Raw genomic sequence first — 54,511 nt, 5'->3', positions numbered from 1 at the left:
AGATAGTTATAGGTCTTTGTTAAATCGATTTGATACAACTCTTTCAAGTTGGATGGGATTTAACTTTATAGCTTTTATTATCATGGCAATTAAGAAAATTAAAAAGTCAAGATGACTTCATGGTGTAATTGAAACTGGTAAACAAGGTTACGCTCAAATTATTACTGAAATTGTAGATTTAGAAGACAATTCACTATTACAACAAGATAATTTTAAAAATGTCGCAAAAATAAATGGAAACTGGAAAAAAGGAGATGATTATGAAAATTTAAGAAGTTCTATCCAAGAAGCAATACAGAGTTCATTATTAACATTACAAACAAAATTTTAATACCCGCTCGCTGTTCCAAGTTTAATAACTTTTAACAACTAAAAAAGGTTAATTTTCACAATTAAAGGTTTGAATATCTACCTACAAATTCATACTTTTGTATAAGCAAACAAAAACAAATTCATACTTTTGTATAAGCAAACAAAAACAAAGTCAAGCTTTAGGTTGTTTGTAATTTAAAATAATAGCTTGACAAAAACATTTACTATCATGGAAAATGTAAGCAATGAAAAAAAGAAAGTCCCCGAACATATACAAAAAATGATTGAGGATAAGATTAAAGACAAAAGAGAGTTCGCAAGAAAAGTAAGAGCAGGTGAGTTAGATTACTTAAAAAATAATGTTATCAGCACAATATAAGCCATACGAGATTAAGGTTTTAGAAGGACAAACTCAATACGAGTTTGTTTTTTCTTTTACAACCGATAATAATATTGATTATATAGCCACTTTCAATAAAGCCGAGTATAGATTTAATGAAGAATGTTATCAAGCATTTAATGTCTATGATTTTTCGTTTTACAATGTCCAAAATTTAGGTGATTTTAGCGACCCCAGAATAAGTAGTACTATTCACAAACTATTAGTCTATTTTATGGAAACAAATGGACACGCCATTATTTATATTTGCGATGATGCAGACGGCAAATCGGAAGCAAGAGATAGACTGTTTAAGTGGTGGTATAGACATTTTGACAATTCACAATATCAAGCATATTTCACAAAGATTGAACTCCCTGAATATGATACTTATGTAGGAATCATAGCTTTAGTAGGAGATAGTGGATTTGAAAATTATTTGAGATACTTGGAAATATATTAACTTCTTTACTGTTTTAAGAACTTAAAATAGGTTACTACATTTCACTACTTTCAAATTGATTTTGATAAGTATAGATAAATTTAGAAAGATATAACTACAAACATTATTAAAATAGTTTTAGACATCATGGATATTGAGGATATTGAGAAGCACTACGAGCGAATGTCGGACGATGAAATCATTCGAATTACTACTAAAGATGGACGTGGGCTACGACCAGAAGTTTTTGGCATTATAAAAAAAGAAATTAAGAAACGTAATCTTAATCCAGACCTTTTGAATGGTGCAATAGCACAAAATAAAGACTATTCAATATTTGAATTAGAGCAGTATGCCAATATTTTGAGAAAATTGCCTTGTCCGATATGTGGAAAAACGAAAGAACAACTAAACGGGACGATAGCTCATACGGTCAAAGGTTTTCTCTTTTTTGCAGTTTCTAACACAAAAACTTCCATCGCTTGTCCCGAATGTTTAGATAACACAAATGATAATGCTGTTCTTTCGACGTTTTTCCTTGGTTGGTGGGATTTACCATGGGGCTTTATTAAAACACCTGTTTATATTTATCGAAACATCAAAGCGAAAAAGCAAAATTGGCTTTATACTCCAAACAGTACATTACTTGCCTTTACAGAAGTAAATATTGGAGCAATTGAAATATATAAAAACGATAAAGAGAAACTAAGCGAGATTATTGATACCAAAAAACCTTCGGCATTGAGGAAATGACCCATAAATGAAAACCTGATTACCATGACACCATAAGTCTAAAACCATAAAAAAGAGCTACTCAGAAATTAATACATAACTCAAAATCTAAACAAAAATATTCAAATGGGATTCAACATTGCAGGTATTGTTATCAACAAAAACTATGATAATAAGATAGAAGAACTTAGTCGTAGTCTTAAGTATTAAGATTGAATTTAGTTTTGAAAGTGAAATATCATATCAGGAAGCATCCGAAGATTGGAAAGAAGATGGAATATGCGATATTTATTTTGCGGAAAATGGTACATTACTTTTTCTACCTTTTGACAAAGGTGCAATAAATAGTTATTCAATAGCCAATCAGAATGTTCTCACATTTGCATATTCTGAGACTTCTATGGCTTTTAATTTTTGTTATTATGAAAATGGACTTTTAAGAAGAAGTATTTCTGAAATAGATGGAAATAGATTTATCAATAGAGGAAAACCACTTGAGGAGGAAGCAATTCATAACGAAGTATCAGAGCTTATTTTTGATAAAATAGGCACGCTATTGGGGCAAAAATTTTGGGATATTGATTTTGAATCAAAAGCATTTAGGTACAATATGTAGTTTTTGTTCTTACTTACTTTTACTATGTCAATTTGTTGAAGTTGGCATAGTAAAGTAAGTCGAAAGTAGGATAGGATAAACCTTATAAACTTTATTGTTTCAAGTATAATAGCTTTTAATGAAGTATAAATGAGTTACTCTAATCTCACTTTTACCACACTGTTTACCCTTATTTTTTTATTCATTTGTTCCTCATCCTCGTCTATATCCAATGCAACACCAATCGGTGCTAAAGCTGGAAGCCAAAGTTCTGGCAACTTTTTGACGAGATTCTTCAAATACTTGTTCAATTCAGCTTGCTTATTTTTTTGTAAACTTATATTACCTGTCTTCCCATTAGTTAATACCTCTATGGATAAAGTATCGCCTTGATAAGCAGATAGTTGAATTGTGTTTTTTCTATGCAAAGAATCCGAAATTATCTGACGAATATAAGCTAAACTATTGGCTTGGTTGTAAAATTTCTTATAATGATATATCGCAGAATCGGATACTTGTTCAACAAACTTTGGTGACCAATTGACAGGTCTATGGGCTTGTTTATTAGTTGGGTAGTCGGGTAGCTTTGTTATTGTAGTAGAAGCTTTAGCTTCGCATACAGCCCAAGAGATAAGAGGAGCTAAACTTTTATCTGGGTATTGTCTTATTCCAAAAAATCCTGCACATAACTCTAAGGATGTGGTAGAATGCTTAAAATCGTTATTCCATGTGACAGGTACTTTAAGAATACCTGCTGGGAAATTATCGGTCATCAAAGTAGCTTTGAGATAATCATCTCCCAATAAAAACGGATTAGGAATCAGTTTTTCTGTCTTTTTCATCATGTCAGAATTTTCATCTAAGATGCCACCTTCGGTTTCTTTGATATAAGGAAAAAGTTTAATCATCCAACCCGACAAATACACGGCATTGTACTCGGAAGCTGTTTTGTAAATTTGTTGCCAAAATGCCTGATTCGGCTTACCATCAGCCGCTTGTGCAAATTCCTGCATAATTGGTACTAATTCATTTTTCCATTCTGTAAGTCCTAAAGCAGGTAATTGGTCAAGACGTTTGATGATTTTTTGCCAATCCTCTTTTGTTCCTGCTATCAAAATAGAAGGAATACCGCAGCCTGTTTCGGCTACATAATCAAAGGCTTTTTTATAGGTATGAAGCAAGGTAACTTGGTAAGCTGTTTGAATGACAGGCGTTGTCGTTGTAAAATCAGCTACAAAAAAGCTGTAATAATCCTGCTTGGTATATTGTTTGGTTTGCCCAGCAATTTCGTTAATAAATACTTTCCAATGCTTTGCCCCGTACTCAAGACTATCATTTCTTACTGATAAAACATTAGGTTTATTAGGTAAAAACAAGCGGTTTTTGAGTTTGGCATACTGCTGATTGATATGGATAGAAACGCCTTGACAAATGGTAAGCCATAGCATATCAGGCGTTAATACAAGAGGACGATGGTTATCATAACACTCTTGAAGCGTCTGAACAAAGGCATTGTTAGTGCTATACACCAGCGATAAATTGGCATGTTCTTCGGGAATAAACATTGCTTTTTTACCCAATGTCAATTCAAAAACTTGCTTGGCATTGTATTCTTGTAAAAGTGTAGGAGCTAAATCTACTTGATCTACTTGAAAAAGAATGCCTTCTGGTTTAAGATCAATTGCCTGATTTACAGGCACGACTGTCGAATCAGACTGTTGTTTTTCTTGTGAAGTATCGTGATTATTACAAGACGAAAAAAAGAGGCATATCAAACCTATTACAATATTCCGAAGCATAGAAATGTTTTTTATAGTTTAGGTAATTTATTAGTAAAGTGATAATGATTAGCTTATTTCCTCCCACTTCAAAGCTTCCACTTTCTTTTTTTCAGTAGAAAAATTGATTCCCACAGCTATTTTTTTCTTGTTTTCTTGGGCAAAGGGTTGTAAGTAACCTTTGTCCTTGATTTGCTTGAGTGCTTCGTCTGCCGAGCCGTCCAACTTAAATTCAAAGCAATAAATATACTCTTTCATCCGTACTAAAGCATCCATTCTACCGTCAGAAGTTTGTACTTCTGATTGTACATAAACGCCTAATAGCGTGAACGCTAAATGAATGATGGCATGATAAAAATGTTCATTCTCCTTTTGCCAAAGTTCATACGGGAGTGATTTGAAAAGCGAGTTCAAAATACTTTCCAGTTTGTTGATATTTCCTACTAAGAGCGTCTTTCTTAACTCATTGACTAATACAATTCCTTGGTCGCTGGGGTATTCTCGCACAGCATCCAACAGTACTTCTAAGTACGACTTTTTGACTTCTTTATTAGGAAAACCTAAAGTATAAATATCGCCTTCTTCATCGTAACTTTTGAAAGTAAGATAGCCCGTTTGAAACATCAAAGGTATCAATTCCAATCGTTCGAGGTCATAAGAATTGAGGTGAGACAAACTGGTTTCTTTGTTTTCAAAATCGTACAAATGAATTTGTTTGGTGAGTTTGATGAGAAAGGTGGGCGTACCAGTGTCGAACCAGAAATTATTAAACTTCTTTTTAGTAAAAAAATTTAACAATGAAAACGGGTTATAAACACTTTCTGATAAATCCCATGAATAACCATTGTACCACTCTTTAATGAGTTTTCGGTCAAATACTTGCAACTCTTCATCAAAATTATCTTCTAATTCCTGTTCAGTGATTCCACAACAGCCTGCAAAACGATAATCAACGGTTATGTCATCCAGATTATTCAAATCAGAAAAAATACTAACTCTTGAAAACTTAGAAACGCCTGTGATAAATACCAGTTTTAAATGAGGGTCTGCATCTTTCAAGATGGAATAAAACACCTTCATAATATCCCGATTCTCAATAGCTTTGGCAGTATCTTCACCCAAATAATCAATGATGGGGCGGTCGTATTCGTCTATCAAGACTACTACTTGTCCCCGTGATTCCGAAAGCTTTTCGATAAGTTCTTTGAACTTACCACTGATAACTTTTTCTCGCAAAACAATTCCGTAATCCTCTGCGATGTTATCCAACTGTTCGTCTATGGCACGATAAAGTCCTTTTTCCTTGTGTCCGATATTACTAAAAGAAATTCTGATAATGGGAAAAGTTTGTTTCCAGTCCCATTTATCTTCGATATACAATCCTTTGAAAAGTTCTTTTTTACCTAAAAATAAGCAGGCTAAAGTACTAATAAACAAAGATTTGCCAAACCTACGTGGACGAGAAAGAAAGTAATATTTCCCTTGAGTGACAAGTGAATGGACGAAAGCCGTTTTATCTACGTACAAATATCCACCTGTACGTATCTCACCAAAATCTTGAATGCCTACTGGATATTTTTGTATCATTACCTTACCTGTCTTTTATGCTATTAATTCCCATTTCAAAGCTTCCACTTTCTTTTTTTCAGTAGAAAAATTGATTCCCACAGCTATTTTTTTCTTGTTTTCTTGGGCAAAGGGTTGTAAGTAACCTTTGTCCTTGATTTGTTTGAGAGCTTCGTCTGCCGAGCCGTCCAACTTAAATTCAAAGCAATAAATATACTCTTTCATCCGTACCAAAGCATCCATTCTACCGTCGGAGGTTTGGACTTCTGATTGTACATAAACGCCTAATAGCGTGAACGCTAAATGAATGATGGCATGATAGAAATGCTCATTCTCCTTTTGCCAAAGTTCATACGGCAGTGATTTGAAAAGCGAGTTTAGAATACCTTCCAACTTGTTGATATTACCTACCAAAAGTGTCTTTCTTAGCTCGTTTACCAGCACAATTCCTTGGTCGCTGGGGTATTCTCTCACGGCATCCAACAGTACTTCTAAGTACGACTTTTTGACTTCTTTATTAGGAAAACCTAAAGTATAAATATCACCTTCTTCATCGTAACTTTTGAAAGTAAGATAGCCCGTTTGAAACATCAAAGGTATCAATTCCAATCGTTCGAGGTCATAAGAATTAAGGTGAGACAAACTGGTTTCTTTGTTTTCAAAATCGTACAGATGAATTTGTTTGGTGAGTTTGATGAGAAAGGTAGGCGTACCTGTATCGAACCAGTAATTATGAAATTTACCTTCTCTGAAAAAGTGCATTAAGGAGAAGGGATTATATACACTCACAGCTAAATCCCACGAGTAACCATTGTACCAAGCTCTTATTTTTTCTTTGTCGTAAACCTTTAATTCATCTTGAAAATAAGTTTCTAATTCAGCTTCTGAAATCCCACAACTTGCTGAAAAGTGATGACTGAGTGTTAAATCAGTCAAATTATTCAAATCAGAAAAAATACTAACTCTTGAAAACTTAGAAACGCCTGTGATAAATACCAGTTTCAAATGAGGGTCTGCATCTTTCAAGATGGAATAAAACACCTTCATAATATCCCGATTTTCAATAGCTTTGGCAGTATCTTCACCCAAATAATCAATGATGGGGCGGTCGTATTCGTCTATCAGGACTACTACTTGTCCCCGTAATTCCGAAAGCTTTTCGATAAGTTCTTTGAACTTACCACTGATAACTTTTTCTCGCAAAACAATTCCGTAATCCTCTGCGATGTTATCCAACTGTTCGTCTATGGCACGATAAAGTCCTTTTTCTTTGTGTCCGATATTACTAAAAGAAATTCTGATAATCGGAAAAGTTTGTTTCCAGTCCCATTTATCTTCGATATATAATCCTTTGAAAAGTTCTTTTTTACCTAAAAATAAGCAGGCTAAAGTACTAATAAACAAAGATTTGCCAAACCTACGTGGACGAGAAAGAAAGTAATACTTCCCTTGAGTGACAAGTGAATGGACAAACGCCGTTTTATCTACGTACAAATATCCACCTGTACGTATCTCACCAAAATCTTGAATGCCTACTGGATATTTTTGTATCATTATTGATTTATTTCTTTTTACAAAACTACATTTTTTTACTCTTAGTCAGTAGTGTTTTAGTGATTAATGAACTCAATTATAATGGTTTGTAGAAACAAAAAACAAATTTTACATCAAGTATTTAATTTCAAAAAGGCAGACCAATCAATATCCAATTCAATTTTGAAGCTACAAACCTGTACCGCTACAATTGTCTGTTCGTAATGCAACAATCTTACTCAATACTTCATCATTTACTATCTTGTTATAAGCGAGAGAATCCTTAGTTTTGTAATGAACCTTTTTAACCATTATCTTACAATATGAACCCACAAAATGCTATATATATTGCTCAAAGTCTTGATGGCTACATTGCCGACAAAAATGGTGGCATCGCTTGGTTGGATTCAATTCCTAATCCTGATGGGGATGATATGGGTTATTATGCTTTTCTAAATCGTATGGATGCTTTGGTGATGGGTCGCATCACTTTTGAAACAGTCTGTGGTTTTGACTGCGAGTGGCCTTATCAAAAACCTGTTTTTGTTTTGAGTAACACACTTCATGAAATTCCTGAAAAATACCAAGATAAGGCTTTTTTGGTAAAGGGAACATTGTCTGAAATTCTTGCTCAAATTCACGAAAAAGGCTATACTCGGTTGTATATAGATGGCGGAAAAACCATACAACAGTTTTTGAAAGAGGACTTAATAGATGAAATGATTATTACTACTTTCCCACTTTTGCTTGGTGGAGGCTTCCCACTTTTTGGTGAATTAACGCAGCTTTTAGCTTTTGAAGTACAATCCTCACAAATCTATTTGGGTAATTTAGTACAGACACATTTTGTAAGAAAAAAGATTTAAAATCTTGTCAACGAGAGAGCAGTACTTCAATTAGCCTTCCATACTTTAAAAACCTATGCAAAATCAATAAGCTAAATAATAATCACTATTTTAGTGATTCATTTCAACAAATAAACCGATAAAATGAAAAGTACTTTTACGATTCAAGCTAAACCCAAGCATTTACTGATTGGGTTGTTTGCCTCTGTGTTTGCGATTGTCAGCATGGCGAACGCTGTTCATACTTTACCGCTCAAGTTTTTAGCTTCGGGCGATTCTCTTAAAAAAGACACAACGAAATTTGTTCGTTACAAAGATTTACCGCTCAGGGCTACTCGTAAGTTCAAACTCAATACCGACGAAGGTACTTGGCTTTCATTGGATGTGAGTCCTGATGCTAAAAACATCGTTTTTGATTTGATGGGCGATTTATACTCTATTCCTTTTACTGGCGGAAAAGCGACCAACATCACCAAAGGTTTGGCTTTTGATACGCATCCACGTTATAGTCCAGACGGTAAAAAACTGATTTTTATTTCAGACCGTAGCGGTTCGGATAATGTTTGGATGATTGATTTCGAGAAAAAAGACACCATTCAAGTAACAAAAGACCGTGACCAAAACTATGAATCAGCCGAATGGACTCCCGATGGTAATTACATTATTTTCGCCAAAGGTCGCATGAATGTACAACTATGGATGGTGCATAAAGATGGAGGCGGAGGCGTTCAATTAATTGACCAACCTACCAATTTAAAAACCATCGACCCAGCCGTAAGTCCCGACGGAAGATACATCTACTTCTCGCAACGTTCGGGTGCATGGAATTATAACGCCATGATGCCACAGTACCAAATTGGCGTTTACGACCGTGACAATGCCAAACGTACTACCATTACTTCAAGATATGGTTCGGCATTTTCGCCTACTTTGTCGGGCGATGGCAAATGGTTGGTGTATGGTTCTCGCTTTGAAGAAAAAACGGGTTTGGTATTAAGAAATCTGGAAAGTGGTGATGAAAAATGGCTGGCTTACCCAGTACAAAGAGACGAACAGGAGTCAATCGCAACGATGGGCGTGTTGCCTGCAATGTCTTTCACGCCTGATAATCAGGCTTTAATTGCTTCTTATGGCGGAAAGATTTACAAAATTGCTATCAATGGCGGAAACCCTGTACAGATTCCATTTAGTGTTGATATGGATTTGGAAATGGGACCAAGATTAGAGTTTAAGTATCCTATTTCAGATACTACTCAAACCTTAATTTCACAAATTCGTGATGCCGTTCCTTCGCCAAATGGCAAGCAATTAGCTTTTACTTCTTTGAACCGTTTGTATGTGGCAGATTATCCAAACGGAACGCCACGCAGAATTACGAATCATGAATTTACTGAAGCAAATCCTATTTGGTCGAACGATGGAACGCAAATCGCCTTTATTACTTGGACTGCCGAAGGTGGTCATCTTTATAAAGTAAATACCAGCGGAACGCCAAACGTACAAAAACTAACGTCAGTGCCAGCTTTGTATTCGCAACCCGTTTTCTCGCAGAAAGATGATAAAATCGTTTTCATTCGTAGCAAAATGCGTACTTTCAAAGAATCCGTTGGCCCAGTTGCTAATAGTTCAGAAGACGAAATTTGTTGGATTGATGCCAAAGGCGGAGTAATTACTGTCATCGACGAAGCACAAGGTAGAAGTACGCCTCATTTTGTGAAAAATTCTGATAGAATCTATTTAAGCGGCGGTGACGGTTCTTTACAGTCAATTAAATGGGATGGAACAGACGAAAAAGTGCATGCAAAAATTACGGGAATCACTACTTATGGCATGAGTATCGAAGGTGAAGATTATGTGCATAATTGTATGTTGGGAGAAAAAATGGCGGAAGCAATGGAAGTAAACAGAGCGTCAAATGCGTCACAAGTATTGATGTCGCCTGATGGAGATAAAGCTTTGGCACAAGTCAACAATGATATTTATGTAATGACGATTCCTAAAACAGGAAAAACGGTTAATATTTCTGTTTCAGACCCAAGTTCTGCACAGTTTCCAGCACAGAAATTAACAGAAATAGGAGGGGAGTTTCCAGCTTGGTCGAGCGATGCGAAGAAAGTACATTGGTCTTTAGGTCGCTTTCATTTTGTGTATGATTTAGACAAATCAAAAGCTTTTGAAGACAGTGTAAAAACCGCTAAAAAAGCACAAGAAAAAGCAAAGGCAGATTCTTTGAACAAAGTAAAAACTGATACTTTGAAAATTAAAGTAGATGTAAAAGCCAAAGCAGATTCAGCCACGAAAAAAGTAGCCGTTAAAAAAGCGGATACTTACAAGCCAGAAGAAACAGAGATTAAATTATACTTCACCAAAGATATTCCGACAGGAAATGTATTGTTGAAAGGCGGAAGAATCATTACGATGAATGGTAATGAAGTGATAGAAAATGGAGATATTTTGATAGAAAACAACCGAATAAAAGCAGTAGGGAAAAGTGGAAGTCTGAAAGGCGTTGGGAATGCCAAAGTAATCGACGTAAAAGGCAAAACCATCACACCGGGCTTTGTAGATACACATTCGCACATGTGGCCACAATGGGGCATTCAGAAAAACCAAGTATGGATTTATGCGACTAATTTAGCTTATGGCGTAACCACTACTCGTGACCCACAAACGGCAACTACCGACGTGCTTACTTATAGTGACATGGTGGATGCAGGTAAAATGGCTGGGCCAAGAATCTATTCAACTGGGCCGGGCGTTGGTTTCTGGTCTTACAATATCAAAGATTCAACAGGAGCAATCAATGCCTTGAAGCAATACAGCAAATATTACAACACCAAGTACATCAAAATGTATTTGACGGGCAATCGACAAACTCGTCAATGGATTATCAAAGCGGCAAAAGACCAAAAACTAATGCCAACCACCGAAGGCGGTTTGAACTACAAACTGAACATGACCAATATGTTGGATGGCTATCCCGGACACGAACACGCTATTCCAGTGTATCCATTGTACAACGATGTAGTGAAATCTATCGCTTACTCTAAAATGGCAGTAACGCCTACTTTGTTAGTCGCTTACGGCGGGCCTTTTGCTGAGATTTTCTACTTTGAAACAGAGAATCCCTATCACGACAAAAAGATGCAATACTTTATGCCTTATGAAGAATTGGCCGAAAAAACTCGTAGAGTAACAGGTTGGTTCTTGCCAGAAGAACACGTTTTTCAGAAACACGCCAAGTCGATGAAATCAATGGTAGAAAATGGTTCGTTGGCAGGTATCGGTAGTCACGGAGAATTTCAAGGTTTGGGTTATCATTGGGAATTATGGTCGATGCAAAGCGGAGGCATGAAAAACCTTGATGCCTTAAAAGTATCAACCATTCTTGGAGCAACTGCTTTAGGTTTAGATAAAGATTTGGGGAGTATCGAAAAAGGAAAATTAGCCGATTTATTAATCATGGATAAAAATCCTTTAGAAAACATTCGCCATTCAAATACTTTAAAAATGGTAATGAAAAATGGTAGAATTTACGATGCTAACACCTTAAACGAAGTATATCCAAGCCAAAACAAACTGATTAGAAGCGAATGGGAATTTGAAAAACCTGCTGAGAATACGGGAGTTAAGGAGTAGTAAATTAATAAAGTTTTTCCCAATCCATGTGCTTTGCAAAGTACATGGATTGGGATTCTCTGCCGTTGCCCGTGTCCACACGGGCAATTTTTCTTTTAGCATTTTTATAAAAATCCTAAAACAGTAAAAACCCCAAAAATTATGACACTGAACAAAATAGTACTTTTTAGCTTTTTGATAATTGTTACTGCTTGCCACGGACAAGAAAAGAACAGTACGCTCAATGCCTCAACTGCTTCCAAGCCAAGTCCAAGAGTAATTAAAAACTTTAAATCAGTGGGATTAGCTCCTGATTTTGACACTACTTTAGTGAGTCAATACATCCGCAGTATTTTTGAGGACTCCAAAGGGAATTTATGGTTTGGCACTCTTGGCGAAGGCGTAGTGAGGTACGACAAAGCAGCTTTAACCTATTTTGCTAATCCTGATGGTTTTGAAAGCAAGTCTGTTTTTTCCATTAATGAAGACAAAAAGGGTAATATGTGGTTTGGCACAGACCAAGGAGTATATAAGTATGATTCCAAATTGGCAGTCGGTAAAAGATTTAGAAATTATAATCAGAAAGATGGGCTAAATCATATCGACATTAGTCGAAAAAGTATTCTTGTTGATAAATCGGGGATGGTTTGGGTAGGTACACATGGCGGAGTTTATCAGTATAATCCATTAGCCGATAGCTTGGGTAATCCATCTTTTTCCTTATTTACTTTGCTTCCGCCTATCAATGTTGCAGGCATTATGGAGGACAAAGATGGGAATATTTGGTTTGCTTCATCTAATAAAGGTGTGTTTCGTTATGATGGCAAAACGATTGTCAATTTCAACGAAAAAGAAGGCTTGGGCGAGAACTATGCAGGAGGCATCGCACAAGACAAAAAGGGCAATATGTTGTGGTTTACCATGAAAAACGGTATCTGTAAATTTGACGGTAAAACTTTTACCGAATATACGCCCAAAGACGGCTTAGGCGGTACAGAGTTTTGGGGGATAATTATAGAAGATTCGGGTATTATATGGATTACAGCACGTGGCAGCACTACCAGATTTGACCCATCAATTCCACTGCCAAATCCCAAAGCTTTTAAGGTATTTACCACTGCCGACGGGATAAATTGTTGTGTACAAAGTATGTTTCAAGATAAATTAGGAAATATGTGGTGGGGTGCAGGAGGCGGACTTTATAGATTCAACGGCACTCAATTTTATCAAGTGAAGCAGAATGGTCCTTGGTGAAATAAAGGATTGGGAAAAGAGTGCTAAGGCAAGATAAAGGAATTTTAAGACAGAATAAATGAGAAGGTTCATCTATATTTTTATATTCGGATTGTTGACAAGTTGTGCTACATCAGAAAAACACGTTGAAAAGAAAAAGGTGTTCGCTGTTGGTTTGGATACTTTGCAATGGTTCGACCAAAGTCGGCAAAGAGCCATTCCTGTTGCCATTTACAAACCTGTAAACGACTCAAAAACAAGTAAACGAAATATTGTTATTTTTAGTCACGGGTACGGACAAAACAAAGGTGGCGACTATTTGGCATATTCTTACCTCACGGAGTTTTTAGCTTCAAAAGGTTTTTGGGTAATAAGTATTCAACACGAGCTTAGTACTGATAGTTTATTGCCATTGACGGGGAAACCACAAATCGTTAGGCGACCATTTTGGGAACGTGGTGCTGATAATATTTTGTTTGTCATCAACCAACTCAAAAAGACAAATCCCGACCTAAACTATAAGCACATTACTTTAATCGGGCATTCAAATGGTGGAGATATGACGGCTCTTTTTCCTCAGAAGTACCCCAACATCATTGAGAAAATAATTACGTTGGATAATAGAAGAATGGCATTGCCAAGAACGAAAAAGCCTAAAGTTTACTCCTTGCGGTCGAGCGACCAGCCAGCAGACGAGGGTGTTTTGCCAACAGAAGAAGCAATAAAAAGGCATAAAATAACCATCATCAAATTAGCCAACACCACTCATAATGAAATGGACGATAATGCTAATGAGCTACAACGCAAGGAGATGCAGTATTATGTCTTGGCTTTTTTTAAATGATTGAAAATCTTTTTAAGATAGCTATTAGGTAAAAAGCGATTGGTATATAAAAAACAACTTATATAAAATAGGCGATAGTGTCTGCACGGTTTTCACAATATTAGTAAGTTGGCGGTAAACGAACCTAACTATGACCTTAAAAAATATTAGTTAAATGAGTAAAATGCGTTTCTTATATTTATATTTGTGAAATAATCTCAAATATCTAATTAAGGAATGATTGAGGAATTTACTTTCGGTAACTTTTGGTCGTTCAAAGACATTCAAACTTTGAATTTGACAGCAGCAAAGATTAAATCAAAGAATCCTTTGCTTGACACAAATAATATCTTCCCTATTAATAATGATTTAAGTCTAATTAAGTCAAAAGCAATTTATGGTGCAAATGCCAGTGGTAAAAGTAATGTAGTGAAGGCGTTGGTGGCTTTTCTTAGAATTATTAGAGATTCAGTCAAGGAGGAAGAAGTGTTAAGCTTAATTGAAGCCTTTCAATTATCTACTGAAACCGTCAATCAACCTACTTTCTTTCAACTAATTTTTCGAGTTGAGGGTATTCGGTATAGGTACGGTTTTGAGGCAGATGACAAATCTATCAAAAGTGAATGGCTTTTTTCTACCCCTAACAAAAGAGAACAGCCCTTGTTTATTAGAGAAAATAATGAAATTGTAGAAATTAGTAAAACACATTTTGAGGAAGGGCTTTTGTATCAAAAGTTATTTGAAAATTCAGAGAACCAAATTTTTACAGATACATCCTTATTTTTAACACATTTGAATTCGACAGGATTTGCTAAATTATCAAAGCAAATTTTTAAATCTATTTCCTCTATTTCAATTATCAGTGGCTTAGGTCATCGAGGAATGTACAGTTTTGCAGGCGAATCTTTAAGTGATGCCATCAAAAAGAAATTTATTTTAAACTTTTTAAAAAAAGCAGACACCGGCATTGAAGATTTAGAAACAGTTGAAATCACAAAAGAAAATTTTACTGATAATGTAGAAGAAGATGTAGAGCACGAGTTAAAAAAGGGTAAAATAATTGTTTCCAGTAGAACTCAATTTGATGCTAATCTTAAACCTTTAAGAAAAAGTGATTTTTCATTTGGTAATCAAGAGTCAGAAGGTACTAGGAAAATGTTTGAATTAAGTCCATTTATTTATAGGTCATTAAAAGAAGGCGTTCCTATCGTTATTGACGAGTTTGACTCAAGATTTCATCCTTTATTGACAAAAAAAATTGTAGAACTTTATAATTCAAATGAAAATAAAAATGCCCAACTTATTTTTACAACTCATGATACGAATCTGTTATCATCTGATTTATTGAGACGAGACCAAATTGATTTCGTTGAAAAAGATAAATTTGGTGTTAGTCATCTTTATACTTTAGTTGAAATTAAAGGTGTTCGAAATGATGCGTCTTTTGAAAAAGATTATATTCAAGGTAAATATGGTGCAATTCCATTTTTAGGTGATTTTACTAACTTAATAACCTTTGAATAATGCCTAAAAGTACGAAAGCTATTAAGGTTACAGACCAAAATAAGGCTTGGAATAAGAAGTCCAAACCAACAGGCTATAGAATTGATTCTATTCCCAAAAACAAAACAATTCTGATTGTTTGCGAAGGACAAACGGAGAAGCTCTATTTTAAATCTTTTCCCGTATTAGGTGTCGAAGTAAAAGCTATTGATTTAAAAGGAGAATCAAAGCTTAAATTAGTAGAATCAACAAATGACATTGTTGATAGTTTAGATGATGAGGACATTGAAGTTTGGTGTGTATTTGATATGGATGTTAAGCGAGGAGCTGATGAGTTTGCAGATTTTGATAATGCCATTTCCAGTGCCTTACAACTTGGATACAAAGTGGCATATTCAAATGACGCATTTGAACTGTGGTTTTATCTACATTATAATCTCTCAAAAGCTCAACACTTACGAACTTTTTACTACAATGAACTTGGGAAGCGATTTGGAATGAATTATGTCAAAGATGGCAAGAAATATGACTTTTGTTTGAAGTTGTACTCAATTCTGAACAATGATAGTAATGCTTCCCAACAAAATGCCATTGACAGAGCAAGAACTTTATTTGAAGAACAGCAACATCTTCCATATCACGAACAAAATCCAGTTACAAAAGTTTATGAATTGGTCGAAGAGTTAAATAGAAATTTAAGACGATAATAAAATGCCTCGCTATCAATACGTGTGCTTTTTGATAAACTGGTGTCGGTTTGAATATATATGAAAGAGTAGATTTTATATGTGCTTTGTAGAAATTTACTATTGTCAATATTTTTATAGCTATTCTTACTATTAATTCTGTCATCATGTGCCACTTCTTTGATTTCTAAATACCCCCAAACCCCACAAATCTCCCCAGAAAGCAAGGTACAAAGCTGTAACTTGCTTTTTTAGTTTAAACAATCCTAATAAATATGATAAAGTTTAGCCGTGTACTTGCCGTACTCTTGTTGTCGAATCAATTATTGTTGGCACAGTCGAATGATGATATTGCTGCCTTGAATCTTGTTCAAAAAGGGGCTTCCTTGGTGCAAGTATCTAAGCAATTTACTTTTACCGAAGGGCCAGCGGTGGATAAAAAAGGAAATATTTTCTTTACAGACCAACCGAATGATAAAATCTGGAAATACAGTGCAGATGGAAAACTGAGTCTTTTTATGGATAAAACGGGTCGTTCAAATGGATTGTATGTGGATAAAAAAGGAAGAATAATCGCTTGTGCCGACGAAAAAAATGAGCTTTGGGCAATTGATAAAGGAAAAGTATCGGTTTTGTTGGATAACATCAAAGGACTAAAAGCCAATGGCCCCAATGATTTATGGATTGACCCCAAAGGTGGCATTTACTTCACCGACCCATATTATCAGCGTGATTATTGGACAAGAAAAAAGCCCGAAATCGACAAACAAAATGTGTATTATTTAGCCAAAGGTACAAAAGAGGTAATCCTTGTGGACGGCGACCTCAAACAACCTAACGGTATTGTGGGAACTCCCGATGGCAAGTATTTATTTGTAGCCGATATTCGTGATAGTAAAACGTACAGATACGAAATTCAAGCGGATGGAACTTTGGCAAATCGTCAGCTTTTTGCACCGATGGGTTCAGATGGAATAACTTTGGATAGTCAAGGAAATTTATATTTGACAGGCAGAGGCGTGACAATTTATAACAAAGAAGGTGAAAAATTGGGCAACATTCCAGTGCCTTCAAATTGGGTCGGAAATATTTGTTTTGGTGGCAAAGATCGTAAAACTTTATTCATTACCGCTTCTGAGTCCATTTACACTTTGCAGATGCAAGTAAAAGGAGTGGAGTAATTTGGAGTGCTGAATGGTGAGTGAGGAGTTTCCGCTTCTGAGACTGGTCTTGGAAGTGGTTTTTTATTTGTGATGCAATCACAAAAGAGACAATCCCCACAGACCCTTTAAGATTCTTTTGTAAAATCAAGTATAAATAAGATTTTCTATACTTTAATAGGAGTAAATCCAATCTTTAATAAACAATGAAACAAAAGTTTTTAAGTACTCTATTCATCGTCACGGTGTTATCATTTTCGGCTTTTTCTCAGGAAAAATGGACGAAATTATTTGATGGTAAAACCTTAAATGGTTTTAAACAATTGGGCGGAAAAGCAAAATATAGTGTCAGAAATGGCGAAATCGTAGGTACTACGGTAAAAGATACGCCTAATTCATTTTTAGCAACTGAAAAGGAATATGGTGATTTTATTTTAGAACTTGAATTGAATGTTGCCGAAGGAATGAATTCAGGAATTCAGTTCAGAAGCCTTTCAAATCCTGATTATCAGAATGGAAGAGTTCATGGCTATCAAGCAGAAGTTGACCCTTCAGACCGTGCTTGGTCGGGTGGAATTTATGACGAAGCTCGTCGTGACTGGTTGTATATTCCAAACATTAATCCGGAGGCTAAAAAGGCTTTCAAAAGAAATGGACAGTGGAACAAGTATCGTATAGAAGCCATCGGCAATGTAATCCGTACTTGGGTGAATGATGTACCAGTAGCCAATTTGGTAGATGATATGACGGCAAAAGGTTTTATTGCTTTGCAGGTTCATGCTATTTATGCAAACATGACAGAAGGAATGGAAATTCGTTGGAGAAATATCAGAATCCAAACTGAAAATTTAAAACCACGTCCGACAGACAATACGCCAGTTATCAATCTTACTCTGAATACTTTATCTGAACAAGAAAAAGCTCAAGGCGTAAAATTGTTATTCAACGGAAAAGATTTTACAGGTTGGAGAGGCGTTCATCAAACAACTATGCCAACGATTCACTGGAAAGTAGTTGATGGAACAATTAATGTGAGTCCGTCTGATGGTTCGGAAACTGGAAACGACATCGTAACTACCGAACAGTACGGGGCATTTGAATTAACTTTTGAATTTAAATTGACTGATGGTGCAAACTCTGGGGTAAAATACTTTGTGAACGAAGCTTTTGATTCAAATGGAAAATCAGGAATTGGTTTAGAGTACCAAGTACTTGATGATGAAAAACATCCAGATGCAAAATTAGGAGCAGTAGGCAACCGTACTATGTCGAGTTTATATGATTTAATTCCTTCTTATAAATTAGACAAACGTTTCCAACGTAAAATTGGCGAGTGGAATCAGGCGAGAGTGGTTGTATTGCCAAACAACATTGTACAACACTGGTTAAATGGTTTTAAAGTAGTAGAATACGAACGTAACAGCAATATTTTCAAAGCTTTAGTAGCCAGAAGTAAATATGCAAAATACGATGGTTTTGGTGCTGCTGAAAAAGGCAATATCTTAATCCAAGACCACGGCGATAATGTTTCATTTAAAAATATCAAGATTAAAACGTTGTAAGATGTAATTAGTGATTTAGTGAATGAGTGATTTAGTGATTAATGTTTTTGAAATCAGTAAATTATCAAGATTCATTAGGTCGTTTAAGTTTGATTTATTAACTGTTTAAATTGAGAAAATTCTAATTACAAGCACTCAAAAATTAAATTCATTTACAATAACTATGGAAAGAAGAGAATTTATTCAAAAAACGACTTTTGCTTCTTTGGGAGCATTAACATTTAGTGCTAAATCTTACGCAAAAATCATTGGAGCAAACGACCGTGTAAGAGTAGGTTGTGTAGGTTTTTCAGACCGCCACAGAGCGTCGCACGTGCCTCCGTTTAAGGCATTGCAAAAAGAAATGAATTTTGAAATGACAGCTCTTTCTGATTTGTGGAATCGCCGTAGAGATGAAGGAAAGGCATTTTTAGACAAAGAATTAGGAAGTGATGTAAAGGTTTTCAGAAACAACGAAGAGCTTTACGATTCTAAAACTGTTGATGCTGTATTTATTTCAACTGCCGACTTCCAACACGCTTTACATACAGTAGAAGCGGTAAAAGCAGGCTGTGATACTTATACCGAAAAACCATTGGCTGAAACAATGGAGGATGCTCGTGCAGTATTGAATGCAGTGAAATCTTCAAAACAAATTGTACAGATTGGTTCTCAGCGTAGAAGTGGTGAAAACTACTTTGCCGCAGAAGATTATATCAAATCTGGAAAATTTGGACCAATCGTAATGGTGGAATTGATGTGGAACGTAAACCAGCCAGAACGTTGGAGAAGACCAGATTTGGTGAAAAATCTAAAAGAAAGCGATGTTGACTGGAAACGTTATTTAATGAACCGTCCTTTTGAAGCTTTCGACCCACGTAAATACTTAGAATATCGTTTGTTCTGGCCATATTCTTCAGGAATTCCGGGTCAGTGGATGTCTCACCAAATTGATACTGTTCACTGGTTTACAGGTTTGCCACACCCAAGAAGCGTAGTAGCCAACGGTGGAATTTATCAGTGGAAAGATGGTCGCTCGAATGCCGATACTTTAACAGTAGTGTTTGATTACGGCCCATTAGATGACCCTAAATCTGGTTTCCAAGTACAATTTACTTCACGTTTCTCGAACTCAGCGGGCGAAACTAAAGAATTGTATTACTCTAACGGTGGTATGATTAACTTAGATACTAACGAAATCACACCGACAGGAGGTTTAACAGAAAGTCATGCTAAAACAATGGGTATGAAAGCCAACTTATTAACACCTCAGAAATTACAAGGTATAAAAGTAGCTTCAGAGGCAAACACTGGTGGTGACCCACTAACGTTCAATCACGTGAAAAACTGGATGGAATGTGTGCGTTCTCGTAAACAGCCTAATGCACCAATCGAAGCAGGTTATCAGCACTCGATTGCAACCATCATGTCGAATGCAGCTTACAGAACTGGTTTGAAAGTAACTTTCGATGATAAAAAACAAGAAGTATTAGCAGGCGGAAAAGTATTCAAATACTAATTTTTCGTTTTTGTATTTTATACATAAAATTGCCTATCAAGGAGTAAATCTTTGGTAGGCAATTTTGTTTTAGGAATATGACGAGCTATCAATTGTATTGCATATATTTACATATAAAACCCCTATTTGTTTGATATGTTGATATTTAATAGATCAGGGTTGTTAATCCCTGATAATAAAATTGTTTCTAATATTGAAGAGTTGAAATTAGAGTTTGTGGATAAAATTCCTACGAATGAACGTAAATACATTTTTGAAAAGCTTATAATTTACAATGAAAATCTTAAAAATAAATGTAGTAATGAATTGATATGTCAATGGATTGATGGCTCATTTGTTACAAAGAAACCTAATCCACGAGATATAGATTTAGTTACTTTTATAAGCCATGATACTATAAAGGAGATAGGAGACTCAATCCATAATTTCAAATATCCCAATTCTGAAATTATTTATGGAGTTGATGCTTATATCATTGAAGTTTTTCCTGATAATCACAAGGAAAATTTCAAAACAATACTTGACAAAGCTTATTGGATGGATAAATTTACAAAAACAAGGAGAAATAAAGCTGGCAATAAACTATCAAAAGGCTTTTTGGAAATCTACTACTAATCGAATGAAATATGAAAAATGCTAAATTGTATAATATTCTTGATTTAATCGAAGAAATTCAAAAGGTTAATCAAATGATAGAAATCCATTCTGAATCAGATTCTGATTTGATGAGTAGTCAATATATTAGTCAGAAACTTAAATTAACTGATATGTTATTCAAAGATTTATTGAAGAATAGCGGAAATAACACAGAAGTAATGTATTTATTCAAACTGTTTATTGAAAAATTCTATAAAAATGAAATGACTCATCATCACTCCATAGAGAGAGAAGAAGCTCTAAAAAAAATTGAATCAGTTTTTTTAGAGCTTTAAAATCACCCAAATAATCAATCCACCATTTTATTATTTATTTGCACATTTTTCAAGATAAATCCATTGATGATACTTTTGTCGATGGCGGTGTTTTTACTGTTTACTTTGAAGTTTTCAAAAGTAAAATTGGATAGTTTATCATATTCCGAAATCACTACATCATAAAAAGTATCACAAGTAAGGGTGATGTTTTTTAGACTAACGTGGTCGCAGTAGGAGAGTGGCACGTCTTTTCTTCCTTGTAAATCAAAAAATTGTTTCCATTGCTTTACATACAAAAGACTATGAGCTTGTCCTGTAATATTTTCCACTCGAATATACTCATACAACTGTGGCGTATCTGGTCGCATTTTTAGCCACAAAACTCTGTCAGCTTCGCTAACGTGACAATTCCGCATAATGACATTACGGTTATGAATTGCCTCGCTTCCACAAGTAAGTGCTGAATGACAAAAACCAAATTCACAGTCTTCAATAATGATATTGGTATTTGCTCCATTGTTCGGCACACGGTCTGCCCACGGGCCTTTGCCACCTTTTAGGGCAATGGCATCATCATTTACCGATAGGTAACAACCTTTTATCAACACATTATTACAAGCATCAATATCAATGGCGTCGGTACTTGGGGCTTTTACGGGTTGGTAAGGCGAATAGATGTGAGCATCCAATATTTTTATATTATTGCATTGATAATAATGGCTCGTCCAAAAACCAGCATTATGCAGTTTTACATCTTGTACTTGTACGTTATTCGATTGCCAAATAAATACCAAACGTGGACGAGAAACCTCCAAATTGGTACAATTCGGATTCTCTTTGCGTCTTTGCCAAAAAGCCTCCCAATAATGTAAACCATTGCCATCAATAGTTCCTTTTCCAGAAATCGTAAAGCCATTTACTCCATAAGCATTTACCAAAGCCGTGAAATAATCTAAGCTTTGCCCTTCCATGCGTGAAGGTAATTTTGGATAATCCGCAATGTTATCCGAGCCTTTGAGTTTTGCTCCTTCGGCTATGTGCAAATGCGTTTTGGGTTTAAAAAACAAAGCTCCACTCAAGAAAGTACCTTTCGGAATGATAATTACACCGCCACCTTTTGCCGCCGCCAAATCAATTACTTTTTGGATTGCCTCTGTTTGTACCAGTGTGCTATCTTGTTTTACACCAAAATTGGTAATCGGATAAGCCTTGCCCAGTTGCGATAAACTGATTTTTTGATAAGTAGTAAACCAAGTGCCAATAGGAGAGCCATCAGGGAAAGTACTTTTAGGGTTCTTTTGAGCAAAAATTGGCGAGAAACCCATTAGGAAAAACGCCAAAATGATAAGATTTTTTTTCATGCTTGATTATTATAAATTCATTCAGACTCGTAGCGAATCATCTTGTACTTATAAGTATCAAAGGTGATGAATCTAATGAGTATTTATGTTAAAATTCAAAGGAGGAGGATCGTCTGTAAAATGTAACATTAAATATCATTCAAAGATTATCGAATGTTAAGATTCTCGTTGTAATTAACAATTTTGCGTATGAATGGATTAAATTGTATGCAATGATTATTTTATAAGTATAAAATACTAATTTCACGACAGAAAGCCTAAAACCGAGCCGAATTTTGTACGCAATAAACGCTATATAAACACTTTTACCAGACATGAAAAAACTATTACTGCTCTCTATTTTTGCCCTTATTAGTACAATGCAATTAAAAGCTCAAACGACTGATTCAACGCAGCAATCACTTGAAAAAGAGATAAATACCTACGAAAGTAAAGACCTTGTTTTTATTGCTAACGCAAGGTTGATGATTGCCGAAGCCATCAAAGCCGATGATTTGAAGAAAGCAAAAACTACGTTTAAGTTTATCGTTGATAAGTACGATTTATCAAATTACACTCCTTTTGCTCCAACAGAACGAATAGTTTTGAGTTTGGCTTTAGAAGAATACGGAACAATTTTAACGGATATTTCACGAGGAGTAAGTAATCTTTCTATCAACAAAGGAGATAAAATAATTGCCTACAAAAACGATGGACTTTTTCTAATTGCTTCCACCTATTTAGAAAAGAACAAAACCGCTTTGCGAAATAATATTCCTGCTGCCGAAAGATTGCAACAAGAAGATAAAGATTTGTTGGAACTAATGTACAAGTCTTTTGATGTAGAAGCAGAGACTGCAAAAAATAAAGCCAATGCCCAAAGTAAGCTGAATAATGATGCAGATGTTTTTATAGAACTGTACCCAACATCTGTCTATCTGCCTTTTGTTCAGCAATTTATCAAGGAAGAGTACCAAGATGCTGATGCAGGTTTGATAATGGATTTTGGCGTAGGTCGCTTCAATTTGTCTTCTAAATTTTACCAGTATTTTGATAAAAAAGATACTGGTTTCGCTTTAGGCTTTAGTGTTCCTTACAAAAAAATGCTTTTTACCTTGAGTGCCAACTTTATACAGAATTTTACAAGAACCGATATGCCATTAACGGTGAAAGGCTATTATTGGGAAAAAGATGTTAAAGGAAGTATTGTTGATATTGAGTTGGGAGCAGGGTATAATGTACTTTCTTCAAAGAGATTTCAACTCTATCCTTATGCTACTTTAGCCTATAATGCCATTGTTCCGATGAAACAGCAAGAGCGAGACTTGAGTATGTTCAGAGGAGACGGTATTGCTGTTGGGGCTGGAGCTATCTTTGATTATAAGTTTAGCATTGGCAAGCCCAAAGAAGCCCCCAATCCATACAATCCTAATTACATCAATGTATCTCGTTCAAATATAGGGATTCGATTAAAAGCAATGTATATGATGCCAAGTATTCCTATAAAAGAATTATCACAGCCATACAGTTATATTGCGGCTGGGATTTTTTGGGAAATCAGAAAAATGAATCGTAAATAATTTAGGTTTTTTTGGCTTAGAGGGATTTTTTGGGATTTGTCTAAGTCAAAAATCAGAACGAATCATAACATATCACTTCCTTTTTTACTTTTGATTATGATTGTTTTTAGCAATCATACAGAACCTTGAACCTATCATTAGTCCCCTAAAATAACCTCGAAAACAACATTTTTACGTACCTTTGAAGTATGGATTTGAAGGATAAAAATAAATACAAAGCAGACTTTAAAACAGAGCTTGACCATTTTGCTACCAAGCTTGAAAAATATGTTTCTACAAATAATGGTGATTGGACAATAAAGGGATTTATTGATGTTTACAAAAACATTTACACTATTTCATCAGATACAAAGATTATTTCTAAAATTCTTGAAATACATATTTTTCCTCAAATATTAGCTTTTGCAGAAAGTATCAATTACAAAATTATTCTTGCTGAAAAACAAAATTGGTATCCTGATTTAACTTTTGTGCATCAAGAAAACGACGAAGTTAAATTTGCTGTTGACCTCAAAACTACTTTTAGACGTAATGGTAAAACTACTGGATTTACATTGGGAAGTCATGGTGGATATTTTAAAGAAAGAGACAAGAATAAAAACATACAATTCCCTTACAATCAATACTTAGGACATTATTGTTTAGGCGTTATTTACACCAGAACTGATATTACTGATGAGTTATCAAATACGGAAATTTTCAAGTAGAAGAATTAAAAGATGAACTTGAAGGCATAAATCAAAATGTGGGAAATCGGGAAGTAACGAATGTAAGCAAGCTTAGTGCTATCACTTCTGTTATCAAGAATTTTGATTTTTTTGCTGCTGAAAAATGGAAAATTGCCAGTGATAAACAAGGCTCAGGAAACACAGCTAACATAGGTTCTGTATATGATATTGAAGACCTGAAAAATGAGAATGGAGTTTTTAGTCAGTTAGGGGAAAATTGGTTTGATGAATACTGGATTAATCATGGTACAGCTACCATGCTAAAGGATGGAAAGCTTCATAAAATCACTTCACTGAAAGATTTCTTAGAATTTAAAGGACGTACAGACCTTCTTGAAAAAAATTGTTTCAAAAACCTCTAATAAAAAATAAGATGAAAGTATTTATTCCACCGATAAAAAGTCAAGGTATCAAAACTAAGTTAGTGCCTTGGATTATGGAACTTGCTCCAAAAGTAAGTGGCAGATGGATTGAGCCTTTCTTAGGCACTGGTGTGGTTGCCTTCAATGCAGGCTACAAAAAGGCGATTCTTAACGATACTAACCCTCATATTATCAATTTTTATAAAGGTGTTCAGCAAAAGGCAATTACAGCTCCTTTGATGAAACAATATCTCGAACATGAAGGTGAAATTTTGAGTAAAGCCGACAACAATGGCTACGAACATTATTTGAAGGTTAGAAGTAGATTTAATAGTGGAGAGTTTTCTCCTTATGATTTTATATTTCTCTCTCGTGCTGGTTTTAATGGAATGATGAGATTTGGAGGTAAAGGCAATTGGAACATCCCTTTCTGTAAAAAACCAGATAGGTTTGCTCAGGCATATATTACTAAGATTACCAATCAACTCTCAATGGTTTCGCAAATCATTCAACCAGAACCTGACTGGAGCTTTCACAACCAATCCTTCGAAAGTATCATTCCTTTAGCGACCGAAAATGATATTATCTATTGTGACCCTCCGTATTACGGCAGACACGTAGATTATTATAATGGTTGGAAAGAAAAAGACGAGGAACTTTTGTTTCATCTACTTAGTGAAACGAAAGCTAAGTTTATACTTTCTACTTGGCATCATAATGATTGGCGAGAAAACGAAATGATACAAAAGTATTGGCAAAAATTTAATATTGTGACCAAAGACCATTTTTATCATAATGGAGGGAATTTAGAAAATAGGAGAACCATAGTAGAAGCTTTGGTATGCAATTTTGAAACAGAGAATTTTATTCAGCATAACCATGGTTTAAAAGAAAAAACAAAACCTGAGCAATTAGTAATTGAATGGGCTTAATATAATTTTGTTATCAACAAAGCCGTAGTTTCGATAAATTTCGTCTCTATGGCTTTACTATTTTAAAACACTTTGTGATTGTGCTACAAATTGGCTTTAATTTCTACAAAAATAATTTCCCTTTCTTACATCATTTTCTAAAATTTCTTGATTAATTTTAATGTAAAGCCTGTTTGTAAATACCTCTTGTACAAGGCTTTAATCTACCACTAAATATGTTCAAATACTTATTAATCGCTTTTGCCTTGAGGCGATTAAATGCAATTTTATCGGATTGTATTTCTTAACTTAAATAACAATAATATGAACACCTCACAAGACTCTGGCAATAATGCAAATATTGTCAATTTCCAAAACCTGATTCAATTTTGCACTGGCTTTGGTGCTGGCTACAACCCTACTAAAGATGCCTTGAAAATAGCGTCTTTGCAAAGCCAACTTGGTATGGCGAAAACCTTACTGAATGAATGTACCGCTATGGAAACGGCTTATGATAACGCCGTTGATGCTCGTCGTGATTTATTTGTTCCTTTGAAACCTTTAGTGACAAAAATTGTCAATGCTCTTTCTGTTTCGGGTGTCTCCGATAGTATTATTGAAGGAGCAAAAGCGATAAACCGAAAGGTACAAGGAAAAAAAGCTACAACGCCTAATACTACTAAAGAGGTAGCTACTGATGGAACGGATTTGACTCAACCTAAAACAATTTCGTCTTCGCATCAAAGCTATGATTATATGGTAGAACATCTCAATGCTTTAATTGAACTCATCAGTTCGCATGATGTGTATGACCCTAATGAGGAAGCTTTGAAGGTAAGTTCTTTGAAAAGCTATCTTGCTAATTTAAGAACTGCCAATATCAATGTAATGAGTAGCAATACCGCTTGGACAATTAGTAGAGCAAATAGAAATAAGTGCTTGTATGCCGAAAAGACAGGCTTGGTAGATACAGCTTTAGACGTGAAAAACTATATCAAATCCGCTTTTGGGACAAATAGTATGGAGTATGGAATGGTGAAAGGACTTAGTTTTAAGAATTTAAAGTAAAAGATAGATACAAAGTAAATTACAAAAAAGCTTCATCTACTTCTGAGATGAGGCTTTTTGTGCTTAAAATTCTTATCTTAAAAGACAAATTATTTATAGAATATACTTTAAGTATTTGATTATCAATAAGAAGACTTCTCCAGCAGCTCTCCTTCTCAACAGGAGAAGGGGCTGGGGGATAAGGTTTTAAAGAAGAATATGACCACCTTCTCAGAGAATATAAGCAACCACTCGAAGAATATGACCACTTTCTCGGAGAATGTAGGCAACTTCTCGAAGAATATGACCACCCTCTCGGAGAATGTAAGCAATCTCTCGAAGAATATGACTACCTACTCGAAGAATATGACTACCTACTCGGAGAATGTAGGCAACCTCTCGGAGAATATGACCACCTTCTCAGAGAATATAGGCAACCTCTCGGAGAATATGACCACCTTCTCGGAGAATATAGGCATCTGCAATCAGTTTTTAGTGGTCATTGAAAATGAAAGTATAGTCAAATATTCTTTGCTACGAAACCTCACCCCCGACCCCTCTCCTGCTGAGAGGGGAGATTTTGAAGCAAAAAAGCCCCCTCTCAGCAGGAGAGGGGGTTGGGGGTGAGGTATTTAGTAGTTTAATATTTTGTAGTAGATAAATTGATAACCTATCATTAATTGCTATTAAGCATACAAAATTCCCTTATCCACTTTTGCAGGCAGAGGCCCTTTCGTTACTAATTTTAGGGCTGCTAAGTTAGCACCGGCATTGGCACAGGTTTCTGGCGAAGCACCTTCTGTATAAGCTGTTAGGAATCCTGCCCAATAAGCATCTCCTGCTCCAGTAGCGTCAATTACTTCTATGGGTTTTACACCTAAGGTGATTTGTTTTGCTCCCTTTTCAGTAGAAATGATAGAACCATCACCGCCTTTGGTTAGACAAATGAGGTCTGCACCCATCGCATGAAAATCTTGTAGGATTTGTGCTTCGGAAACTTTATGTCCATAGATTCTTTCGGCATCGTCTTCGCTCAATTTTACCAAAGCATCGTGTGAACAATAAGCTGAAATGGTTTCCCAAGCCTGTTTTCTGTCTGGCCAAATCTGAATAGCGTAGTTAGCGTCTAAACTTACACGGCAATTCAAAGCATTAGCACGTTTAGCGGCATCTACGATAGTACTCTGGGCAGGGTCTTGGCTCAAAGCAAAGCAAGTAGTATGAAAAATGGCAGATTCCGCTAATAAACTATCAGGAATATGCTGTGGTTGAAGCATACGGTCTGCTGTACGATAAGCAATAAAATCGGGTGTGCCTTTGGTACGAGAAACCACTACAATACTGGTTGGTTGAAAATCATCTACCGCAACGTGACTAATATCTATACCTGTTTTGGCTACTTCTCTTTTTAAATAAATACCGATATTGTCGTTACCAATGCAAGAAACTAAGGCGGTATTCATGCCCAAACGAGCCATATTAGCAGCCATATTGGCGGGACTTCCTCCTTGAAAACGTTCAAAAGTAGAGGTTTCAAGAATACTTTCTTGTATTTCAGTTCCAATAAAGTCAGCCAATAATTCGCCAACCGAAAGTAATGCGTATTTTTTCATGTTTATAAAAAATGGATTGTTCTCAGGATGCAAATTGTTTTCCTTTCACTCCATGAGCTAATTTTCATAGAGTTTGTCTTTGCAAATTACTGATTATTCTATAAAAATTGTTAGATTTAATAATAAAACCTTCACAAAACTATCATGCAAAAAAACTACTTATCGCTTATCGTTTTGGCTCTTTTGATGTTCAGCAATCTTGTTACTTTCGGAAAGCCCCAAAACAGAGTTATTCCCCCAAAAAGTATTCGTCATACATTAGATAAAGACGAATTACTCAGAAAAAAAGCTGAGGAATTGGCTCATAAATTCATCATCGTTGATGGTCACGTAGATTTACCTTATCGCCTTCACGGAAAAATGGAAGATGTGTCAGTACAAACGGCTGGCGGTGACTTTGACTATGTACGTGCCAAAAAGGGTGGTTTGTCTGCTCCCTTCATGTCGATTTATGTGCCTGCCGACTTACAGCGTAAGAAAGGTTTCTCCAAAGCTTTGGCAGATTCCTTGATTGATATGGTAGAAACATTGGTAAAACAATATCCTGATAAATTCGCTTTGGCAAAGTCGCCTGCGGATATTCAAGCCAATTTCAAAAAAGGCTTAATTTCACTACCGATGGGCATGGAAAACGGTTCGCCCGTAGAAAGTAATTTAGCCAATTTACAGTACTTCTATGATAGAGGCATTCGCTACATTACGCTTTGTCATGGCGAAGACAATTTTATTTGTGATACTTCTTATGATACCACTAATACTTGGCGAGGACTCAGCCCCATCGGGCGACAAGTAGTGCGTGAAATGAATCGCTTAGGTATTATGCTCGACTGTTCGCATATTTCAGATGATACTTTTGCACAGGTAGTAGCCCTTTCAAAAGCTCCCGTTATTGCTTCTCACTCTTCTTGTAGAGCTTTTACGCCCGGTTTTATCAGAAATGCTCCCGACAATCTGATAAAAGCGATGGCAAAAAAAGGAGGTGTAATTATGATTAATTACTCTTCGATGTTCTTAGATTCAGTTTCAAACAAAACTTATGAAACCAAAAGGACACATTTACGTCAATGGCAAAAAGAGCATAATTTAGTCCCAAAAGATTCTGCTGCCAGAGCTTACGAAGCACTTTACGACAAAGAACATCCCACACCACTGACCAATGTAGAAAGAGTAGCCGACCACATCGACCACGTAAAGAAAATTGCAGGGATTGATTACGTAGGTTTAGGCTCAGATTTCGACGGCGTAGGTCCAACACTGCCCGACGGTTTAAAAGACTGCTCGCAATTACCTAATTTGATTTATGTTTTATTAAAAAGAGGTTATTCAGAAAAAGATATTGAGAAAATCTGTTATAAAAATGTGTTTAGAGTTTGGAATAAAGTGGCGGAGGTAGCGAAACATTTTTAGAGGTTTTAGCGGATACTTTTTGAAAATCATTCTTTTATCAACAGCGTTTTTATTTTTTCAAAGGCTTATCAATTACTCTTCAAAGAAGACTTCTCATAGAGGGAAGTCTTTTTGTTTTACCAACTTTCCATCCATCCACTTTTAAAACCACTCCTCCTTTTACTTGCAGAAACGCTTGTTTTTACAAAAGCTATTGTATTATATTTGCAGTGTACTATTAAACTAATACAGTGATGATAAAAATAAAAGACCTATCGTTTAGCTACGGAAAAAGGAAACAGATATTTAAACATTTAAACCTCAACCTTTCTAATGGTAATGTGTATGGACTATTAGGAAAAAATGGAGCAGGAAAATCTTCTTTGTTGAGAAATATGGCTGGTTTACTTTTCCCAAGTGAAGGCAGTTGTACTGTAAATGGTTACAATGCCCAAGACCGCCTGCCAAGTTTTTTGCAAGAAATGTATTTTCTACCTGAGGAGTTTCATACGCCATCTGTAAAGATTAAGGATTTTGTAAAGACCTACTCGCCGTTTTATCCAAACTTTTCTTTGAAACAGTTTAGGGAATACCTTGAAGAATTTAAAATCTCTGACGATGAGAAGTTTACAGAATTATCGCTTGGACAAAAGAAAAAGGCTTTGATTGGCTTCGGTTTGGCAACGAATACCAAAGTATTAATTATGGACGAACCAACGAATGGTTTGGACATTCCTTCAAAGAGTCAGTTTCGTAAAATCATTGCTTCTGTGGCAACTGATGATAGAATTATTGTTATCTCAACACACCAAGTAAGAGATTTAGAATCGCTAATTGACCCAATTATTATTCTTGATGAATCGGAAGTATTGCTTCATGCGACCACGGAAGAAATTGCAGAGAAGCTTGTTTTCAAAACCCTTTCAGTAGTTACAGACCATGAAAATGTTTTGTATTCAGAACATTCTATCAGAGGTTTTTCGGTAGTAATGCCCAATACCGAACACGAAAACAGTAAAGTTGATTTAGAACTTTTGTTCAACGCAGCTTTAAACAACCGTGAGGCACTGAAAAACTTATTAGCTGCGAGCAATTAGCTGTGAGCAAACAGATTATTGCTCATTGCTGACGGCTCATTGCTCAAAGCAAGCAGTTTAACTACTAACAACTCATCACTACTTAACAATACAATGAACAACATTTTTAACTACGACCGTTTTTCTTTACTTGTCAGAAGGCAATGGACTGAAAACAAATTGATTTTGCTGATGAGCATCGTTATTTATGCGAGTATCACAGCCGTTTTTTACGCAATCAACATGGATATTGAAAATGGAAAGTATATCAATAAGGGTGTACAGGTAGCCATGTTTAACATCGGGCTTTTTGGAGGAGGAACACTTTTCGCTAATTATATTTTCAAAGATTTTAGCAATAATATCCAAACCATGAGTTTTTTGATGACGCCAGCTTCGCATTTTGAAAAACTTTGTACAGGGCTTTTTTATGCACTGATTGCTTTTCCGATTGCCCTTGCTTTTGTTTTCGGCATTGTTGATTTTGCCTTTGTCAATTTCTCAGGAAATCCTGAAAATGAAGTACTTTTTACAACCATTTTGAAAGATTATTTAGACTATAAATTCTTAGTGTATATCTGGATTTCCCTGCAAGTATTTATATTATTGGGTACTATTTACTTCGGAAGAATGTCTTACATAAAAACCTTATTTACAGGATTTATAATCATTGTTGCCTTTGGATTAGTGGAATATTTACTCTTCAAAATCATTATCGGTAGCGACCAACAGCATGACCGTTACATTAATCTGAGTAGTGAAAACAAGAAAGAACTTTCTGCTTCATTTAACTTTCTTTTTGAAGCCTCTAAGTTTTCTTTTTACTATTTGCTATCACCGTTTTTAGCAGTAATTACCTATTTTAAATTAAAAGAAAAGGAGGTTTAAGATGGAATTTAGAGATAATCAAGCAATTTACCTCCAAATAGCAGAGTATATTTGTGAGCGTATCTTACTGAATCAGTGGACAATAGGCGATAAAGTCCCTTCTGTTCGTGAATTGGCGGTTCAGTTAGAAGTAAATCCCAATACCGTGATGAGAACATTCGATTTTTTACAACAAAAAGAAATCATTTTCACTAAAAGAGGCATGGGATATTTTGTTTCAGAAGAAGCAAAAGAGAAAGTATTGGCATTTAGAAAAGAAGAATTTCTTGGGAACGAATTACCCGTATTCTTTAAAAATGTACACTTACTTGGTTTAGATTTCGACATTATTAAAGAAAAATACGAGGCATTTAAAACAGCTAATTTTTAAGCAAATAAACCTTATGAAAACATCAAATAAATTATTAGCAACCTTAGCCTTTATCATCCTTGTTAGCATGACTTCCTTTACTATTTTGCTAAAAACAGAATACAGAAAAGCGGCGGCAAAATCAGATATTTCTAAGCAAATAATCAAATTGAAGGCTTTTGATAACTTAGAAGTATTGTCTGAAAACGGTATTGAAATCAGTATTGAAGAAGGCACAGAATACAGCATTAAGAATGCTCATAATGTAAAAGTTGTAGGCTCAACGTTAAAGATTGATACTTTAACAGAAGTATTTGGAAACATCGTAATTACCATGCCGAAACTTCCAGCAATTAAGCTAAATGGCTATGAAATCGCTTTAAATATCAATGGTAAAACCAACAAATTTGCCAATAATACTTTACAGGTAAACTGCAATGCCACAGGTCTTTTAAAGCTTAACAATTGTGATTTAGCTTCTGCCAATATCAAAACAGAGAACGTTGCTATCATAAACAGTTGGTGGGATGATTCGGAACGCTATTTTAACTTTCGTCTAAAGGATTCAAAAATTGCTCATTCCGACATTACTTTAAATGGAAAGTCAAGCTTATTATTGAAAAACACTTTACTTTTATCGCCTACTTTTAGTCTAAGTGATTCGGCAAGTATAAGTATTGAAGGCAATGCTATGAATCCTTTTGTGAAGAAATAGACATCCATTCTGCCAGCAAAGCCCAACAATGTGCTTCGCAAGTCCAATTGATATGAAAGAGTTTTGAAGAAGCCATTTTATACAAAACAGGATTTTCGTAGGCTGTCAGAAAACCCGCAATAAAGAAATAAAAATCAGCAAATATCTCCTTTGAAAAATCAGTAATATTGGTTTTTTCAAAGGAGATATTTAATCTTGAAAGACTGGTTTCTATTAGTATTCTATCCATCAAAGCCAAGTCAGGCTTCTTTAAATAGTTCAACATATCTGTTACTAATTTCTCTCTGCAAATCTCCAACGCTGGAATCGAAAATCTACTCATCAGTCTGGCTACATGGTACATAATCAAAGGCGTGCGAGCGTATTGATGAGCTACTTTAAAAGGCTTATCTAAGTACTGATTTGAAAGAATAGTTTGCTGAATGTACTTCACAGAATCTTGTCCGCATTCGTCCAATTCCAAATTGTATGACAGCAAACAATAAAGCATATTCGACAAAGCACAAGTATCAAATTCGATATACATATTTTTGCCAAACCAAGTAGAATAAGCCTTTAAGCTTTTGTACTCCTGAAAAGTATTTTGAATAGTCTTTTGATAAGTGTTTGAATGAACTATTAGCTTGTTTTTCAGCCAAATAGCTTCTTCTTGACTATGCTTTTTCGTCAGAAAAACCATAGAAGTGTCATCAATGTCATCAGGAATTTTGAAGTGATTTAGTTTATGTAAAACATTGCCATGAGGAAAATGTTGCGAAGGCTTAGTTTGAAAGAAATTATAAGTATTCAAGCCATCTTTATTCTGAAAAAGCGGATAAGTAGCGATAGCTTTTTCAGTGATTTTTTCAATAAGTATTTGTGAAGAAATAGAGAGTTTTTCTTTAATGGAATTTAAAGTAAAAACAGTAATTGCCGTAAAAAAAACATTCGTATCGGGACGACGATAATGCAAAAGTGTATTTTCCCGATAAGATTCAAAAAGCCCTTCGGGAAAATACTTTCTGTCAGCAGATTCTTGTAAATCTACAATTTTAAAGATTATATCATCAATTGTTAAAACCTCACCCCCAACCCCCTCTCCTGTTGAGAGGGGGCTTTTTGATACCAGTGTATGTTTATTTTGTCTCAACGAACTACGACTTCTACTGTTTGATAATCAATGATTACATTTTTTCTCCCCTTCTCTGACGGAGAAGGGGCTGGGGGATGAAGTTTTAAAGATACTTCACCATCGCATTTTCATCCACAAAAAGCTCTTCGCTCATCCGTATCGCATTTTTTTCAAAACTAAATACTTCAAAACCTTCTGAAAGATACAGGTTTTTAGCCCGATAATTATCCGCAATCAGGGTTAAAATAATTTGTTTCAGTCCAACCCCTTGTTTAGCTCTTTCGATAGCCGCTTGAAGTAATTTTCTACCCAAGCCCAAACCTTTGGCTTCTGGAGCAACGTACATTCTGAAAATCAAACCTTTGTGTCGGAGTTTCAAAACACTTTCTCGTTTAAAGCCAACCGTTCCTAATAAATCACCATTTTCGGCAAAAGCACCCAAAGTAAAACTTTCAAAAGTATCTTCTGTCGGAAAAGTTTCACCTGCAATATCCACAGGTGAAACCCTAAAAAACTGCGACTCTTCCGTTATTGCTTTATGCAATAATTGGTAATAAGATTTGATGTCGGCTTCTTGCTTAATTACTCTTATTTCCATTTTATTTATATCGGATAAGCCATTTTTATATCTGTTCTTTCGTACAAAGTCTCTTCAATCGGTACTTCTACAAAACCAATGCTTTTATAAATGGAAATAGCAGGTTTCAAAGCCGTATTGGACAACAAGTATAACGATTTTGCCTTGCGAGCTTTGGCTTCTTCGATGGTTTTTACACACAATTTTTTACCCAAACCCAAGCCTTGAGCTTTAGGCGTAACACCCATTTTAGCCAACTCGTACACACCATTACCATCGTGAATTAAGGCAGAAGTACCTACAATTTCATCACCTAATTTTGCCAAAAAGATTTGTCCGCCATTGGCGATAATTTCTTCGGGAGCTTCCAATTGTTCTAAATCGTGTGGTTCGATTTTGAAATAAGTTTCAATCCATTCTACATTAATTCTTTTAAAGTCATCTTTGTATAAGGGTTGATATTCAATGATTTGCAAATTGTTTTCCATGATATTTTATGAAATTGGATGAATGTTTTTTTCAAAAAAGTGCGTGTCAACCGCCATAAAAGGAAAAACCGAAGGAATATTCTGCTTTTCGATTGCCTCAAAACCATTTCGGATATAAAAGCGAATAGCTGCTTGAAGGCGTTCTAAAGTACCTAAGTACAAATTGGTCATGCCTGCTTTTTGGGCTTCGTTGGTCAGAATATCCAAGAGTTTTTGGGCAATGCCAAATTCTTTACCACGAAATTCTTTTTTGACAAACATCTTCCGAATAGCTCCCACATTTTCGCCACAATCAATCAAAGCGATACTTCCTACTACTTGGTTTTCGTGCAAAGCAAGCCAAAAGTCACCATGATTTTGCTGATAAAAATTGGGAATATCTAACAAATCTTGTTGTTCATTAATGGTAATCGGTACTTGAAATTCTTTTTGTTGTATCGTCAAAATCAAATCAACCACTTGGTCGGTATATTGATTTTCAAAGGATTGTATATGAATCATTTTCTAACATCTTAATTAAACAAAAATTTCACCTTTTAAATACGGAGCAACTTTGCCCGCAATTTTTACTCTGTCGCCTACCAAAGTACAAGTTAGCTCGCCACCTCTGGCTGAAATTTGCTTTGCCGACAAAGTACTTTTGCCCAGTTTCGCTGCCCAAAATGGCGTTAAAGTGGTATGAGCCGAACCCGTCACAGGGTCTTCATCAATGCCCGACTGTGGCCCGAAAAATCTTGATACAAAATCTACTTCATCACCTTTGGCTGTAACGATTACGCCACGGCAGGGTACTTTGGCAATCGTTTTAAAATCTGGCTTGATTGCCTTGATTTGACTTTCGTTTTCAAAAACCAAGAAGTAATCAGAAATTCCTTTCAGCGTTTCGATGGGTTTTATGCCAAAGCCTTCAAAGTACTCTTGAGGTGTTTCAGCTGGCATTGGAACATCCACGGGGAAATCTAATTCCAATAAATCACCTTGCTTTTCTACCCTCAGAATACCACTTTTTGAAGTAAATTCAATGAGCGATTTGGGGTAATTGGCGTATTCAAAAATGGTATAAGCCGTTGCCAGCGTAGCGTGTCCGCAAAGATTTACTTCCACCGTGGGCGTAAACCATCGTATATGAAACTGTTCACCTTCGGCGACATAAAATGCCGTTTCGGCGAGATTATTCTCAGCAGCAATTTTTTGCATTAATTCATCCGAAATCCATTCCGAAAGTGGTACAACTGCGGCAGGATTTCCAGCAAATACAGTACTTGTAAATGCGTCTAATTGATAGATTGTTAGGGTCATATTTAGCTATCAGCCTTCAGCCATGAGCTTTCAGCTTTTTTAAAGGGTTTTTAGCTATCAGCAGTGAGCTATTAGCTTTTTGAAATAAGAATCAATACACAAGATTTTAGAAGTATCAAAGCTCAAAGCTGGTTGCTCATAGCTCACAGCTTCATCCTAATTTGTGAAACTCCTTAAAGCGTTCCAAGTAACTTTTTGCTGCCCAAGCGTCTTCAATTTCTTTCACAGCAATCAGTAAATTATGCTCCTGATTTTCGATAATTTCAGCATTCATTAACTTTATTTCCTCCCAGATTTTCTGGAGTGTCGGCAATAAATCTTTTCCTTTTTTGGATAATTTTAGATTGCGTTTTCTGGCATCTTCATCCGATTTTTTAGAAACAATCAAGCCTTTTTTTTCTAATTCTTTCGACATCTGAATCACAGCAGGATGCGTAACATTCAAACCCTCAGCGATTTCCATAATGCCAGCTTCACTTTTTTGAGAAAGAAAATAAAAAATAGGAAACCATTTTGGTTGAAAATCTACCCCATAAAAGCGATAAACATCTTCGCCTCCACGCATGATGGTTTCACTAAGTCGTTTAAGCCTACTACCAAAAGCCAAAGGGCCTAATTCTGATATTAAATCCATTATATGTAATCAATTACGTAAGTGATTACGCAAATTTTAAATCTTTTTTTGAATTAAACAAAAAAATCTTCTCCTTTTTGTAAAAGAGAAGATTTTTAAGGTAGTACGAGTTTCCAACTCGTAAATTAACTATTTTGCTCCACGAGTTGGAAACTCGTGCTACAGCTGGATTTTTTATTGCCAAACATTCAAAACTTCAGCCAATTTATCTAAATCTTTTTTTGTATGCAAGGCACTACTTCCATGTTATGTGTGCCACAGACCAAGGTTTTAAAGCTAAATCCAACCGCCAGAATCCACATCTCTACGCCCAAATCTACTCAACTATCTTTTAGTTTTTGATATTTCTTTTCAATTTATTACCCTTAACAGTAAGTTTGAATTAGAAGTAAACCAACCACGGAACAATCACAAAAGGCTTATTACTAAATCTTTATAATTTATTAGCTTCTTGATTAATAAAGTCAACAAATTGTTGTTCAGTCGGTAACTCAACTAAGTATTTTGTTACAAAAAGGTTTTTATCCATTCCAGCCAAAGCATATTCTACTAATTTTTTCCCTTTTTGTGTACAGAGTAAAATACCAATCGTAGGATTGTCATCTTGACGCTTTATTTCGTTGTTGTAATATGCCACATAAGTATTGAGTTGAGAGGCAAATTCAGGTTTAAAAACATCTGCTTTCAGTTCTACTAAGACATGACACTTGAGGATTCTGTGATAAAAAACTAAGTCGATAAAATAATACTCATCATCTATCAGAATACGTTTTTGCCGAGCCTCATAACAAAATCCATGTCCTAATTCAAGCATAAATTCTTGTAAATTTTCCACAAGAGCGGCTTCAATATCATTCTCAAGAATAGCTTCATGGCTTTTTAGTCCAAGAAATTCAAAAACAAATGGCGACTTTATCAAGTCGTAATTGTCTGTTTTTTCAGCTTTTTCAAGCGTAAGTTGTCTGAGTTTTTCAGGGTTCAAACTCATACCACTTCTTTCAAAATATAAAGTTGCAATTTGTCGTTTCAACTCACTGACACTCCACGTTCCTTTAATGGCTTCAATTTCATAAAATGCACGTTTGATGGGATTGTCAATTGGAAATAATTGCACTAAATGTGTATAAGAAAGTTTTGAAATCAAATTTTCAGGGGAAACCCATGGATATACTGTCGAACTTTCATCAAGAGTTACGATTTCCGAAATTTTCAATTCGCCAATCACCGATTGGCGAATTGAAGAAAGGAATATATTTGAGTGATTTAAGTTTTCAGCAATAAATTTTCCTAATTGAGGATACGTAAAGTAAAACTGACGAAATACTTTTAAATTCCCTTCTGATAGACTTTTATGTTTTAGTCTTGATGCCAAGGAACTTAGCAATTTTAGACCATACTTGGCTCTATCGTCCCCTTTTTGTTCATATTCTACGATATAAAAGCCAATCAGCCAATTCCGAATAGTCAGATGTGTATTTATCGCTTTTACAGCACTTTGTTGTAGTGTTGTGTGAGTTTCGAGGATTGTGTTCGTTAATAAGTCGAAGTTCATAATAGTAGAAGGATTTTAAAATTAAGCCCAAATATTCAAAACTTCAGCCAATTTATCTAAATCTTTTTTTGTATGCAAGGCACTAATTACCAGACGGGTAACGGGTAAATCGGTGGCGGTGGGGTAGGGGAAGCAGGCTGTCATGATGCCGTGCTTTTTGAGGTGTTCGTGAAGACCTACTTGATGCGTACAATAAGCAGGATAATTGTCGATACAGTCTAATGCTGAATTTGGAATCTGTTGATTGAAGTATTGAATATTATTCAAGAGTTTTGTTCTTTGTTCTTGAAAAATATCGGTTGAATTGACAAAAGCTTCCAACAAAGCTGGCATCATGGGCGATGCTCCTGAGAACATCGGAAAGTGTCTGAGCTTTTCGATAAAATCTTTTTCTGCAAAAATTACACCACCCGTCATACCCATTGCTTTGTTGAGCGAAGAAGTAATAATTAAGTGAATATTTGAAGCCGTAATTGTGGGCAATTCAATCCCAAAACTATGCGAAGCGTCGATAATAACGGTAATGTTTTTATGAGCAGGAAGCGTATTAATCCATTCAAAATCAAAGTATTCTACATAAGGAGAACCCACAGAATCGGCACAAATGACAATTTTGTCAGCTAAAGTATTTTGTACTTTTTCAGCAATTGATAAAGTCCATTCCTGATAACTTTCGGAAGAAAACGGAATCGTTCCATTCCACAAAGCAGGATGCGTTTTTGGAGCAAAAAAGAAAGTAGCACCTTCGTATTTTAAGAAATTTACGACCAATTGCCCCGCCCACATTCCTGACGAAACGCTTAGTGCGGCTGGCATTTGTGCCATTTCTGCCAAAGCTTTTTCTGCTTTTTCGTAAATACTTAATTGAACTGTATTATTTCTTGAACTTCCCCAAGAAGTACCGTAGTCGGCAATGGCTTTGATGAAGTTTTCCTTAAAAACAGGATGATGTGGAATGCCCAAATACGAAGTGCCACTAAACCAAAGATAAGTTTGTTCGTCGCTAACTAAAGTATTACTTGGGAGTTGATGAGTAAGGTATTTCATGGTTGATTTTTAGCTGTGAGCTATGAGCTATCAGCTTTGAGCTATGAGTCGTGAGCTTTGAGCTTTTTTTAATTATTATTTAGACCAAAATACATAAAGCTCATCACTCACTGCTTGAAATTCACAGCTAAAGTCAATGAGCTTTTTTTAAATTATTATTCAAAAGTAAAGAAATAAAACTCACTGCTTACAGCTTGAAATTCACAGCTAAAGTCAATGAGCTTTTTTGAAATTATTATTCAAAAGTAAAGAAATAAAACTCACTGCTCACAGCTCATTGCTCGAAGCTCATCGCTCACAGCTAAAAACTAATGAAACTTCAATTCATGTTTCAGTCCCGAATATTTTCTTAAATCTAATGCTAAAGCTCCAATTTTTAAAGACACTTCTGCTCTAACAGGAATTTTGTTTTCATCGTCTGTTACCCACATTTTTACAGATTCTTCGTCTTCAAAGAAATTGTTTTTGGGCAATTGTGGCGTAATTCTAAAAGTATTGATTTTCCCAAATTTAGTACTTATCGTTTCTTTGCCACGGTATTTCAAACGCATATTATATACTTCGCCTTCAAAAAAGAAAGTTACAGGTACAGATTCGCCAATGTTCATTTTTGAAAAATCAATCGTTCTGATAAAGTAATAGCCACTTACTACATCTTGGATATACTTTGGCAAAGTATAGTTTTTCTTTTCTTGGTCATCGTCCAGTTCATACAGTTTTGCTGTATTGTTGTTGTGATTGAAAATGATTCTTTGCTCTTTTCTATAATTTCCCTCTTGTTTTTTCATATAAAACTGCTGAGGTAAAATTTGCGAAGCATCAATATAAGAAGTCCAAGTATCACGCACACGGCTAATCCAATCGGTTACGCCTACGGTTCTGCCTACGATGCCTACTTTATAGCAAGGGCGACCGTTGGCATTTTGTAGTTTATCGTCCACATCCACAATGGCTTCGGCGGCATTCACAAAACCGTAATGTACACGATATTCGATATGTTCGCCAGTGGTAAAACTGTTTTGTTCAACGATTCTTTCTTGTACGCTTGATTTAAAACTCATCGCTGAAACCACGAGTATTGTCAGCAAAAATATTTTTTTCATAAGAGGTTTACTGGTTATACTTTTTTTGCATGAATTTCAAAAATTGTTCGAAATTCCCTTTGAATTGTTTTTGGAAGATACTTTCAAACTCGTTTTGCTTTGAATTGTAAGTTTTGAAACCTACAAAAGATGCGTTATTGGGCAAATCTTTTCGGTCGATTTTTGTTTTAGGCAAGTGTGATAAATTTTTGTAAAGGCTGTCTTTACTGAGTTCGATTTCCTCAATTAACGCATACTTCAATGAATCCTTGCGTGTCTCCGAAAGTTTTTTGCCCACGAAGCTTTTATACAAACTGTCTAATTTGAGTGTACCTCTATTCAAATGTTTTATATACTTATCCCTAAAAATTTTGCCTTCTTTAAGGCGATTAATTTGTGACGAATTTGGGCCATATTTATAAGCCAAAAATCTTTTTGCTCCGTATTCTCCAATAAAATTTGCCAAATTCTCGCTGGTTTCATGGTCGTTTTTTACATAAATTGTTCCATGCGTCATTTCATGAATAATCAGGTTTGCCAATTTCCCGTCTGAATAATACAGCATATTCGATAAAATCGGTTCTGGCAACCAACCCAGCGTAGAGTAGGCAATGCCTTCGCCCATGTCGGTATCGTAGCCTTTATCTATCCAAATTTTTTGTTCTTGATAAGCTGCCGTAGAATCGAAAAAACCTTTGTAGGTAAAACTTCCCGTAAAATAACTGACAATTGGGAAATCGAACATGACGGCTTCCATTTCATAGCGTTTTGCTACCGTCAATAAGTGTACCAATGGTTTTCCGTTTTGGTCATAAAGTGTTTGATAAACGTCTGGATTATCCTGTAAACCCAAAGAATCAATCGCAAAGCGACGTACTTCACCGATAAACAAAATACGTTTTTTTAAAGAATCAGGGACGTTTTTATCTTTCAAAACTTCTTGAAGCGGACGAGTATTGAAAGCCACATCCAAGCCGCCTTTGGCTTGTTGGTAAAGGTATTCAACCCAATATCTTTGCCAGAAAAGGAAAGAAAGTAAAGCAAAGAAGAGTAATAAGCCAATTTTATATTTTAGAGGAATAGAGCGAAACATCTTTTTTGGGTTTTGAATCAGAAAAACAAGAAACGCAAATTATTGAAAATATTTTAGAAACATGAGAATACTTTGACAGATTTGTGCTTTTGCTCTATACAAAATTGATTGGCTTGCAATAAATACCTCAAAACAGCTAATCATTTCGTAACTTGCACAAAATTTAGGGAAACCGATAAAGATACAATCAACAATGAAACAAATCATTTTCACTGAAAAAGCACCCGCAGCCATCGGGCCATATTCTCAGGCTGTACTTTCTAACGGAACTTTGTACATTTCAGGGCAAATTGCCTTTGCTTTGGCAGAATCTGGAGCAAGTATTCAAGAGGAGACTCGTCAGGTAATGGAGAATTTGAAAGCCATTTTAGAAGCCGCTAACATGACTTTTGAGAACGTAGTAAAAGCGTCAATTTTTGTAAAAGACATGAACAATTTCGCAGCTATCAACGCTGTTTATGGCGAATATTTTTCAGAGAATCCTCCTGCACGTGAAACGGTAGAAGTGGCACGTTTGCCAAAAGATGTGAATGTAGAGATTTCTTGTATTGCAGTAATTTAATTTTCAAAAAATGTCAAATCAAGTAAGAGTACGTTTTGCACCAAGTCCAACGGGAGCTTTGCACATTGGCGGTGTCAGAACAGCATTATATAATTATTTATTAGCCAAAAAGTTGGGCGGTAAAATGTTGCTTCGTATTGAAGATACCGACCAAACTCGTTTTGTAGAAGGTGCAGAAGATTACATTATCGAAGCCCTTTCGTGGATTGGTATTACAATTGATGAAGGCGTAGGCGTTGGTGGTCCACACGCACCTTACCGCCAGTCCGAACGCAAGGCGATGTATATGGATTATGCAATGCAACTCATCAATTCAGGAAAAGCTTATTACGCATTCGATTCAAGCGAAGAATTGGACGCTATGCGTCAGGCTTTTGAAAGTCAGGGTTCAGCTTTTCAATACAATGCCGCTACTCGTGGTCGTTTGAAAAACTCTTTGACGATTTCGGAAGAAGAAACCCAAGCAAAAATTGCCGCAGGCGAACCTTTCGTCATTCGTTTGAAAGTACCTGCTAAAGAAGATGTACGTTTCAAAGATATTATCCGTGACTGGGTTCATGTACATTCGTCAACGATGGACGATAAAGTATTGATGAAGTCAGACGGAATGCCAACTTATCACTTAGCCAACGTAGTGGACGACCATTTGATGGAAATCACACACGTAATTCGTGGCGAAGAATGGTTGCCTTCAGCACCTTTACACGTATTATTGTATCGTGCATTCGGTTGGGAGGATACTATGCCACAGTTTGCCCATTTACCTTTATTATTGAAACCAGAAGGAAATGGTAAACTTTCAAAACGTGATGCAGATTTGGGTGGTTTCCCAGTTTTCCCTTTAGAGTGGAAAAATGCAGACGGTTCGGTAGCGAAAGGTTTCAGAGAAGAAGGATATTTGAACGATGCGATGGTGAATTTCTTGGCCTTTTTAGGCTGGAATCCCGGTACTGAGCAAGAATTATTCTCGATGGACGAATTGGTAGAAGCCTTTACTTTAGAGAGAATCAACAAAGCAGGAGCGAAGTTCGATATTAATAAAGCGAAATGGTTCAATCAGCAATATTTGAAATTACGTTCTGATGAAACTTTGGCAACAGAATATTTGCCGAACTTTGAATTAGATAAAGCCCTAAAAATCGTACATTTATTCAAAGAAAGAGTAACTTTCCCACAAGAAATTACGAAAGAAGCCGAAGCACTTTTTGTAGCACCCACTACTTACGACGAAGCGGTAGTCGCTTCAAAATGGAATGACGATGCCAAAAAAGGAATCACTGCATTCAAAGATGCTTTACCAGCCTTAGATAATTTTGTAGCCGACGAAATCAAACACGTTTTGAACGATGAGTTACAAAAATTAGGCATCAAAATGGGAAAAGTAATGCAAGCTTTGCGTGTAGCAACCACAGGCGTAGGAGCAGGCCCAGATTTGATGCTGTCGATGGAAATTATCGGAAAAGAAGCTGTAATTACTCGTTTGGAAAAGGCTTTGGAGGTTTTGTAGATAGAGAAACCTCATCCCCCAGTCCCTTCTCCTCCAGAGAAGGGGAGTAGTTTTAAGTGTTGATAGTCAATAGGTTGTGGTTTTATTTTCTGTATATAAATTGATAAATTATAAAGAGTAAATGTCAAACTCTTACCAACTGCTCCCCTTCTCTGGAGGAGAAGGGGTTGGGGGATGAGGTTAAAAATTCATACAATGGCAAAGAAAAAAGAAACTCCTAAAAAAGAACTTCCAAAAGTTCATAGCGAACTGGATGGATTTGATATTTCAATAAACTCTTTCGGAGAAATCAATAGAAGTATTGATATTGAAAAAATCAACGAGTTTTTGAATAAACACATGGACGATAAAAAGTTGAGAGGTAGAGAAGAATCTTAGCCTCCAATCAATCTAAAGATGAATATAGATAAAGATTTATTACAGAAAATTGCTCATTTGGCTCGTTTAGAAATGCCAGAATCGGCTGAAAAAGAAATCAAAGAATCCTTAGAATCAGTACTCAACTGGATGTCTGAATTGGATGAAATTGATACTTCTAATGTGAAGCCTCTTACGCACATGAGTTTAGAAATCAACGCTTTGCGTGAAGATAAAGTGATTCCAAACATCAGCCGTGAACAAGGTTTGAAAAACGCTCCAAAGCAAGACGGAGAATATTTCAGAGTTCCGAAAGTGATGGAATGAGGGAGTTTAGAATTGTGAGCGGTCCGCCGCTGCGGTGAGGAGTTTGAAATTTGTCCGTCAATGCTTAATTTAATACTCCTCAAATAATACAAAAGCCCAAGTGTTTAGCTTGGGCTTTTGTATTTTAACCAATATAATAAAGTAAGGATTCTTTCATTTCGCTGGCTGAAACCGATACATCATAAATACAATTTCCGATACCTTCTAATAAAGAAAATCTAATTTCTTTGCCTTTATTCTTTTTATCTTGGGCTGTTAAAGCGATAATTTCCTCAATTTCTGTCTCTTTTATAGTCGCTTTTCCATAGACTGCAAAGATAAATTCTTCAATTCTTTCTAATGATTTTTGGTCAAGTATTCCTCTTTTGAAAGAAATATAAGCTTCGCAAATCATCCCTGCTGCAATAGCCTCACCATGAAGTAAGTGTAATTTTGGCTTGCCCAAATAAAACGTTTCAATCGCATGACCCAATGTGTGACCGAAGTTCAAAATTTTTCTTAAACCTTTTTCTGTTGGGTCGATGGCTACAACTTCTTCTTTAATAGCCACAGAATGAGCAATCAAATCTGCAAAATTCTGTTCTTCAAAATCTATTTTTCTAATTGTTTCCCATTTTGCAGCATCTCTAATTAAGCAATGCTTCACAATTTCGGCGAAACCTGAACGCAATTCATTGAAAGGTAATGTTTTCAAAAACACAGGGTCGATAAGTACTGCATTTGGGATTTTGAAAACGCCAATATGATTTTTAAATCCGTTAAAATCAATGCCCAATTTTCCGCCAACACTGGCATCTACTTGCGAAAGTAAAGTCGTTGGAATCTGAATAAAATCAATGCCACGCTTGTAAGTAGCAGCACAAAATCCGCCCATATCGCCAATTACGCCACCGCCAATATTAATTACCAAACTGTGTCTGTCTAAAGATTGGTTCGTTAAGCCCGCCCAGATTGCCTCACAAGTACTCAAATTTTTGTTGGCTTCACCCGACTTTATTTTTGTTACTTGATGTTTGGGCAACAAAGGTTTTACGATTGGGTAGCAATGGCGTTGTGTTTTTTCATCGACAATGACGTGAATTTTGGTGTATTGATTTTCAGCCAGAAATGCTGGCAGACTTTCAGCAATATTGGAAATAATAACAGACATTTTGAGATTGATTAACGTTTTAAAATCCACCGAAAACCTCAATTCGGGTTTTCAATGGTTTGTAAAATTAATCAATTATTTGCCATCAAGCTTTAAAAAGTACAAGTTCTACCATTTATATCACGTATTTGATGAGTTTTTTATAAGGTTTCAATAATTCATGCGTAGGGTTTAGCTCAGTAATCAAATAGTCAATTTGGTCTAAAGTACAGATTCTGAGGCTCAGTTCTGAATTTAATTTTTCAGAAATCGTAGCCGCCAATACTTGTCTGGAGGATTTTATCATTGCCTTTTTTACTTGAACAACTTCGTAATCAGAATCACTGATACCATCTTGATTGAGTCCATTAATACCCAGCACACATAAATCCGCTTTGATTTCGTCGATTTTACTAACTACTGCACCACCAATGCTGATTTTAGAAATATTAGAGACTTTTCCTCCTAAAAAAATTACTTCAAGGTTGGGGTGTTCGGACAATTCCAAAGCAATCAATGGGCTTACCGTAATAAAAGTAACGTGCAGGTGTTCGGGAATATGTTTGGCAATAGCACGTATAGTAGTACCGCCAGTAGTAAAAATCGTCATGCCATCTTTAATGAGTTTAATCATTTTGGTAGCAATTAGTTTTTTCTCGTCATACGAGTAAGTATCCGCCTGAGTAGCGGCAATGTTGTAAGATTTGGAAATTGCCCCACCGTGAACCTTCACAATTTTTTGTTCTTTGGCTAATTCATTAAGGTCACGGCGGATGGTATCTTCCGAAACGTTTAGAATTAAACTAAGGTCGGAAGATAGAATTTTATTATGAATGTTAATCTGATGGATAATTTGTAACTGCCGTTCTTTTTTGAGTAAAATTTTATTGTCGGACATAATAATGCGTTTTTTTGCGTTTTTAAAATATTGATTAAATGCAAATAATGTCAATATTTTAGGTGTTTTCTAAGTTTTTATTAATAAATATAGCTTTTTTGCATTAAAAAATTAAATATCGTTAGGTTGTTTTTAAATAATTGCGTTATTTAGCATCATTATTAATAACAAATAATCAGAGTTTGCACGAAATAGCGTTTTTGTTAATAATCTTTCTTGAAATACATTATCGAGAAAAGCCAAAATCTTAAAATTGTCATCATCATAATCAAACTAAATATATGCCAAGTAATGGGACGAGCGAAAGCTCGTCCTTTATTTTTTTATGAGGTTTCGAGTTTACGAAATAGACATGAACGAAGTGTAATAAACGTAGAAAATTAGTTGTGAATTGAGCAAAAATACTTGTAGCATTTTAAGTGAAAAGACTTATTTCGTGAAAATGAAATCTTTCTGACCGTTCAATAAATTTATCTTTTTTTTGTTTGATTTAGACCGTATCTTAGTTTTAAAGTTCACAAAAACAGATGTTTATGTAGAACGAAATTGCTTTCTCTAAATAAACTCATCATGAAAAATCTCTACTTATTTTTCTGTATTATTTGCTTGATGCTTTCGGGCATCGCAAATTCTTCTGCCAACACTTTTGACTTTAGCTCGCTCAAGTTGAATGACAGACCGCATGTATTATTATCGAAAGTGGCAGTACCAACGCCCAAGATTACAGCAAGTAGTACAACAATCTGTAAAGGCTCGAAAGTAACTTTAACTGCCACAGCTTGTACCAATGGAGTATTGAAATGGACGGATGGTTTAGAGGGAAACAGTATTACAGTTTCGCCGGTGGCTACAAAATCGTATAGAGTACTCTGCAAACTTAATTCAGCTCCTGCTGGGTCACCAACCATGAGTGACTCAAGTACGGCAGTAAAAATCACGGTAAATCCAATACCTGTTGCTCCGAAAATCACATCCAATACATATTGTAATAATCCTGTTTCCGTTTTGGGCGATATTTCCTTTGGGGGTGATAATACAGACTACTTGAGCAGTACTTGTATTGCAAAAGATGGAGCATTAATAATGATTGGTTATTCGGCATCGAGTAATACTGGCGATAAATCTCAAGCCTCAAAAGGAGGTTCAGATTATTGGGTCGTAAAAGTAAATGCCACAGGAACAAAAGTTTGGGACAAAACCTTTGGAGGTACTGGCGATGATGTACCTTTAAGTATTATCGCTACTTCTGATGGTGGTTTTTTAATCAGTGGCTATTCAAATTCGCCTAAAAGCGGTGATAAATCCGAAGCATCAAAAGGAGGCTATGACTATTGGTTAGTAAAAATAGATGCGAATGGTACGAAAGTTTGGGATAAGTCTTTTGGTGGAAGTGGCTCAGATTTTTCTACTGGAATGATAGCTACTTCGGATAATAATTTTTTGCTTATCGGTCATTCAGATTCTGAAATTGGTGGAAATAAATCAGTCGGTACAAAAGGTAGTCTTGATTATTGGATTGTAAAAATTAAACCAGATGGTACAAAAATTTGGGATAAAGCCTATGGTGGTCCTGGAGTAGATAATTTGGTGAGTATCGTCTCAACAAAAGAAGGTGGTTTTTTGTTGGCAGGACATTCAAGTTCACTTGCAGGTGGCGATAAGACAGAATCAAGCAAAGGGAATTATGATTATTGGATTTTGAAAATAGATGCCAATGGTACAAAAATTTGGGATAAATCGTATGGAGCTTCAAGCCAAGAAGAACTTTCTACTATTGCACCAACATTTGATGGAGGTTATATTTTAGGAGGAATTTCTAATTCAAAAGCAGGGGGAGATAAAATAGGAACATTATTAGGCGGTTTTGATTATTGGATTGTAAAAGTGAATGCAGATGGCACAAAACTTTGGGATAAAGTATTTGGAGGAAGTGATACGGAATACTTTGCAAAAGTGCTTCCCACTGCCGACGGAGGTTGTTTGTTAGGTGGAACGAGTTATTCAAAAATTAGTGGAAATAAATCCGAAACATCTGTCAATGGTGATTTTTGGTTAGTAAAACTAACAGCTGATGGTAGTAAAGCTTGGGATAAAGTGGTTGGTGGAAATAGTGCAGATGTATTGAAAGATATGTTTTTGAGTGAAAATGGAAGAGTCGTTCTAAATGGTTATTCTTTTTCAGATGCAGGTAGTAGTAAACGTCAACCTTCAAAGGGTTCGAGTGACTATTGGACAGTCTATACACAGGTTTGTGATAATTCTTACAAGCCTTACACGAATCTTGTGGCTACTGGTTGTACTGGAGTAGTTACTTGGAGTAATAATGCAACGGGAAGCACTATTACCGTTAGCCCAAGTGTGGCGACTAATTTTACAGCTACTTGTAGCGTAAATGGTTGCGTAAGTGTAGCGAGTAACTCAATTACAGTAAATCCGCCCAAGCCAGCCACACCATCAATTGCTGCAAGTAGTACTTCTGTTTGTGCAGGCAGTCCAGTTGTATTAAGTTCATCCAACTCATTGAATGGCACAATTACTTGGACAGGAGGCACGAAGGGAAGCAGCATTACAATTTATCCGACCGCTACCAAAGTTTATAAATCTGTCTGCAACGTAAATGGGATTAATAGTGATTCAAGTAATTCAATTACGATAACTGTTCTTCCTAAACCTACTCAACCCAAAATTACTGTCACTAACAGTTCGATATGTATCGGAAGTAGCACAACCTTAACAGCCAGTGCTTGCACAGGTGGAGTGACTACTTGGACGGGTGGGTTAACGGGTAGTTCAATTACCGTTTTTCCAACCAAAACTACTATTTATAAAGCCTTGTGTACAGTAAACACTTGTAGAAGTGATTCAAGTGTGGCAACAACTATTACAGTAATTGCTAAACCTAGCCAACCCAAAATCACAGCGAGTAATAGTACAATATGTGCAGGAAGTAGCACAACTTTAACCTCAACAGCTTGTACAGGTGGAGTATTAACTTGGACAGGTGGAGTAACAGGAAGTTCTATTACTGTTTCTCCAACAACTCCTCAATCTTATAGAGTGCTTTGTACCCAAGGAACTTGTAAAAGCGATTCCAGTGTAGCCACGACAATTACAGTAATTGCCAAACCTAGCCAACCCAAAATCACAGCGAGTAATAGTACAATATGTGCAGGAAGTAGCGTGACCTTAACTTCAACTGCTTGCACAGGTGGAACATTAACATGGACAGGCGGAGCAACAGGCAGTTCAATAACCGTTTCGCCAAGTGTTACTAAATCTTATAAAGTACTTTGTACTCAAGGAACTTGTAAAAGTGATTCAAGCGTAGCCACGACAATTACAGTAATTGCCAAACCTAGCCAACCCAAAATCACAGCGAGTAATAGTACAATATGTGCAGGAAGTAGCGTGACCTTAACTTCAACTGCTTGCACAGGTGGAACATTAACTTGGACAGGCGGAGCAACAGGTAGCTCTATTACTGTTTCACCAACTGCTACCAAATCTTATAAAGTACTTTGTACGCAAGGAACTTGTAAAAGTGATTCAAGTGTAGCCACGACGATTACTGTTATTGCTAAACCTACCCATCCCAAAATTACAGCGAGTAACAATACAATATGTTCAGGGAGTAGCGTAACCTTAACTTCAACCGCTTGCACAGGCGGGACATTGACTTGGACAGGTGGTTTAACAGGTACTTCCATTACTGTTTCGCCGAACACTACAAAAGCTTATAGAGTACTTTGTACACAATCTGGCTGCAAAAGTGACTCAAGTACGGCAGTAAAAATTACGGTAAATCCAATACCTGTTGCTCCGAAAATCACATCCAATACATATTGTAATAATCCTGTTTCCGTTTTGGGCGATATTTCCTTTGGCGGCGATAATACAGACTACTTGAGCAGTACTTGTATTGCAAAAGATGGAGCATTAATAATGATTGGTTATTCGTCATCGAGTAATACTGGCGATAAATCTCAAGCCTCAAAAGGAGGTTCAGATTATTGGGTTGTAAAAGTAAATGCCACAGGAACAAAAGTTTGGGACAAAACCTTTGGAGGTACTGGCGATGATGTACCTTTAAGTATTATCGCTACTTCTGATGGTGGTTTTTTAATCAGTGGCTATTCAAATTCATCTAAAAGCGGTGATAAATCCGAAGCCTCAAAAGGAGGTTATGACTATTGGTTAGTAAAAATAGATGCTAATGGTACGAAAGTTTGGGATAAGTCTTTTGGTGGAAGTGGTTCAGATTATGCTAACTCTATTATTGCTACTTCGGATAATAATTTTTTAATTACTGGGCATTCAGATTCTGAAATTGGTGGAAATAAATCAGTCGGTACAAAAGGTAGTCTTGATTATTGGATTGTAAAAATTAAACCTGACGGTACAAAAATTTGGGATAAAGCCTATGGTGGTCCTGGAGTAGATAATTTGGTGAGTATCGTCTCAACAAAAGAAGGAGGTTTTTTGTTGGCAGGACATTCAAATTCGCTTGCTGGTGGAGATAAAACAGAGTCAACCAAAGGTAGTTCAGATTATTGGTTAGTGAAAATTGATGCCAATGGTACAAAAATTTGGGATAAATCGTATGGAGCTTCAAGCCAAGAAGAACTTTCTACTATTGCAGCAACATTTGATGGAGGTTTTATTTTAGGAGGAATTTCTAATTCAAGTATAGGAGGGGATAAAACAGAACCCTTGATGGGAGGTTTCGATTACTGGATAGTAAAAATAAATGCAGATGGCACAAAACTTTGGGATAAAGTATTTGGCGGAAGCGATACGGAATATTTTGCAAAGGTACTTCCCACAGCAGATGGAGGTTGTTTGTTGGGTGGCACAAGTTATTCTCCGATAAGTGGTAATAAATTTGAAGCTTCTGTCAATGGAGATTATTGGTTGGTTAAACTAAGTGCTAATGGAAGCAGAGCTTGGGATAAAGTGGTTGGTGGGAATAGTGCGGATGTACTCAAAGACATGTTTTTGAGCGATGATGCAAAGGTTATACTGAATGGTTATTCTTTTTCAGATGCTGGTAGTAGTAAACGTCAACCTTCACAGGGTTCGAGTGATTATTGGACAGTCTTTACTCAGGTTTGTGATAATTCTTACAAGCCTTACACCAATCTTGTGGCTACTGGTTGTACTGGAGTAGTTACTTGGAGTAATAATGCAACGGGAAGCACTATTACCGTTAGCCCGAGTGTGGCGACTAATTTTACAGCTACTTGTAGCGTAAATGGTTGCGTAAGTGTAGCGAGTAACTCAATTACAGTAAATCCGCCCAAGCCAGCCACACCATCAATTGCTGCGAGTAGTACTTCTGTTTGCGAAGGCAGTCCAGTTGTATTAAGTTCATCCAACTCATTGAATGGCACAATTACTTGGACAGGAGGCACGAAGGGAAGCAGCATTACAATTTATCCGACCGCTACCAAAGTTTATAAATCTGTCTGCAACGTAAATGGGATTAATAGTGATTCAAGTAATTCAATTACGATAACTGTTCTTCCTAAACCTACTCAACCCAAAATTACTGTCACTAACAGTTCGATATGTATCGGAAGTAGCACAACCTTAACAGCCAGTGCTTGCATAGGTGGAGTAACTACTTGGACGGGAGGTTTAACGGGCAATTCAATTACGGTATCACCAAGTGCTACCAAATCTTATAAAGTATTGTGTACCGTGAATAGCTGTAAAAGTGATTCGAGTGTGGCAAGTACTATTACCGTAACCACTAAACCTCAAGCTCCTGTAATAAGCTCTAAAATAAATTATATAAGTAATACTGCTAATGCACAATGGAACAAAACATTTGGAGGAGTAGGAGAGGAAAATATTACTTCTATTATTGCATGTACCGATGGGGGAGCTTTATTAGGAGGATATTCAATGTCAAATGTTAGTCTTGACAAATCTGAAAGTTCAAAAGGAGTATATGATTATTGGATTATAAGAATTGATGCTGATGGTAAAAAATTATGGGATAAAACTTTAGGGGGAGCAAACTACGATTATTTAACAAGCATCGTAACAAATGCTGATGGCGGATTTTTATTAGGAGGTTATTCTCTTTCTAATAAAAGTGGAGATAAATCCGAAAACTCAAAAGGTGACAAGGATTATTGGGTTGTTAAGATTGATAAAAATGGGCAGAAAATTTGGGATAAAACCTATGGAGGACTTTTCGCTGATGTACTTACCTCCATTACCTCAACATCAGATGGAGGTTTTTTGCTTGGAGGACATTCTTTATCTTATGTAGGGGGGGATAAAACAGAAACAAACAAAGGCAATCATGATTATTGGCTTGTAAAAATAGATGCTAATGGTAATAAACTTTGGGATAAAACTTTTGGTGGTGCTTCCAATGATTATTTTTATGGAATGACTACTACTTCTGATGGTGGCTTTTTATTAGGCGGTTACTCTACGTCTAATAAGAGTGGAGATAAATCAGAGAACATAAAGGGATGGCATGATTACTGGATTGTGAAAATAGATGCAAAAGGGAACAAAGTTTGGGACAAAACAATCGGAGGAGACGGAGGAGATGCTCTTTCTTCTTTAATAAATACCTCAGATGATGGATTTTTATTAACAGGTTCCTCTTCTTCTAACCAAAGCGGAGATAAATCTGCGAATGCGAAGGGTAATGCAGATTATTGGATAGTAAAAATAGATGCTTCTGGAAATAAACTTTGGGATAAAACTTTTGGAGGAAATAGTCTTGATCAACTAAATGCTGTATTTAAGACTTCAGATGGTGGTTTTTTATTAGGAGGTTATTCACAGTCATCTATTAATGGAGATAAAACAGAAAATACCAAGGGGAATTATGATTATTGGGTTGTAAGGATTGATGCTTCTGGAAATAAATTATGGGATAAAACCTTCGGAGGGAATGATAATGACCAATTTAGTGCAATGACGCTTATGAAAGATGGTAGTTTCTTATTAGGGGGAAATTCAAATTCAAAAGCAAGTTATGATAAATCAGAAAATGCGAAAGGTGGCTTTGACTATTGGTTAATAAAGATTAAAGAGAATCAAATTAAATCCACAACTTCACTCACCGCCACAGGCTGCACAGGAACAGTAAATTGGAGTAATGGAGCAACTACAAATAGTATCACGGTGAGTCCAACGGTGGCAACAACTTATACGGCTACTTGTACTGTTAATACTTGTAAGAGTGCTGTCAGTAATGCTATTACAGTAAGTCCAGATGTAGTTCCAAATGGAAGAGTAGGGTCAGATATAGCCATCGAATCAGAACCATCTTTCAATTTCAAAGTTTTCCCAAATCCTGCTAAAGATGAATTAATGATTCAGACAGATTTAGAAGGGGAGGCTACTTTCCATTTATATAATAGCATTGGTCAAAGTGTACTTGAAAAGACTTTTGAAAAACAGACAAAAATTGATTTGAAAAACCTTAGTAAAGGCTCTCATTATTACTTTATACAGCATCAAGAAATTAGAAGTACAGGAAAGGTTTTATTGGAATAAAATTGTTTTCTTTCTTTTAAAAATAGCATGGCTCTTGAGTTATGCTATTTTTTTTGCCAGTTAATAAAAGACATTTTAAAAACACTTACCGTATAATAAGTTTTTTTAGAGAAAGGATTTATTGTCAATATTTTTACTGCTAACAAT

48 protein-coding genes are annotated in these 54,511 nt (G+C 35.9%); 31 read left to right on the top strand and 17 right to left on the bottom strand.

Annotated elements, in window-relative coordinates; all coding sequences use genetic code 11:
* Positions 1-541: 541 nt before the first annotated feature.
* The 4 genes from VB248_RS10730 (at position 542) to VB248_RS10715 (ending at position 2,481) form a co-directional block, all read left to right on the top strand.
* Positions 542-691, top strand: coding sequence for a hypothetical protein (locus VB248_RS10730; RefSeq protein ID WP_323296769.1), 150 nt, complete (start codon positions 542-544; stop codon positions 689-691).
* Entirely contained in the window at positions 672-1,154 is a 483-nt protein-coding gene (locus VB248_RS10725; protein ID WP_323296768.1) for a DUF6169 family protein, read from the top strand. Before VB248_RS10730 ends, VB248_RS10725 begins: the two co-directional genes overlap by 20 nt.
* A gap of 126 nt (positions 1,155-1,280) precedes the next feature.
* Complete coding sequence (locus VB248_RS10720) at positions 1,281-1,886, top strand: hypothetical protein (RefSeq protein ID WP_323296767.1); 606 nt, start codon at positions 1,281-1,283, stop codon at positions 1,884-1,886.
* Between the two features lie 379 nt (positions 1,887-2,265).
* A complete protein-coding gene (locus tag VB248_RS10715) occupies positions 2,266-2,481 on the top strand; it encodes a hypothetical protein (RefSeq protein ID WP_323296766.1) in 216 nt (71 codons plus the stop codon).
* A 134-nt stretch (positions 2,482-2,615) separates the two neighbouring features.
* Here VB248_RS10715 and VB248_RS10710 read toward each other — a convergent pair whose 3' ends face one another.
* Genes VB248_RS10710 through VB248_RS10700 form a run of 3 tightly spaced genes read right to left on the bottom strand, consistent with a single transcriptional unit; the run spans position 2,616 to position 7,358 of the window.
* Positions 2,616-4,259: a DUF4419 domain-containing protein gene (locus VB248_RS10710; RefSeq protein WP_323296765.1), complete on the bottom strand. Its 1,644-nt coding sequence runs from the start codon at positions 4,257-4,259 to the stop codon at positions 2,616-2,618.
* Between the two features lie 48 nt (positions 4,260-4,307).
* On the bottom strand, positions 4,308-5,825 hold the full coding sequence (locus VB248_RS10705; protein WP_323296764.1) for an ATP-binding protein: 1,518 nt from the start codon (positions 5,823-5,825) through the stop codon (positions 4,308-4,310).
* Positions 5,826-5,840: 15 nt separating this feature from the next.
* Positions 5,841-7,358: an ATP-binding protein gene (locus VB248_RS10700; protein WP_323296763.1), complete on the bottom strand. Its 1,518-nt coding sequence runs from the start codon at positions 7,356-7,358 to the stop codon at positions 5,841-5,843.
* A 302-nt stretch (positions 7,359-7,660) separates the two neighbouring features.
* Here VB248_RS10700 and VB248_RS10695 point away from each other — a divergent pair, with 302 nt between their 5' ends.
* The 11 genes from VB248_RS10695 (at position 7,661) to VB248_RS10645 (ending at position 21,197) form a co-directional block, all read left to right on the top strand.
* Positions 7,661-8,203, top strand: coding sequence for a dihydrofolate reductase family protein (locus VB248_RS10695; RefSeq protein WP_323296762.1), 543 nt, complete (start codon positions 7,661-7,663; stop codon positions 8,201-8,203).
* 123 nt (positions 8,204-8,326) lie between these two features.
* Positions 8,327-11,821 (top strand): amidohydrolase family protein, encoded by a 3,495-nt coding sequence (locus VB248_RS10690; protein WP_323296761.1) that lies wholly within the window; start codon positions 8,327-8,329, stop codon positions 11,819-11,821.
* Between the two features lie 141 nt (positions 11,822-11,962).
* A complete protein-coding gene (locus tag VB248_RS10685) occupies positions 11,963-13,054 on the top strand; it encodes a ligand-binding sensor domain-containing protein (protein WP_323296760.1) in 1,092 nt (363 codons plus the stop codon).
* Positions 13,055-13,112: 58 nt separating this feature from the next.
* Positions 13,113-13,877, top strand: a complete 765-nt coding sequence (locus tag VB248_RS10680; protein ID WP_323296759.1) for an alpha/beta hydrolase family protein — start codon at positions 13,113-13,115, stop codon at positions 13,875-13,877.
* A 216-nt stretch (positions 13,878-14,093) separates the two neighbouring features.
* Entirely contained in the window at positions 14,094-15,380 is a 1,287-nt protein-coding gene (locus tag VB248_RS10675) for an AAA family ATPase (protein WP_323296758.1), read from the top strand.
* On the top strand, positions 15,380-16,066 hold the full coding sequence (locus tag VB248_RS10670) for an RloB family protein (protein ID WP_323296757.1): 687 nt from the start codon (positions 15,380-15,382) through the stop codon (positions 16,064-16,066). Before VB248_RS10675 ends, VB248_RS10670 begins: the two co-directional genes overlap by 1 nt.
* Before the next feature lie 254 nt (positions 16,067-16,320).
* Positions 16,321-17,226 carry an SMP-30/gluconolactonase/LRE family protein gene (locus tag VB248_RS10665; RefSeq protein ID WP_323296756.1) on the top strand — a complete coding sequence of 302 codons (906 nt, stop codon included), beginning with the start codon at positions 16,321-16,323 and terminating at the stop codon, positions 17,224-17,226.
* 185 nt (positions 17,227-17,411) lie between these two features.
* Complete coding sequence (locus VB248_RS10660; RefSeq protein WP_323296755.1) at positions 17,412-18,767, top strand: 3-keto-disaccharide hydrolase; 1,356 nt, start codon at positions 17,412-17,414, stop codon at positions 18,765-18,767.
* A 163-nt stretch (positions 18,768-18,930) separates the two neighbouring features.
* Positions 18,931-20,265, top strand: coding sequence for a Gfo/Idh/MocA family protein (locus tag VB248_RS10655; protein WP_323296754.1), 1,335 nt, complete (start codon positions 18,931-18,933; stop codon positions 20,263-20,265).
* 135 nt (positions 20,266-20,400) lie between these two features.
* Positions 20,401-20,880 carry a DUF6932 family protein gene (locus VB248_RS10650; RefSeq protein WP_323296753.1) on the top strand — a complete coding sequence of 160 codons (480 nt, stop codon included), beginning with the start codon at positions 20,401-20,403 and terminating at the stop codon, positions 20,878-20,880.
* Between the two features lie 11 nt (positions 20,881-20,891).
* Positions 20,892-21,197: a hypothetical protein gene (locus tag VB248_RS10645; RefSeq protein ID WP_323296751.1), complete on the top strand. Its 306-nt coding sequence runs from the start codon at positions 20,892-20,894 to the stop codon at positions 21,195-21,197.
* Positions 21,198-21,211: 14 nt separating this feature from the next.
* Here VB248_RS10645 and VB248_RS10640 read toward each other — a convergent pair whose 3' ends face one another.
* The gene (locus tag VB248_RS10640) at positions 21,212-22,540 is read right to left on the bottom strand and encodes a rhamnogalacturonidase (protein ID WP_323296750.1); all 1,329 of its coding nucleotides are present in this window, start codon (positions 22,538-22,540) and stop codon (positions 21,212-21,214) included.
* Positions 22,541-22,854: 314 nt separating this feature from the next.
* Here VB248_RS10640 and VB248_RS10635 point away from each other — a divergent pair, with 314 nt between their 5' ends.
* The 6 genes from VB248_RS10635 to VB248_RS10610 all read left to right on the top strand — a co-directional run bounded on the left by VB248_RS10635 (position 22,855) and on the right by VB248_RS10610 (position 27,774).
* Entirely contained in the window at positions 22,855-24,099 is a 1,245-nt protein-coding gene (locus VB248_RS10635; protein ID WP_323296749.1) for a hypothetical protein, read from the top strand.
* Between the two features lie 188 nt (positions 24,100-24,287).
* Complete coding sequence (locus VB248_RS10630) at positions 24,288-24,806, top strand: type II restriction endonuclease (RefSeq protein WP_323296748.1); 519 nt, start codon at positions 24,288-24,290, stop codon at positions 24,804-24,806.
* Positions 24,807-24,844: 38 nt separating this feature from the next.
* Positions 24,845-25,189 (top strand): type II restriction endonuclease, encoded by a 345-nt coding sequence (locus VB248_RS10625; RefSeq protein WP_323296747.1) that lies wholly within the window; start codon positions 24,845-24,847, stop codon positions 25,187-25,189.
* Positions 25,190-25,200: 11 nt separating this feature from the next.
* Positions 25,201-26,121 (top strand): DNA adenine methylase, encoded by a 921-nt coding sequence (locus VB248_RS10620; RefSeq protein ID WP_323296746.1) that lies wholly within the window; start codon positions 25,201-25,203, stop codon positions 26,119-26,121.
* A gap of 303 nt (positions 26,122-26,424) precedes the next feature.
* Complete coding sequence (locus VB248_RS10615; RefSeq protein ID WP_323296745.1) at positions 26,425-27,168, top strand: hypothetical protein; 744 nt, start codon at positions 26,425-26,427, stop codon at positions 27,166-27,168.
* 240 nt (positions 27,169-27,408) lie between these two features.
* The gene (locus VB248_RS10610) at positions 27,409-27,774 is read left to right on the top strand and encodes a hypothetical protein (protein ID WP_323296744.1); all 366 of its coding nucleotides are present in this window, start codon (positions 27,409-27,411) and stop codon (positions 27,772-27,774) included.
* 59 nt (positions 27,775-27,833) lie between these two features.
* Here VB248_RS10610 and VB248_RS10605 read toward each other — a convergent pair whose 3' ends face one another.
* On the bottom strand, positions 27,834-28,760 hold the full coding sequence (locus VB248_RS10605; protein ID WP_323296743.1) for a carbohydrate kinase family protein: 927 nt from the start codon (positions 28,758-28,760) through the stop codon (positions 27,834-27,836).
* A 144-nt stretch (positions 28,761-28,904) separates the two neighbouring features.
* On the opposite strand from VB248_RS10605, the gene VB248_RS10600 reads away from it, so the two are divergent.
* The 5 genes from VB248_RS10600 to VB248_RS10580 all read left to right on the top strand — a co-directional run bounded on the left by VB248_RS10600 (position 28,905) and on the right by VB248_RS10580 (position 33,174).
* Positions 28,905-30,167 (top strand): dipeptidase, encoded by a 1,263-nt coding sequence (locus tag VB248_RS10600; RefSeq protein ID WP_323296742.1) that lies wholly within the window; start codon positions 28,905-28,907, stop codon positions 30,165-30,167.
* 233 nt (positions 30,168-30,400) lie between these two features.
* Positions 30,401-31,243, top strand: coding sequence for an ABC transporter ATP-binding protein (locus tag VB248_RS10595; RefSeq protein ID WP_323296741.1), 843 nt, complete (start codon positions 30,401-30,403; stop codon positions 31,241-31,243).
* 93 nt (positions 31,244-31,336) lie between these two features.
* Positions 31,337-32,110 carry a hypothetical protein gene (locus VB248_RS10590; RefSeq protein ID WP_323296740.1) on the top strand — a complete coding sequence of 258 codons (774 nt, stop codon included), beginning with the start codon at positions 31,337-31,339 and terminating at the stop codon, positions 32,108-32,110.
* 1 nt (position 32,111) lies between these two features.
* A complete protein-coding gene (locus tag VB248_RS10585) occupies positions 32,112-32,480 on the top strand; it encodes a GntR family transcriptional regulator (protein ID WP_323296739.1) in 369 nt (122 codons plus the stop codon).
* 13 nt (positions 32,481-32,493) lie between these two features.
* Positions 32,494-33,174: a hypothetical protein gene (locus VB248_RS10580; RefSeq protein WP_323296738.1), complete on the top strand. Its 681-nt coding sequence runs from the start codon at positions 32,494-32,496 to the stop codon at positions 33,172-33,174.
* Here the strand turns inward: VB248_RS10580 and VB248_RS10575 are convergent.
* The 10 genes from VB248_RS10575 to VB248_RS10530 form a co-directional block, all read right to left on the bottom strand.
* Entirely contained in the window at positions 33,149-34,303 is a 1,155-nt protein-coding gene (locus VB248_RS10575; protein WP_323296737.1) for a hypothetical protein, read from the bottom strand. The genes VB248_RS10580 and VB248_RS10575 overlap by 26 nt on opposite strands.
* A gap of 85 nt (positions 34,304-34,388) precedes the next feature.
* On the bottom strand, positions 34,389-34,883 hold the full coding sequence (locus VB248_RS10570; RefSeq protein ID WP_323296736.1) for a GNAT family N-acetyltransferase: 495 nt from the start codon (positions 34,881-34,883) through the stop codon (positions 34,389-34,391).
* Between the two features lie 5 nt (positions 34,884-34,888).
* Complete coding sequence (locus tag VB248_RS10565) at positions 34,889-35,350, bottom strand: GNAT family N-acetyltransferase (protein WP_323296735.1); 462 nt, start codon at positions 35,348-35,350, stop codon at positions 34,889-34,891.
* Positions 35,351-35,356: 6 nt separating this feature from the next.
* Positions 35,357-35,851, bottom strand: coding sequence for a GNAT family N-acetyltransferase (locus VB248_RS10560; RefSeq protein ID WP_323296734.1), 495 nt, complete (start codon positions 35,849-35,851; stop codon positions 35,357-35,359).
* A 15-nt stretch (positions 35,852-35,866) separates the two neighbouring features.
* The gene (locus VB248_RS10555) at positions 35,867-36,649 is read right to left on the bottom strand and encodes a PhzF family phenazine biosynthesis protein (RefSeq protein WP_323296733.1); all 783 of its coding nucleotides are present in this window, start codon (positions 36,647-36,649) and stop codon (positions 35,867-35,869) included.
* Between the two features lie 151 nt (positions 36,650-36,800).
* A complete protein-coding gene (locus VB248_RS10550) occupies positions 36,801-37,283 on the bottom strand; it encodes a MarR family winged helix-turn-helix transcriptional regulator (protein WP_323296732.1) in 483 nt (160 codons plus the stop codon).
* A 433-nt stretch (positions 37,284-37,716) separates the two neighbouring features.
* Positions 37,717-38,835, bottom strand: a complete 1,119-nt coding sequence (locus VB248_RS10545; protein WP_323296731.1) for a PDDEXK nuclease domain-containing protein — start codon at positions 38,833-38,835, stop codon at positions 37,717-37,719.
* Positions 38,836-38,856: 21 nt separating this feature from the next.
* On the bottom strand, positions 38,857-39,882 hold the full coding sequence (locus VB248_RS10540; RefSeq protein ID WP_323296730.1) for an aminotransferase class I/II-fold pyridoxal phosphate-dependent enzyme: 1,026 nt from the start codon (positions 39,880-39,882) through the stop codon (positions 38,857-38,859).
* Between the two features lie 308 nt (positions 39,883-40,190).
* Positions 40,191-40,985 (bottom strand): DUF3108 domain-containing protein, encoded by a 795-nt coding sequence (locus VB248_RS10535; protein WP_323296729.1) that lies wholly within the window; start codon positions 40,983-40,985, stop codon positions 40,191-40,193.
* Between the two features lie 7 nt (positions 40,986-40,992).
* The gene (locus tag VB248_RS10530) at positions 40,993-42,057 is read right to left on the bottom strand and encodes an aminopeptidase (RefSeq protein ID WP_323296728.1); all 1,065 of its coding nucleotides are present in this window, start codon (positions 42,055-42,057) and stop codon (positions 40,993-40,995) included.
* 193 nt (positions 42,058-42,250) lie between these two features.
* Between VB248_RS10530 and VB248_RS10525 the strand changes: the two genes are divergently transcribed.
* The 4 genes from VB248_RS10525 (at position 42,251) to gatC (ending at position 44,810) form a co-directional block, all read left to right on the top strand.
* A complete protein-coding gene (locus VB248_RS10525) occupies positions 42,251-42,619 on the top strand; it encodes a Rid family detoxifying hydrolase (protein WP_323296727.1) in 369 nt (122 codons plus the stop codon).
* A 10-nt stretch (positions 42,620-42,629) separates the two neighbouring features.
* Positions 42,630-44,126 carry a glutamate--tRNA ligase gene (gltX, locus tag VB248_RS10520; RefSeq protein WP_323296726.1) on the top strand — a complete coding sequence of 499 codons (1,497 nt, stop codon included), beginning with the start codon at positions 42,630-42,632 and terminating at the stop codon, positions 44,124-44,126.
* Positions 44,127-44,321: 195 nt separating this feature from the next.
* Positions 44,322-44,504: a hypothetical protein gene (locus VB248_RS10515; protein ID WP_323296725.1), complete on the top strand. Its 183-nt coding sequence runs from the start codon at positions 44,322-44,324 to the stop codon at positions 44,502-44,504.
* Positions 44,505-44,522: 18 nt separating this feature from the next.
* Positions 44,523-44,810 (top strand): Asp-tRNA(Asn)/Glu-tRNA(Gln) amidotransferase subunit GatC, encoded by a 288-nt coding sequence (gatC, locus tag VB248_RS10510; RefSeq protein ID WP_323296724.1) that lies wholly within the window; start codon positions 44,523-44,525, stop codon positions 44,808-44,810.
* A gap of 124 nt (positions 44,811-44,934) precedes the next feature.
* On the opposite strand, the gene aroB is transcribed toward gatC, so the two are convergent.
* Positions 44,935-45,960 (bottom strand): 3-dehydroquinate synthase, encoded by a 1,026-nt coding sequence (gene aroB, locus VB248_RS10505; RefSeq protein ID WP_323296723.1) that lies wholly within the window; start codon positions 45,958-45,960, stop codon positions 44,935-44,937.
* A 115-nt stretch (positions 45,961-46,075) separates the two neighbouring features.
* Positions 46,076-46,837 carry a DeoR/GlpR family DNA-binding transcription regulator gene (locus tag VB248_RS10500; protein ID WP_323296722.1) on the bottom strand — a complete coding sequence of 254 codons (762 nt, stop codon included), beginning with the start codon at positions 46,835-46,837 and terminating at the stop codon, positions 46,076-46,078.
* A 570-nt stretch (positions 46,838-47,407) separates the two neighbouring features.
* Between VB248_RS10500 and VB248_RS10495 the strand changes: the two genes are divergently transcribed.
* Positions 47,408-54,364 (top strand): Ig-like domain-containing protein, encoded by a 6,957-nt coding sequence (locus VB248_RS10495; RefSeq protein ID WP_323296721.1) that lies wholly within the window; start codon positions 47,408-47,410, stop codon positions 54,362-54,364.
* Positions 54,365-54,511: the final 147 nt, after the last annotated feature.

The sequence above is a fragment of the Arcicella rigui genome, assembly GCF_034929435.1.
In the GTDB taxonomy this organism is placed as follows: Bacteria; Bacteroidota; Bacteroidia; order Cytophagales; family Spirosomataceae; genus Arcicella; species Arcicella rigui.
This window is presented reverse-complemented; position numbering and strand designations above follow the sequence as displayed.

Excerpts from the sequence above, each read along its gene's own strand:
- VB248_RS10720 (WP_323296767.1), top strand. The coding sequence starts at position 1,281 with ATGGATATTGAGGATATTGAGAAGCACTACGAGCGAATGTCGGACGAT.
- VB248_RS10500 (WP_323296722.1), bottom strand. The coding sequence starts at position 46,837 with ATGTCCGACAATAAAATTTTACTCAAAAAAGAACGGCAGTTACAAATT.
- VB248_RS10715 (WP_323296766.1), top strand. The coding sequence starts at position 2,266 with ATGGCTTTTAATTTTTGTTATTATGAAAATGGACTTTTAAGAAGAAGT.
- VB248_RS10670 (WP_323296757.1), top strand. The coding sequence starts at position 15,380 with ATGCCTAAAAGTACGAAAGCTATTAAGGTTACAGACCAAAATAAGGCT.
- VB248_RS10530 (WP_323296728.1), bottom strand. The coding sequence starts at position 42,057 with ATGTTTCGCTCTATTCCTCTAAAATATAAAATTGGCTTATTACTCTTC.
- VB248_RS10705 (WP_323296764.1), bottom strand. The coding sequence starts at position 5,825 with ATGATACAAAAATATCCAGTAGGCATTCAAGATTTTGGTGAGATACGT.
- VB248_RS10645 (WP_323296751.1), top strand. The coding sequence starts at position 20,892 with ATGAAAAATGCTAAATTGTATAATATTCTTGATTTAATCGAAGAAATT.
- VB248_RS10695 (WP_323296762.1), top strand. The coding sequence starts at position 7,661 with ATGAACCCACAAAATGCTATATATATTGCTCAAAGTCTTGATGGCTAC.
- VB248_RS10560 (WP_323296734.1), bottom strand. The coding sequence starts at position 35,851 with ATGATTCATATACAATCCTTTGAAAATCAATATACCGACCAAGTGGTT.
- VB248_RS10600 (WP_323296742.1), top strand. The coding sequence starts at position 28,905 with ATGCAAAAAAACTACTTATCGCTTATCGTTTTGGCTCTTTTGATGTTC.
- VB248_RS10565 (WP_323296735.1), bottom strand. The coding sequence starts at position 35,350 with ATGGAAAACAATTTGCAAATCATTGAATATCAACCCTTATACAAAGAT.
- VB248_RS10615 (WP_323296745.1), top strand. The coding sequence starts at position 26,425 with ATGAACACCTCACAAGACTCTGGCAATAATGCAAATATTGTCAATTTC.
- VB248_RS10725 (WP_323296768.1), top strand. The coding sequence starts at position 672 with ATGTTATCAGCACAATATAAGCCATACGAGATTAAGGTTTTAGAAGGA.
- VB248_RS10545 (WP_323296731.1), bottom strand. The coding sequence starts at position 38,835 with ATGAACTTCGACTTATTAACGAACACAATCCTCGAAACTCACACAACA.
- gatC (WP_323296724.1), top strand. The coding sequence starts at position 44,523 with ATGAATATAGATAAAGATTTATTACAGAAAATTGCTCATTTGGCTCGT.
- VB248_RS10680 (WP_323296759.1), top strand. The coding sequence starts at position 13,113 with ATGAGAAGGTTCATCTATATTTTTATATTCGGATTGTTGACAAGTTGT.
- VB248_RS10580 (WP_323296738.1), top strand. The coding sequence starts at position 32,494 with ATGAAAACATCAAATAAATTATTAGCAACCTTAGCCTTTATCATCCTT.
- VB248_RS10650 (WP_323296753.1), top strand. The coding sequence starts at position 20,401 with ATGTTGATATTTAATAGATCAGGGTTGTTAATCCCTGATAATAAAATT.
- VB248_RS10640 (WP_323296750.1), bottom strand. The coding sequence starts at position 22,540 with ATGAAAAAAAATCTTATCATTTTGGCGTTTTTCCTAATGGGTTTCTCG.
- gltX (WP_323296726.1), top strand. The coding sequence starts at position 42,630 with ATGTCAAATCAAGTAAGAGTACGTTTTGCACCAAGTCCAACGGGAGCT.
- VB248_RS10685 (WP_323296760.1), top strand. The coding sequence starts at position 11,963 with ATGACACTGAACAAAATAGTACTTTTTAGCTTTTTGATAATTGTTACT.
- aroB (WP_323296723.1), bottom strand. The coding sequence starts at position 45,960 with ATGTCTGTTATTATTTCCAATATTGCTGAAAGTCTGCCAGCATTTCTG.
- VB248_RS10555 (WP_323296733.1), bottom strand. The coding sequence starts at position 36,649 with ATGACCCTAACAATCTATCAATTAGACGCATTTACAAGTACTGTATTT.
- VB248_RS10655 (WP_323296754.1), top strand. The coding sequence starts at position 18,931 with ATGGAAAGAAGAGAATTTATTCAAAAAACGACTTTTGCTTCTTTGGGA.
- VB248_RS10665 (WP_323296756.1), top strand. The coding sequence starts at position 16,321 with ATGATAAAGTTTAGCCGTGTACTTGCCGTACTCTTGTTGTCGAATCAA.
- VB248_RS10690 (WP_323296761.1), top strand. The coding sequence starts at position 8,327 with ATGAAAAGTACTTTTACGATTCAAGCTAAACCCAAGCATTTACTGATT.
- VB248_RS10535 (WP_323296729.1), bottom strand. The coding sequence starts at position 40,985 with ATGAAAAAAATATTTTTGCTGACAATACTCGTGGTTTCAGCGATGAGT.
- VB248_RS10550 (WP_323296732.1), bottom strand. The coding sequence starts at position 37,283 with ATGGATTTAATATCAGAATTAGGCCCTTTGGCTTTTGGTAGTAGGCTT.
- VB248_RS10570 (WP_323296736.1), bottom strand. The coding sequence starts at position 34,883 with ATGGAAATAAGAGTAATTAAGCAAGAAGCCGACATCAAATCTTATTAC.
- VB248_RS10660 (WP_323296755.1), top strand. The coding sequence starts at position 17,412 with ATGAAACAAAAGTTTTTAAGTACTCTATTCATCGTCACGGTGTTATCA.
- VB248_RS10675 (WP_323296758.1), top strand. The coding sequence starts at position 14,094 with ATGATTGAGGAATTTACTTTCGGTAACTTTTGGTCGTTCAAAGACATT.
- VB248_RS10700 (WP_323296763.1), bottom strand. The coding sequence starts at position 7,358 with ATGATACAAAAATATCCAGTAGGCATTCAAGATTTTGGTGAGATACGT.
- VB248_RS10585 (WP_323296739.1), top strand. The coding sequence starts at position 32,112 with ATGGAATTTAGAGATAATCAAGCAATTTACCTCCAAATAGCAGAGTAT.
- VB248_RS10630 (WP_323296748.1), top strand. The coding sequence starts at position 24,288 with ATGGATTTGAAGGATAAAAATAAATACAAAGCAGACTTTAAAACAGAG.
- VB248_RS10605 (WP_323296743.1), bottom strand. The coding sequence starts at position 28,760 with ATGAAAAAATACGCATTACTTTCGGTTGGCGAATTATTGGCTGACTTT.
- VB248_RS10590 (WP_323296740.1), top strand. The coding sequence starts at position 31,337 with ATGAACAACATTTTTAACTACGACCGTTTTTCTTTACTTGTCAGAAGG.
- VB248_RS10515 (WP_323296725.1), top strand. The coding sequence starts at position 44,322 with ATGGCAAAGAAAAAAGAAACTCCTAAAAAAGAACTTCCAAAAGTTCAT.
- VB248_RS10540 (WP_323296730.1), bottom strand. The coding sequence starts at position 39,882 with ATGAAATACCTTACTCATCAACTCCCAAGTAATACTTTAGTTAGCGAC.
- VB248_RS10710 (WP_323296765.1), bottom strand. The coding sequence starts at position 4,259 with ATGCTTCGGAATATTGTAATAGGTTTGATATGCCTCTTTTTTTCGTCT.
- VB248_RS10495 (WP_323296721.1), top strand. The coding sequence starts at position 47,408 with ATGAAAAATCTCTACTTATTTTTCTGTATTATTTGCTTGATGCTTTCG.
- VB248_RS10610 (WP_323296744.1), top strand. The coding sequence starts at position 27,409 with ATGACCACTTTCTCGGAGAATGTAGGCAACTTCTCGAAGAATATGACC.
- VB248_RS10635 (WP_323296749.1), top strand. The coding sequence starts at position 22,855 with ATGAAAAAACTATTACTGCTCTCTATTTTTGCCCTTATTAGTACAATG.
- VB248_RS10620 (WP_323296746.1), top strand. The coding sequence starts at position 25,201 with ATGAAAGTATTTATTCCACCGATAAAAAGTCAAGGTATCAAAACTAAG.
- VB248_RS10525 (WP_323296727.1), top strand. The coding sequence starts at position 42,251 with ATGAAACAAATCATTTTCACTGAAAAAGCACCCGCAGCCATCGGGCCA.
- VB248_RS10595 (WP_323296741.1), top strand. The coding sequence starts at position 30,401 with ATGATAAAAATAAAAGACCTATCGTTTAGCTACGGAAAAAGGAAACAG.
- VB248_RS10730 (WP_323296769.1), top strand. The coding sequence starts at position 542 with ATGGAAAATGTAAGCAATGAAAAAAAGAAAGTCCCCGAACATATACAA.